At 53.2% G+C, this 57,671-nt stretch carries 41 protein-coding genes and 1 pseudogene (1 of these 42 running past the window's edge); 20 read left to right on the plus strand and 22 right to left on the minus strand.

What is annotated here, in order from left to right:
• Positions 1-180: 180 nt before the first annotated feature.
• A pseudogene (locus A3709_RS01485) lies at positions 181-813 on the minus strand (transposase); the annotation flags it as partial.
• A 110-nt stretch (positions 814-923) separates the two neighbouring features.
• Between A3709_RS01485 and A3709_RS01490 the strand changes: the two are divergent.
• The 3 genes from A3709_RS01490 (at position 924) to A3709_RS01500 (ending at position 4,115) form a co-directional block, all read left to right on the plus strand.
• Positions 924-2,942, plus strand: coding sequence for a S9 family peptidase (locus tag A3709_RS01490; RefSeq protein WP_066049027.1), 2,019 nt, complete (start codon positions 924-926; stop codon positions 2,940-2,942).
• A 215-nt stretch (positions 2,943-3,157) separates the two neighbouring features.
• Positions 3,158-3,694: a fasciclin domain-containing protein gene (locus A3709_RS01495; RefSeq protein WP_066049030.1), complete on the plus strand. Its 537-nt coding sequence runs from the start codon at positions 3,158-3,160 to the stop codon at positions 3,692-3,694.
• A 163-nt stretch (positions 3,695-3,857) separates the two neighbouring features.
• Entirely contained in the window at positions 3,858-4,115 is a 258-nt protein-coding gene (locus A3709_RS01500; protein ID WP_231871072.1) for a hypothetical protein, read from the plus strand.
• A 7-nt stretch (positions 4,116-4,122) separates the two neighbouring features.
• Here A3709_RS01500 and A3709_RS01505 read toward each other — a convergent pair whose 3' ends face one another.
• The 4 genes from A3709_RS01505 to A3709_RS01520 all read right to left on the minus strand — a co-directional run bounded on the left by A3709_RS01505 (position 4,123) and on the right by A3709_RS01520 (position 6,062).
• Complete coding sequence (locus A3709_RS01505) at positions 4,123-4,428, minus strand: hypothetical protein (RefSeq protein ID WP_066049033.1); 306 nt, start codon at positions 4,426-4,428, stop codon at positions 4,123-4,125.
• 8 nt (positions 4,429-4,436) lie between these two features.
• Complete coding sequence (locus A3709_RS01510) at positions 4,437-5,183, minus strand: SDR family NAD(P)-dependent oxidoreductase (RefSeq protein ID WP_066049035.1); 747 nt, start codon at positions 5,181-5,183, stop codon at positions 4,437-4,439.
• Between the two features lie 144 nt (positions 5,184-5,327).
• Positions 5,328-5,561, minus strand: coding sequence for a hypothetical protein (locus A3709_RS01515; RefSeq protein ID WP_066049037.1), 234 nt, complete (start codon positions 5,559-5,561; stop codon positions 5,328-5,330).
• Positions 5,562-5,597: 36 nt separating this feature from the next.
• Entirely contained in the window at positions 5,598-6,062 is a 465-nt protein-coding gene (locus tag A3709_RS01520) for a hypothetical protein (RefSeq protein ID WP_066049041.1), read from the minus strand.
• 79 nt (positions 6,063-6,141) lie between these two features.
• On the opposite strand from A3709_RS01520, the gene A3709_RS01525 reads away from it, so the two are divergent.
• Positions 6,142-13,590, plus strand: coding sequence for an ankyrin repeat domain-containing protein (locus A3709_RS01525; protein ID WP_197484028.1), 7,449 nt, complete (start codon positions 6,142-6,144; stop codon positions 13,588-13,590).
• A 178-nt stretch (positions 13,591-13,768) separates the two neighbouring features.
• Here A3709_RS01525 and A3709_RS22965 read toward each other — a convergent pair whose 3' ends face one another.
• Together A3709_RS22965 and A3709_RS01530 are read right to left on the minus strand one after the other, a co-directional pair.
• Positions 13,769-13,942, minus strand: coding sequence for a hypothetical protein (locus tag A3709_RS22965; protein ID WP_156507524.1), 174 nt, complete (start codon positions 13,940-13,942; stop codon positions 13,769-13,771).
• Positions 13,939-16,209 (minus strand): caspase family protein, encoded by a 2,271-nt coding sequence (locus tag A3709_RS01530; protein WP_066049047.1) that lies wholly within the window; start codon positions 16,207-16,209, stop codon positions 13,939-13,941. Before A3709_RS01530 ends, A3709_RS22965 begins: the two co-directional genes overlap by 4 nt.
• A gap of 97 nt (positions 16,210-16,306) precedes the next feature.
• Here A3709_RS01530 and A3709_RS01535 point away from each other — a divergent pair, with 97 nt between their 5' ends.
• The 3 genes from A3709_RS01535 to A3709_RS01545 are packed head-to-tail and all read left to right on the plus strand — an operon-like array spanning position 16,307 to position 20,321.
• Entirely contained in the window at positions 16,307-17,686 is a 1,380-nt protein-coding gene (locus tag A3709_RS01535) for a CHASE2 domain-containing protein (RefSeq protein ID WP_066049050.1), read from the plus strand.
• On the plus strand, positions 17,658-18,521 hold the full coding sequence (locus A3709_RS01540) for a hypothetical protein (RefSeq protein WP_156507525.1): 864 nt from the start codon (positions 17,658-17,660) through the stop codon (positions 18,519-18,521). The genes A3709_RS01535 and A3709_RS01540 overlap by 29 nt, the downstream gene beginning before the upstream one ends.
• An 18-nt stretch (positions 18,522-18,539) precedes the next feature.
• Entirely contained in the window at positions 18,540-20,321 is a 1,782-nt protein-coding gene (locus tag A3709_RS01545; protein WP_066049056.1) for an alpha/beta fold hydrolase, read from the plus strand.
• 34 nt (positions 20,322-20,355) lie between these two features.
• Here A3709_RS01545 and A3709_RS01550 read toward each other — a convergent pair whose 3' ends face one another.
• Together A3709_RS01550 and A3709_RS01555 are read right to left on the minus strand one after the other, a co-directional pair.
• Positions 20,356-21,393: a caspase family protein gene (locus A3709_RS01550; RefSeq protein WP_156507526.1), complete on the minus strand. Its 1,038-nt coding sequence runs from the start codon at positions 21,391-21,393 to the stop codon at positions 20,356-20,358.
• A gap of 419 nt (positions 21,394-21,812) precedes the next feature.
• On the minus strand, positions 21,813-22,397 hold the full coding sequence (locus tag A3709_RS01555; protein ID WP_066049064.1) for a TetR/AcrR family transcriptional regulator: 585 nt from the start codon (positions 22,395-22,397) through the stop codon (positions 21,813-21,815).
• Positions 22,398-22,476: 79 nt separating this feature from the next.
• Between A3709_RS01555 and A3709_RS01560 the strand changes: the two genes are divergently transcribed.
• The 5 genes from A3709_RS01560 to A3709_RS22970 all read left to right on the plus strand — a co-directional run bounded on the left by A3709_RS01560 (position 22,477) and on the right by A3709_RS22970 (position 26,821).
• Positions 22,477-23,106, plus strand: a complete 630-nt coding sequence (locus tag A3709_RS01560) for an NAD(P)-dependent oxidoreductase (RefSeq protein WP_066049067.1) — start codon at positions 22,477-22,479, stop codon at positions 23,104-23,106.
• A 29-nt stretch (positions 23,107-23,135) separates the two neighbouring features.
• Positions 23,136-23,267 carry a hypothetical protein gene (locus A3709_RS24770; RefSeq protein ID WP_255359708.1) on the plus strand — a complete coding sequence of 44 codons (132 nt, stop codon included), beginning with the start codon at positions 23,136-23,138 and terminating at the stop codon, positions 23,265-23,267.
• 135 nt (positions 23,268-23,402) lie between these two features.
• Positions 23,403-24,380, plus strand: coding sequence for a serine hydrolase (locus tag A3709_RS01565; RefSeq protein WP_082849812.1), 978 nt, complete (start codon positions 23,403-23,405; stop codon positions 24,378-24,380).
• Between the two features lie 412 nt (positions 24,381-24,792).
• Positions 24,793-25,170 carry a hypothetical protein gene (locus tag A3709_RS01570; protein ID WP_066049070.1) on the plus strand — a complete coding sequence of 126 codons (378 nt, stop codon included), beginning with the start codon at positions 24,793-24,795 and terminating at the stop codon, positions 25,168-25,170.
• A 517-nt stretch (positions 25,171-25,687) separates the two neighbouring features.
• Positions 25,688-26,821 (plus strand): hypothetical protein, encoded by a 1,134-nt coding sequence (locus tag A3709_RS22970; RefSeq protein WP_156507527.1) that lies wholly within the window; start codon positions 25,688-25,690, stop codon positions 26,819-26,821.
• A 502-nt stretch (positions 26,822-27,323) separates the two neighbouring features.
• Here A3709_RS22970 and A3709_RS01590 read toward each other — a convergent pair.
• The 9 genes from A3709_RS01590 to idi all read right to left on the minus strand — a co-directional run bounded on the left by A3709_RS01590 (position 27,324) and on the right by idi (position 38,510).
• On the minus strand, positions 27,324-29,408 hold the full coding sequence (locus tag A3709_RS01590) for an NAD(P)/FAD-dependent oxidoreductase (RefSeq protein WP_066049083.1): 2,085 nt from the start codon (positions 29,406-29,408) through the stop codon (positions 27,324-27,326).
• Between the two features lie 28 nt (positions 29,409-29,436).
• Positions 29,437-30,081, minus strand: coding sequence for a hypothetical protein (locus A3709_RS01595; RefSeq protein ID WP_156507528.1), 645 nt, complete (start codon positions 30,079-30,081; stop codon positions 29,437-29,439).
• A gap of 89 nt (positions 30,082-30,170) precedes the next feature.
• Positions 30,171-31,373 carry a YcaO-like family protein gene (locus A3709_RS01600; RefSeq protein WP_066049089.1) on the minus strand — a complete coding sequence of 401 codons (1,203 nt, stop codon included), beginning with the start codon at positions 31,371-31,373 and terminating at the stop codon, positions 30,171-30,173.
• Positions 31,370-32,734 carry a TfuA-like protein gene (locus tag A3709_RS01605; protein WP_066049092.1) on the minus strand — a complete coding sequence of 455 codons (1,365 nt, stop codon included), beginning with the start codon at positions 32,732-32,734 and terminating at the stop codon, positions 31,370-31,372. The genes A3709_RS01600 and A3709_RS01605 overlap by 4 nt, the downstream gene beginning before the upstream one ends.
• Before the next feature lie 21 nt (positions 32,735-32,755).
• Positions 32,756-33,913 carry an FAD-binding oxidoreductase gene (locus A3709_RS01610; protein ID WP_066049095.1) on the minus strand — a complete coding sequence of 386 codons (1,158 nt, stop codon included), beginning with the start codon at positions 33,911-33,913 and terminating at the stop codon, positions 32,756-32,758.
• A gap of 113 nt (positions 33,914-34,026) precedes the next feature.
• Positions 34,027-35,085 carry a HesA/MoeB/ThiF family protein gene (locus A3709_RS01615; RefSeq protein WP_066049098.1) on the minus strand — a complete coding sequence of 353 codons (1,059 nt, stop codon included), beginning with the start codon at positions 35,083-35,085 and terminating at the stop codon, positions 34,027-34,029.
• Between the two features lie 55 nt (positions 35,086-35,140).
• Positions 35,141-35,380 (minus strand): MoaD/ThiS family protein, encoded by a 240-nt coding sequence (locus A3709_RS01620; RefSeq protein ID WP_082849813.1) that lies wholly within the window; start codon positions 35,378-35,380, stop codon positions 35,141-35,143.
• 78 nt (positions 35,381-35,458) lie between these two features.
• Positions 35,459-37,768, minus strand: coding sequence for an arginase family protein (locus A3709_RS01625; RefSeq protein ID WP_066049102.1), 2,310 nt, complete (start codon positions 37,766-37,768; stop codon positions 35,459-35,461).
• A gap of 148 nt (positions 37,769-37,916) precedes the next feature.
• Positions 37,917-38,510: an isopentenyl-diphosphate Delta-isomerase gene (gene idi / locus A3709_RS01630; RefSeq protein ID WP_066049105.1), complete on the minus strand. Its 594-nt coding sequence runs from the start codon at positions 38,508-38,510 to the stop codon at positions 37,917-37,919.
• Between the two features lie 407 nt (positions 38,511-38,917).
• On the opposite strand from idi, the gene A3709_RS01635 reads away from it, so the two are divergent.
• The 6 genes from A3709_RS01635 (at position 38,918) to A3709_RS01660 (ending at position 49,248) form a co-directional block, all read left to right on the plus strand.
• Positions 38,918-40,537 (plus strand): TolC family protein, encoded by a 1,620-nt coding sequence (locus A3709_RS01635; protein ID WP_197484029.1) that lies wholly within the window; start codon positions 38,918-38,920, stop codon positions 40,535-40,537.
• Between the two features lie 167 nt (positions 40,538-40,704).
• The gene (locus tag A3709_RS01640) at positions 40,705-41,748 is read left to right on the plus strand and encodes an NHLP bacteriocin system secretion protein (RefSeq protein ID WP_197484030.1); all 1,044 of its coding nucleotides are present in this window, start codon (positions 40,705-40,707) and stop codon (positions 41,746-41,748) included.
• Positions 41,749-41,750: 2 nt separating this feature from the next.
• Positions 41,751-43,961: an NHLP family bacteriocin export ABC transporter peptidase/permease/ATPase subunit gene (locus A3709_RS01645; RefSeq protein WP_066049114.1), complete on the plus strand. Its 2,211-nt coding sequence runs from the start codon at positions 41,751-41,753 to the stop codon at positions 43,959-43,961.
• Complete coding sequence (locus tag A3709_RS01650; protein WP_066049117.1) at positions 43,958-46,846, plus strand: NHLP bacteriocin export ABC transporter permease/ATPase subunit; 2,889 nt, start codon at positions 43,958-43,960, stop codon at positions 46,844-46,846. The genes A3709_RS01645 and A3709_RS01650 overlap by 4 nt, the downstream gene beginning before the upstream one ends.
• Positions 46,847-46,860: 14 nt before the next feature.
• Positions 46,861-48,081 carry an ABC transporter substrate-binding protein gene (locus A3709_RS01655; protein WP_197484031.1) on the plus strand — a complete coding sequence of 407 codons (1,221 nt, stop codon included), beginning with the start codon at positions 46,861-46,863 and terminating at the stop codon, positions 48,079-48,081.
• 30 nt (positions 48,082-48,111) lie between these two features.
• Complete coding sequence (locus A3709_RS01660; protein WP_066049124.1) at positions 48,112-49,248, plus strand: hypothetical protein; 1,137 nt, start codon at positions 48,112-48,114, stop codon at positions 49,246-49,248.
• Positions 49,249-51,025: 1,777 nt separating this feature from the next.
• Here the strand turns inward: A3709_RS01660 and A3709_RS01665 are convergent.
• From A3709_RS01665 to A3709_RS01675, 3 genes are read right to left on the minus strand one after another with little or no spacing between them, the layout of a single operon-like run.
• On the minus strand, positions 51,026-52,354 hold the full coding sequence (locus A3709_RS01665) for a dicarboxylate/amino acid:cation symporter (RefSeq protein WP_197484032.1): 1,329 nt from the start codon (positions 52,352-52,354) through the stop codon (positions 51,026-51,028).
• Between the two features lie 16 nt (positions 52,355-52,370).
• Entirely contained in the window at positions 52,371-53,279 is a 909-nt protein-coding gene (locus A3709_RS01670; RefSeq protein WP_066049130.1) for an ABC transporter substrate-binding protein, read from the minus strand.
• 47 nt (positions 53,280-53,326) lie between these two features.
• Positions 53,327-54,727: a DcaP family trimeric outer membrane transporter gene (locus tag A3709_RS01675; protein ID WP_197484033.1), complete on the minus strand. Its 1,401-nt coding sequence runs from the start codon at positions 54,725-54,727 to the stop codon at positions 53,327-53,329.
• Positions 54,728-56,038: 1,311 nt separating this feature from the next.
• Here A3709_RS01675 and A3709_RS01685 point away from each other — a divergent pair.
• Together A3709_RS01685 and A3709_RS22975 are read left to right on the plus strand one after the other, a co-directional pair.
• Positions 56,039-56,569 (plus strand): serine hydrolase, encoded by a 531-nt coding sequence (locus A3709_RS01685; protein ID WP_156507529.1) that lies wholly within the window; start codon positions 56,039-56,041, stop codon positions 56,567-56,569.
• 92 nt (positions 56,570-56,661) lie between these two features.
• Positions 56,662-56,805 (plus strand): hypothetical protein, encoded by a 144-nt coding sequence (locus A3709_RS22975; protein ID WP_156507530.1) that lies wholly within the window; start codon positions 56,662-56,664, stop codon positions 56,803-56,805.
• A gap of 8 nt (positions 56,806-56,813) precedes the next feature.
• Here A3709_RS22975 and A3709_RS01690 read toward each other — a convergent pair whose 3' ends face one another.
• Positions 56,814-57,671, minus strand: the 3' portion of a protein-coding gene (locus A3709_RS01690; RefSeq protein WP_197484035.1) for an energy transducer TonB. It continues 237 nt past the right edge of the window; 858 of the gene's 1,095 nt are visible here — the last part of the coding sequence; its start codon lies beyond the right edge, outside the window; it ends in the stop codon at positions 56,814-56,816.

Here is a 57,671-nt window from a genome sequence, read left to right on the forward strand (position 1 = left end):
ACGGCCTAATGGGAGTAGATCTTCTCGCCTATTCTGTTGACTTAGCTGGATAAGTTCGCGAATTAACTGTTTATTGCCCTGAAAATATGTTCGCGGCTTTGAGCTTGCCATTCCTATCCGTTAATTCTTGAAGGAAGGCGCGCAACAGCCCATGCCGCGCGTTATTTGGTGGCTTCCTTGCTAAATGATTGCGGTTGAGCTGGAATCCTTACCAGCGAAAAGAGGCAATGCCTCAGGTGGTGCCCTGGGAGGAGGTGTGAGCAATGGGAGCGTTGGAATGTCCTGTTCCTTCTCTCGAAGGTGAGCCAGAATTCTATCGATAACGTCCTGGTCCTCTATGCAGGCGATCACTTTGAGGGATCCGCCGCAGCGACTGCAAACTTCAATATCGATATTGAATACCCGTTTGAGTCGCTGGACCCAGGTCATCGCAGCGTGATGCTCGACAGTTGAGCGTACTTCATCATTGGGTATGCGCTTCACATCTTTGCCACGTTTGGCCGGGGTGACCTCCCCACGCCACCGGTGGTTGGGGGCCAGCACGCCGTGATAGCGGGTAAGATTAACGCGGGGCTTAGGCGCCAGGGCAGCCAAACGTGCGATGAAATCCACCGGCTCGAATGCCACTTGCGTGGTGCCATCCCGGTAGGGCGTCTTCAGGGTGTAGACCACCTTGCCGGTGGAGCTGAGTGATAGACGCGGTGTGGCGACAGCAGGGCGGGAAATGTACCGACACAGCCGCTCATGCTTGTCCTTTTGATGTCCTTCACAGCTCACTCCGGCGTGTAGCGAGAATCCATTGGCCTTGGCCACCCGCTCCTCAGCGCAGCCTGACCATCTGATCACGGCAGGCCGCACCACTGGCGTGGCCTGTACTGAATGCGCTACAGTCGCCGCCTTCCAAGGCTATCTGAGGTTGCACTGTGCGCGCTCTTCTCTTCTCCACCGCCCTGCTGGCCACAGCAGGACTAAGCACCGTCACGACACACGCCGGCGACTGGCGCGAACCGCCCAGCGAGTTCATCGCCAGCGTAATGGCTGTCAAGAATGTTTCCGCACCCACCATTTCACCCGACGGAAAGAGCGCGGTTTACATCCTCGGCGAGACGGACGTCGAGGCTGATGATTACGGCACCAACATTTGGTGGGTAGACACTGTTACCGGCGAGCAGCGCCAACTGACTCATTCGTCGCTGTCGACTGAATCGCAACTCGCCTGGCATCCTACCGAGAATGCCATCACCTTCCTAACAGACCGCGAGGACGAGAACGAGGAGTACCAATTGTGGTTACTGCCGCTGGACGGCGGTGAGGCACGCCCTCTGGCGAGCATGGACGCCGGTATCAGTGACTATCACGTGTCACCGGATGGCACACACATAGCCGTTGTGGTGACCGACCCCGCCCCGCATGAAACCGACGATGAGGAGCCACCCATCGAGACACCGCCACCGGTGGTGATCGACCGGTTTGCCTTCAAGAACGACAGCGAGGGCTACCTCACCAGCACCCAGAGCATCCACCTGATTGACGCTGCCTCCGGAGAGAGTAGCGTACTCGCCACAGTAGGCTTTCAACCGGAAGCACCGGCATTCTCCCCCGATGGAACCACACTGGCCTATGTGGCTCGTGAAGGCGATGAACCCAGCCGACTGGAGAACTGGGACCTGTATCTCTACGACCTCGACTCCGACAAATCACGGAACCTTGCCGCCTCAGCGCTCGCCGACTGCGCCATTGGCGGCCATGATCGCCCGCTGTGGCGACCCGATGGCAAGGCCATTGCCTGCCTCACCGCTGATTACACAGTGGATAATCTTTATGCACAGCCCGAACTCAAGCTGTACGATCTGGCCAGCGGCGAGGCGCAAATACTCACCGAAGACCTGGACCTGAATATCGGAGACCTCAGCTGGCGAGATGACGGCAATGCTCTGCTGTTCACCGTTGAGGAAGATCGCAGCCAATGGCTGGCGCAAATGGATACCGCCAACGGGGATATCGAACGCCTGCTCACCGGCAAGCTCACCGTTTACGGCTATGGCAATGCAGGCGGCGCTACGGTTGCTCGACTGGGCTTCGGTGATCTGCCATTTGAGCTCTACAAGGTTGAGGGCGGTATTGCCACTGCGATTACTGATCACAACATCGAATTACTCGAAGCGCACCCCTGGCAGCCCTTCGAAGAGTTCAGCGCTACCTCGAGTGATGGCACAGACATCAGCGGGCTGCTGGTCAAACCCGGCAACTACCGCAAAGGTCGCAGGTACCCCGCCGTGCTGTACATCCACGGCGGCCCTACGTCGCAGTTCGGGCACGAACCGCGTAGCACAGCGCAGGTATTTGCCGATGCGGGTTATGTGGTGATTATGATGAATCCGCGCGGCAGCACCGGCCGCGGCATCGAGTTTTCAAAGGGCATCTTTGCCGCATGGGGTTCGGTAGATGTGCCAGACGTACTCGCCGGCGTGGACTGGGCGGTAGAGCAAGGTATCGCCGATAAAGATGAGCTGTTTGTTGCCGGATGGAGCTACGGTGGCATGCTGACCAACTACGTGGTTGCATCGGATAACCGTTTTAAGGCGGCGGTGTCCGGTGCGGCGATCAGCAATTTATGGGGTGGTTTCGGTACTGATCAATACATCCACTCTTACCTGTCTGAATTGGGCACCCCCTGGGAAAATCCAGAGAACTACAACCGTATCTCTTACCCATTCCTCAAGGCAGATCGGATTCAAACACCCACACTGTTCATGGTGGGCCAGGAGGATTACAACGTCCCTGCGCTGTCCAGCGAACAGATGTACCAGGCGCTGAAGGTACTGCGCGTGCCCACCGGGCTGGTGGTTTATCCGGGAGAATCCCACGGCATATCGACGCCCAGTTACCAGATCGATCGATTCCAACGCCACCTGGATTGGTTCGAACAACATCGGGACTGAACGGTAACGCCTGACAACAATCCTTGTGGCTGGCTCACTGACGCCAGCCGCACCCACCTGAGTGACCTCCCTCGCCTAGCACAGCGCGGCTAACTGTCCGCGTTATGTCACGGTGTGCTGCTTTTTTGACCAGAGCGAGATGCACAGGCCCGCGTATACCCCTATGACGACAAACGCCGTCTATTCCTACAGACAGAGAATTAAAGAGGATTCACATGAAAATTAAACACCTTGTGGCTGCAGTGGCAGTCTCTGCCGTTGCAACCACTACTGCTATTGCCGGTGGTCACGGCGATCACAGCGCTGACAAAAAAATGGACGCGGCTCACGCCATGGACAAAGGCACCATCGTTGACATCGCGGCCAGCAATAACGACTTCAGCACACTGGTAGCCGCTGTAACCGCTGCAGACCTGGCGGGCGTGCTTGGCGGCGAAGGCCCCTTCACCGTGTTTGCACCGACCAACGAAGCTTTTGCAGCGCTGCCCGAAGGCACTGTGGAATCACTGCTGCTGCCTGAGAACAAAGACAAGTTGGTCCAAGTACTGACGTATCACGTGGTATCAGGCGCGGTCTACGCCAAAGACGTGACACAGCTGTCTTCCGCTGACACCGTAGAAGGTGAGGCGGTGAAGATCTCAACCATGGGCGACAAAGTAATGGTTAACGACGCACAGGTCGTAGCCGTTGATATCGCCGCATCCAATGGCGTTATCCACGTCATCGATAAGGTCCTGCTGCCCGGCGCATAAGTTGAGCTCCGGGCTGGCGCGTTGCTGTGCTTCCTGCAGCCGCCAGCCCGTTTTTAATGGCACAGAGGCACAGGTCACGCGCGAAACACACTACACTGTGCTGATGGAGAGTAGCTACAGCCGCCGCCCAGTCACAGGACCCTGCCCCGCTTGCAAGCGGGATGTGGATCTCACCTTCCACCACTTGATTCCCCGCAAAGTGCACCGCCGAGCGAGGTTCAAAAAGAATTTTACGAGAGAAAGCCTCAATCAGGGCGTCTACCTGTGCCGCGCCTGGCACTCAGGCATTCACAAGCGGTATGACGAGATGACACTGGCCACTCACTACGCAAGCTGGGATGCCATTTCCAGCGACCCCGATCTACAGCGTCATTTTGCCTGGGTCGCCAAACAACGGCTCACCAAACAGGCCAGAGCCTAGTAAGGCGCTAAAAATCCGCGTCCTCATCGGGAAGGCGGGCGCAGTTGGATGGGGTTGCCTTCTTCTCGATGCCAAATAAACGCTGCCTCAATCGCTGCAGTAAAGAAGACTTTTGGGTTTGGACTGGTTGTCGGTGAGCGGGCGGCGCACCGTGTTCGGCATACCAATGCTCCCACTCCCACGGCGTCAAGGTCTTGGGTCCGCGCTCGCTAGTTGCCCTGTCCATCGCCTGTGCACGCAGCGAGTGATCTTGCTCCGGCTCAGCTTCACCGAGAATTTCACGAATTCGTCGTTGGTTACGTGTCTCACTCATCGTCAGCCCTACCAGGGAACCGTTTTCCCCGCCCAGTCGACATAGGATAGCTGACCATCGCAAGAAGCAGACTGCATTTGGGTCAGCAGGGATTGGGCAACAAACTGCGGCGTGAAGAGCTTGTCTTCCGGCACCCTCGCTTGAAACGGTTTCGACAGCCGGGTATCGGTAGTGCCTGGATGGAAGGCGATCAGTTTGACGCCCCTGGCGCGACGCGCAAACTCAACCGCGGCGGTTTTCAGCATCATGTTCAGGGCCGCTTTCGAAGCACGGTAGCTGTACCAGCCGCCGAGATGATTATCACCAATGCTACCCACGCGCGCACTGAGGCAGGCAACCACAGCTCGCTCACTGCGTCTCAGCAAAGGGGTTAGCGCGCTCAACCACAGCGCCGGCAACACCGTGTTCACAGTGAGCACCTGCTGCAGATGGTCACGATTGAGACGCTCTATCGCTTTCTCAGGCTGTAAGTCGTCATCGTGCAGCAGACCCAATGTGATCACAATATTTCCGGGAGAAAACTCCTGTGCTTTCAGCTCGGCGACCACTGCGGCGATACTTTCGTCGGAGTGATCACAATGCAGGTGGCACGGCACTTCATGGCGCTGCGCATCGGCGTCCTGACCGTCTCGGCTTACCGCAAAAACCCGGCGCACGGAGCTGTCGTCCAGTAAGGCCTGCACCACGGCTGCACCAATGCCGCCCCCCGCGCCAATAACAAGCGCATCGCGCCCTTCAGATGTTGGTTCGTTCATACTGAAATTACGCAGCGCGGGAATCGCCGGACTAGACCCCGGGGCGACGAAAGCACGACAGCACTCGCGATCTGTTTTGGTTTGCTATGGCCTGGCTTTGCGGATCACAGTGACTGCCGAGCCCACTGCGAGTCAGTGTGCTCGCTACTTGAATGGATTAAAGATCGGCAACTTATGCACCCCGTGGCATACCCAGTCCACCAGGGTGTCGCGGTTGCGGTATTGTTCTGGTAAATGGGGCCAGGCCTGGTCATCAAAGGCCAGAGCCAGGCGGCAGCAGCCGGGTGTGCGCTGTGCCAGTGTCAGATCGCCAAGCCGTACTGCGCCACTGCGTAGCGCGTCAAAGCAGGCTTGTTCGTCGCTGGTCGCAGTGATCATGTTGTTTTTAGATAGGCCCTGTAAACGGGGGAGTGCTCAATCATTGCCCGTGCTTTGCTCCGGTGCCTCGATATCGCCCTCGACGGCCCGATATCCCCAGTGGCACTTGCCATAAATGTTAGCGCTGGTGCCGCAGTGGTAGCGCTGATAATCCCAGATATCCTCCAGGCTGAGTATGCCCCGGTCGGCGGGTAGCTCGTTCAGGTAAAAGCCGAGCTGACGCTGCAGGGTCTTGCGCTGTTCTTCGTTGTCGCACAGTACTTCCACCGGGAACTTATGCTGGCCCGGGCGGCCCACGCGGGCAATGATGGGGTAGGTGGTGATTTCATCGTTGGCGATGCTGCCATAGCGGATCACCAGGTGTTCTTCATGTTCGCCTACCGGCTCCTGGCGCCAGTTGCTGATATCCGAGATGCTGCGGCGACCGCTGTTCCTGTTGCGGTCGAATCGCTTGCGTGGTTTTTGCCCACGCGAAAACAGCTTGGCGAGGGAGGATCGCAAATTTGTGTGGCCTGTGCGGTTTATCGAGCTTCATTTTGCACTATAGTTTAATAAAAGCTAGTTTTACATGGATGCACGCATGGTAGCCAGGCAATACAAGAGCACTTTCCTTCAGTCCTGGATGATCTGTCTGGCGCTGCTCAGCATAGGCCTGGCCGCTGCCAATGCTGGCGCTCAGACCCCGGGTGACGTCATGCTGGACTACGATACCTCGGCCTTGCGCCAGGCGGTGGAGCAGGGTGATCTGGCCAGGGTCAAAGAGTTTGTCGAAGCCGGTGCCACCGGCGATACAATGGACTTTTTCAACCCCTATGAACCCGGTGCAGTGGCTATCGCGATAGAGCGGGGCCACCGCGACATCGCGGTATTCCTGATCGAAGAACAATTCCAGGAAGGGCACGCGGGCTCGGCGCTGCAGGCGGCGGTGGCGGCCCAGGATGTCGAGTTGCTGCGCCTCGCGTTAGAGCGCTACGACTACGGCGACAACGGTGCGGGTCCAGTCGGCGGTCGGGCGGCCTTCAACAGCGCCCTGGCTTCGCCTGACCAGGCGCGGGAGCTGTCTTCGCCCTTTTTCGATGCTGGCTGGCGCTTGTCGTACGACACACCAGCGGGTAGTGAGCTGTTCAAGGTCGAGTATGCAGCCGGTAATCGCGACTTTGCCGGGCGCCTGTGTGAGGCGGGTTTTGAGGATGGCGCCGAGATGGTGCCGGCGGAGTTGGCGGCGGGGCGTTACGCGGCCGCTATTTTTCTACTGCAGCATTGTGTACAGGAGTATCAGCTGGATAGCCTGGTATCCCGGACCTACACCGACATGCTGAGTGCGCGTAATTACCAGGGCATGGCGGCGTTCTATGCAAGCGGCCTGGTCGGCGTGGACGACGAGGTTTCCTATATGGGGCCAGCTATCCAGACGGCTATCACCGATGGCGATGAGGCACTGCTGGCCTTTCTGATTGAGCAGGGAGCTGATCTCAAGCAGCGCAACGACTACGGACAATTGCTGCTTGCCCTGGCTGTTGAAAAGCAGCACACCGCGTTGGCGATGGCGTTGCTATCGGCGGGGGCTCCCTATAAAGGCGGCCCGGATAATCCCTGGGCCGCGCCGGTTGAACAGGCCTTACAGGTTCGTGATGCAACGGTATATCAGGCCCTGGTAGAGCTGGGGGAAACGGCGGAGGAGCCGGCAGAGCAGATGTGCGCACAGCTGGAGGGCGCGGCCGACCTGCGCGACCTGAACTTCTGCCAGGCGCTGGGTTATGTGGGGCAGATCGAGGGCCGGCTGAGCGGCGCGCTGGTTGTGGCTGCGGGTCGTAATAACCTTACCCTGTTGCGGCAGTTGCTGGGGGAGGGTGTAAGCCCCGATGCCGTTGACGAGGATGGCGCCAGCGCCTTGATGCGGGCGGCGCGAGAAGGGGCGTTTGAAGCCTTCGAGATTCTATTGGCCGCGGGGGCGGACCCGCAACTGGGTCGCAACGCGGATGATCTGCTGGGGCAGGCGGCGATCGGGGCCGACCTGCCGCTGTATCAGCGGGCTGAATCACTGGCGTCCACTGATGAGGCCCGGCTCGAGGCGGTGGACAACGCTGTGCGCTACGAACGCGCGGAGATCCTTGATTATCAATTGCAGGCTGGATACCCACTGCCCCCTGACATCCTGCAACAAGCCATGGAAAGCGCCCCGCGGGACATCTTCGAGCAGTTGCTTGCCGCGGGGGCCGACCCGCGTGGCGCTGGCCTTTGGAACCGGACCCTGTGGACCCAGCTAGGCAACCTGCACTACCGCATGGAGGATGAAGAATACGGTTTCTATCGTGCGAAGCTTAAGGAGCTGGGGCTTGATCCTGCGGAGCTGGATGGCCAGGGCCGCAATGCCCTGTCTGCCCACCTGAACAGGATTGAGCCGGCACAGTTCAGCCGACTTCAGCCGCTGCTTGATCAGGGGCTGCGTGTGCCGGAGAAATCCGTCGATGAATTCACAGAGCTTCAAGTAGAGCTGCTGACTGCGGGCCGTGGGCGACTTTTTCTTACCCTGCTGGAAGCGGGACTTTCGGCTGATGGCGCAGATGATCAGGGCAGGAGTTTACTGAATATTGCCCTGCGCGGGGGCAAGCAGCGGATGGTTTTTGCCCTGCTGGAGGCAGGGGCCGATGCCCAGGCAGTGGAGCCTGGCACTGGGGTAAGCATGTTGCAGGTGGCAGTAGAGGAGGAGCTTGGCGCGGCAATTCCTGCGCTCATCGCCGCGGGTGCGGATGTTGACCAGCGCCAGCGAGGTAGCCAGGGGACGACGCCTTTGATGGTTGCTGCGGCTCTGGGGTACGAAGACATGGTCGCCCAGCTGCTCGAAGCAGGGGCAGATGCGGGGCGCTTCGATAACCAGGGCGATACCACCATGGACTACCTGGCGGCCGATGCGTCAGACAGTTTGCGGGATCTACTACAGCGAGCCGCGGCGGGCGGCGTAGAAGAAACCCGTATCGCGCTATATGTGAGCGCCATAGGCCAAAGCACCGTCGCGCCGCTGGACGTCTCTTCCGACGGTAAGCTGGCCATACGCCGCGCGGGGTCAGTGGTGGAGCTGTGGGATGAAGTGAATGGCAGAGCCATTCGTGCCCTGGCTGCCGACCTGCCGGTGGAATCCTTCCTGGCGCACGAAAATCCGCTGCTAATGGCGCAGTTTTACACAGACGATCAGTTGCTGCTGCTGCGCGACTTCGCTTCGGCCGCCTATCTCGTGGATGCATATTCCGGAGAGATGCTCAGGTCGTTCGAAATACCCTACACGGATAACCTGCGAGGAGGTCTGTTAGTGGCGGGCCATGGCCAATTGCTGCTGTCTTCAAACAATCAAACGGCTCTGCTGGATATCGCCACCGGTGAACAGCTGCGCAGCTGGTCGGTTGGGCTGGAGGATCTCAACTGGCAGGAACCTGAGAAGATATTCACGGGTATGCGCAACGACGACCTGTACACGGTGGATCTGCAGGACGAGCAGGTGGCTGCGTTTAATGTTTTTACCAGGGAGGCTTTCCTCGATCCGGAGAAAGCCGTGGTTAACGATGCGGGCCTGGTGCTGCTTGCCCAGAATAAACAGGCTGGGGTAAATCCCGGACTACTGCTCAAGGTAGACGCGGCCAACGGTGCTGTCCTCGGTAGCCTGGATACCGGGCCGGGTGAACTGGTGTCACTGGAATTTCTCCCCCAAGGGCGGCGAGTCTTCACTGTGCATGAAAGAGAAGGCGCGCAATATGTCGCCCTGTGGGATGTTGCTTCTGGTCAGCGCTTGCTGAGTGAGAAGGTGGCGGACTCCTACCTGGACCCGGCAACAGCAGTAGACGCAGCAGGTCATCTGCTGTGGATAGATGAACATAAAAACCTGCAAAGGCGCAGTGCAGAAGACGGCAGCCTGCTAGCCCAGGTACAAATACCCTGGGCGGACATGGAGGTTAGTTTGCAGCCGCTTGCCGATGGCCTGGTGGCGGTGATCGGTAGCGGGCAGATTGATGTCTGGAACATCGAAGAGGCCCGGCGCCTGGCCAGCCGTGAGCTGGGCTATGGCGTGCGCCTCAGTGCTGTTGTGGGGGGCAAGGAACTCCTGCTGGTGAGCCTGGACTCCGATTTTCACTACCTGGCGCTGCCAGGGCTGGAAAGCCTCGAGCACCACAGGCCCTTTGCTCCGGATACGGCACCCCCTCGGCGTGGTGAAGACAGCTGCCTCAGTGGTTTCAACAGAGGCAGCCTGCGGGTGCTGGACGATGGTGAATTACTGTACGGCTGTTATAACGAGGGCATCTATCGCTGGCGTAGGGGCGAGGCCCAGGCCGAGCGCCTGGACAGTCAGGATGCGGGTTTTCTTGGCCATGCCCTGCAAGCATTCGCACTCAGCCCGTCCGGCCAGTACATGGTCAGCCTCCATTCCGGCGATAGTTCCCTGCGCCTGTGGGACACAAGTCGTTGGCAGGTTGTTCAGGAGCCGATACTAATTGGTGACAGCCGCCCGTTTGCGGCCGGCCTCGCCGTGCAGGGTCGCCATGCCCTGCTCGCCTCAGAGGATCAGAGGCGCCTGCAGCTCTGGGATGTCGAAGCCGGGCGCGCAGTGGCCGAGTATGTCGCGGGTGAGGAGTTTCAATATTCAGGTGCCAGCATTGCCGCAGGTGGTGAATTGGCGGTGACGTGGTCTGTTAGCAGCGTGCACTTATGGCGTTTCCCCGAGGGAGAGTTACTGGATATTTTCTCCGTGGGCTTGGGGCCTGACGTTTTTTACGCTGCCATCAGCCCCGATGGTAATACTTTGGCAGTGGCCAGTGGCAGAGAGGTATTTACCGTGCAGTTGTGGGACCTGCGCAGCGGCGAGAAAGGCGCTCTTATCGACGGCGCCCGGGGTATGTTGCGTCATGTGGATTTCTCGCCGGACAGCCGGCAACTGCTGGTCAGTGGTGATGACGTCACGCGCTGGGATGTGGCCAGCGGCGAGCAACTATTCCGTTACCCCATGAAAACCGGTTGGGCCGAGCGGGCCTTCTTTGTCGATGGGGGTGCCGCCGTGGTCACTTCGGCCCGGGTGCCGCGCAACTATTACTACCGGGCGGAGTTTTACAGCCAGCGATGGCCGTTGGCGGGTGATCAGCCCCTTGAGGAATGGTCTGGCTACCAGTTGTTGGATCACGATGCATCGGGAGCCCTGCTGTTCCTCAATGCCAGTGGTGAGGTGGTCAGGCGAAGTGCCGCGGGTGAGCAGACGACCTGGCCTGGGCTGGTGCTGGATGTGACGACTCGTGATGACCCACTGCTGCGTTTGTCCGGGGACAACCTGCTACAGGCGAATCGAGAGATATTCGTGGAGCACCGTGCGGAAGAGGCCAGCCGCTATTTCGACATTACCTCCCGTGGCTCATCCTACGATGAAAGTCCACTGCGCCTGATCCGCTACAGCGACGGGCGTGACCGGGCGTTGTACCAGAACGGCGAGTACCTCCGCGTCTACGATACCGTTAGTGAAAAGCCCCTGGGCTGTATCGAAGGCCGGCTTGGTGAGTATCAGCGTGTGGCACTGAGCGCCAACGGCAAGAGGGCCTTCTTACAACAGGGCGGTGGGGCCTGGTTAAGCGCCGAGCTCGATGGGGCTGCCTGTCAGCTACCTGCTGCGGCGCGAGCGCCCGGTGGCAGTGCCAGTACGATCTACACAGCCGCGCCGACGGAATCTCAAGATGCTTTCGCAGGCGGGCTCGCGTCGCTGGCGGTGATCAGCGAGGACGGCCGTTACCTGGCCATGGCCGAGGACGAGATGCTGCGGGTCATCAGCCTGGAAACCGGCCAGCTACTGGAGCCATTGGATACCGGAGTATTTATACAGGGGCTGGCCATCAGCCCCGATGGCAGGGATGTGATGATCTTCCACGGGGATGGCTACCTGGCCCTGCGCAACACCGAGAGTGGTGAGGAGTACTTTCGCGAGCGCATGGCCGGTGACGAACCACTGTCGATTCAGTGGGATCGCACTGCGAGCCAGATCGAAGTGGTCACCCAGCGGGTGACGCGCCTGACCATGCAATGCGATCAGATATGCGAGGAAATCATCGAGGAGATGGAGCGCACGGTAGAGCGCTGGGATTACCAGCTGGGTAAGCGCCTGTCCCTGGCGAGCGAGCGCCAGGCACCCGTGCCAGACAATCAACAGGAGGAGCTGGCACTGGCCAGCGGCGACAGTCTGCCCATCAGCTATCGTGCAGGTTCCGCCAATCTGGAGCACTTCGGCCAGGACGACATCAACGCGATGCGTTCACCGGGCGGGGCCTACTGGGCCACCGGCCTGGACGAAGACGGCATCACTATCTATAACCACCGCGGCGAGCCGGTCTATGAACAGTTACAGCCAGACGCACCCTATGAACAACTGCTGCGCCGGGTGTTTTTCCTGCCGGGAGAGCGCCATGCCCTGGTGGTGGGGCGCGATGCTCAGCTGACCCTGGTGGATCTCGAAGCTGGGGAGGCGGTGGCCTGGGTACGGCTGTTTGCCGACCAGCGCTGGGTGGTGTTCGACCCGCAGGGGCGCTACGACAGCAACTCGCCGGGTGATCTGCCCCTGGTAGCCTGGGTGGCGGAAGACGCGCCGCTCACCGCCCTGCCGGTAGAGGTGTTTATGCGCGAGTATTTCGAGCCCCGGTTGTTGGCGCGTATTGTGGCCGGGGAGGCCCTGGCCGAGGTGACATCGATCGCCGATCTGAATCGGGTACAGGTTGGCGTGGAGATCACCCGGGTTGAGCCGGTGCGGGGCGAAGTGGATCGGGTGGATGTCGAGTTGAACGTAACGCATACGCGGCAGCAGGGCGAGGCCGGCGAGGTTGATTCTGGCCTGGGTGAATTACGCCTGTTCCGCGAGGGTCAGCTGGTGGCTTGGTTGCCAGCCGAGGACCTGGCTGCCATCAAGCCGGGCAAGACTAAGGCCCAGCGCATTGCCCGGGTACGACTCCCTGCGGGGGACGCGGGCAGTGCGCTCAACCTCAGCGCCTATGCCTTTAACAGCGATGGCGTGAAAAGCGCAACGGCCTCGCAGGTTTACCGCTATCCCGAGTCGGTCGCGAGCGATACCCGGCGCGCCTATGTCATCGTGGTGGGTATGAACAGCTACGAAAACAGCAGCTGGAACCTGCGCTATGCGGCGGCGGACGCGCGAGCCGTGCTCGAGGGTATGGGTACCAGCCTTGGCTCGGGGGCTACGTATCAGGAGGTAGTGGGGATTCCCCTGCTCAGTGTGCCGGGTGCCGAGGCCTATCCCACCAAGGCGCGCATCCTCGCGGTGCTGGACAAACTGGCCGGGCGCAAGGTGGACGAGGCTGTCCTGGCGGGCATCCCCGATGCGGATCAACTGCAGCCCGCGGGCCCCGACGACCTGGTGGTGTTTGCCTTCGCCGGCCACGGCCTGGCGGGGGAGGGGGGTGAATTCTACCTGTTCCCCTGGGATCTGGGGCCCGGCCAGAGCCGGGTGATAGACGATCCCTTCTTCGAACGCCTGCTCAGCAGCAGCGAGCTGGATCTGGCCATGCGTGACATAGACGCCGGCGAGTTCCTGATGATTATCGACGCCTGTAACTCCGCCGCCAGTATAGAGGGTGAGGGTTTCAAGCCCGGGCCTATGGGTAGCCGTGGCCTGGGCCAGTTGGCCTACAGCAAGGGCATGCGCGTGCTCACTGCCAGTGAGGCCGAGGCGGTGGCCCTGGAAAGCGATGCTCTTGAACACGGCCTGCTCACCTATGCACTGATCGAAGAGGGTCTGCTGCAGGGGCTGGCAGATACCACGCCGGTTAATCGTAGAATCACTTCTCGCGAGTTACTGCAGTTCGGTGCCAACCGGGTGCCGGAGTTGCACAAGCTGGTCACCGAAGGGGAAAGCAAACTACCGGGCGAACGGGGTGCGTCCATTATTCTCGATCCGCAGATTACCCAGCCCAAGGTCTATGTGCAGCGCCCGGCGCTGTTTGATTTTTCCCCTCGCAGCCGCAATGCGGTGATCCGGGAGCAGGCCAGCCCGTAGTGCGCTGTTTGGTGAAGTTGTTACTATGGCTGGACAAGATCAGGGAGTAAGGATGCTGCCCACCCACAAATTGTTGCAACTGCTGGCCTTGCCGTTGAACCCGTGGCGTGCCCTGCTGTGATTTATCGCGCTGAGCGCGGTGCTGGCGGGCCTGGGCCTGGCCTGGGCCTGGTGGGCGTTACCCACGCCACCGCTGGGTGATGCCGGGATTCGCAGCGCTGAGAATACTGTTCTCTATATAGCGGTTGGCCTCGACCTCGGAGGTGCCCGAGTACAGCTCGGCTCTGGCTAAGGGCGTGGTGAGCTGCGTGGCCAGAAGCAGGGCGGCTGCGCTCAGGGTTTTGTAATTCACTTGGCGATCTCCCAGTGGTAAATCTGCATACCGCCGGGTTCCGGCCGGATGGCCAGGCTGGCGCCGCGGGTGAGTACTTTGGCCTCCTCAGCGCTGGCTTCGTTCTGGTTCACGCTGGCATCGAACAGCAACTGCATCAACGAGGGGCCTCCCTCCACTCGAGTTTGTGGTGCTGCAGTTTGCGGTGCTGCGCCCCAGGTCCCTTTGCCCCGGCTCTCCTTATTGAGGGAGGCGAGCTGCCGGCTGATGGCCTCCTGGGGTCCCTGGCCGCGCAGTTTCAAGCTACTCTGTGTCGCTGCGCCCCGGGTCACGCTGCCCAGGCTCTCCTGATTGAGGAAGGCGAAATCCCGGCTGATGGGGCCCTTGCCGGGCTGCGACAGGATGATCAGGTCCTCTGCGCCGGCGGTCTTGGCGTCCAGGGTAATGGGCAGCGAGTACAGACGCTCGCCGGCGCCTACGCGGTTGGGAATATCGCCCACCGGCCAGAGTTGGGTCAGGCCAAAATGGGCGTCGCGGTAGAGCACGCTGATGTCCTGTGCCATGGGCGACACATTGCGTATATCCACGATCACCTGGTCGCCGGCTGCAAAACTGGGCACCTCACTCAGGGGGTAGTCGCTCAGCTCGCCCTGCTTGCGGATGGTGAGTTTGACATCCAGTGAGGAGCGGCCCGTGCTGCCGGCGGCGATGTGGGGCTGCATGCGTATCACGCTCTCGGCACGGGCAATGCGCCCGAGGCCACTGGCCACGATTTGCAGGTCTTCCACATCCTTCAGCGGAAATTTCTCTGCGGCCAGTTCCTGTTTGGGGCCGCGCTCCGTATTACAGGGTTCGATCTCGTCCACCGGCAGCCCCCGGTCTTTGCAGGGCAGGCTCTGGTCCTGGGTTAAAAACAGCAGTTGTTCGCCGGAGATTGCCACGCGGATAGCGGCGGGCTCACCCTCCGCGGCCACGGCCAGCAGAGGGTTCTTGTCCGCTGCGGCGGCCACCAGGGGCGCCAGTTTTGCGGCTGCCGGGCCGATGGCGGCCACGCTCAGGGTGAAGTCAGCCACCGGCTGCTTCATCACGGCGTAGAGCGGGTCCTGCTCGTCGCGGCCCTTGAAATCCAGGGGCTTGGCCTTGCTGGTCATGGCCGTGGCCTCTTTGATGCTGGCCTGGCCGACAAAGTCTTCCTCCCTGGCCAGCGGGCTACGATACAGGTTGATGACGGATTCCTGGGTGTAGTGCTGTAGCCTGCCCGCCTCGATCTTGATGTCGCCGCGGCTGTTGGCCCGGGCGGGCCACACCTGGTAGCCGCGCTCCTCTTCGCCAAAGATAGTCTCGTCCAGGGCGTCGCCACTCACCAGCGGCTGAGTGCGGCGCCAGGGCAGTTGCCGGTACTGCAGCATTACCTGTTCCGCCAGCTGTGCGTAGCTGATGCCGCGATTGTTGGCCAGCACCTGCATCAGGTTGTAGGTAAACACGCCATAGGTTTTGCCATCATCACCCTTGGGCGGCAGGGTCATCTCCGGTGTCGTCTGGGTAGGTTGGGCGGCGGAGAAGGCTACCAGGTAGCCGCGTTGGGTGTCGGCATCGGCTGCGGCACCCAGATTCGAGGTGAAGGTATCGTCGCCTGCGGCCGGGCCGCCGCGGGTGGTGATGCCGGCGTTGGCGGGTATGCCCAGCGCCCCCGGGGCAAGCTGCCGGAAACTCATATTGTTGAAACTGGCGCCCCGGGTCATGGTGCCCGAGTGGCAGCTGTCGAATACCAGCCAGATATTGGCGCCCCTGGCCCGGATAGCATCCAGTTTAGTGTCCATCTCGTTGTCAGTGATGGCGTTGGGCACAGTGCTCTTGTCGGCGTCGCCCTTCCACTTCTCGACATCCGCCGGCAGGAACAGTTCGTCCAGGCCGTCGGTTTCATCATCGCCGGTGGCGGGCGCCTGGGAACCGTGACCGCTGAAGTGCAGGTAGACAAAGTCGCCGGCCTGGGCTTTTGCCGCCAGCGCATCCAGTTCGTTCATGATGTTGGCCCGTATCGGGCGCCTGCCTTCCCCGGCAGATTCACTGAGGGTGGTGATGTCGGTGGCCTCAAAGCCCCTTGCCATAAGTACTTCGGCGGCGAGTGCCACGTCGTTGTCGGAGCCGGTCAGGTTCTGGCCTTCGAGGTTGGGGTAGTCGGTCACGCCAACCAGCAGGGCGTGCCTGGCGGCCAGTGACAGCGGGCTGAACAGTACTGCGCAGAGCAGAACGAGCCCGGGCAGCAGGTGCAGGCGTGAGGGAGGCATGGGGTTCCTTCCTTGATAAGTGATCGCTAGCTTTATAAATATAGGGAAATACCGTTAACATGCAAGGTATATCAATAAGTGCAAGGATCGACCATTCGTGTTTAGCCAATTGAAAGCACGCTGGGAACAGCTTGGCCATCATAGCCGCCATGTGCTGATCAACTGTTGCCTGGGCATCGGTGTTTTGACGCTGGTCCACGTGGCCCAGGGCTGGGGCCTGTTTGCCGGCCAGGTTGATAGGGGCTTCGATACCATGCTGCGTCTGCAGGCCGGGCAGGACCGCGAGACGGTTCCCCCCTTTGTGTTTATCGACATCGACGGCGATACGCACCTGGCCTGGGGTGAACCGGTGGTAACTCCCCGGGAAAAACTGGCAACCCTGCTGGAGTATGTGCTGGGCAGTGATGCCCGGGCGGTGCTGCTCGATATCGATCTCAGCCTGCCGGTGGATAACAGTGCTGTACAGGAGGTGCTTGCAGCCGTGGCTGCCAGCGAAGAGGCCAGCCCGCCCCTGGTATTGATGAAAACCTCTCGGGAGCCGGCGGCTACCGACCCGGGCCATTATCTGGAGCTCAAGCCCTCCACGCTGGATGAGTTGGTGGCAGGCACGCCTGATTTTCACTGGGCCACCCCGCTGTTCGACACCGATCGCGATTTTGTGCTGCGGCGCTGGAAGCAATGGGTGCCGGCCTGCCGCGAGGGCAAGCCGGTATTACTGCCTTCGGCCCAGTTGTTGATGATCAGCCTGGATTCCGACCCGACGGCTGAGGACCTGTACGGCGATGCCGGGTCGATCACTCCGCACAGCTGTGAGGGCTGGGCGGATCTTTCCGGCCAGACCCTTTCGGGCACCGTTAAGGCGGGCCCCCATGACATTTACTGGAGCAGCGACGACCTGCGGCGCCTGGTGTTGTTCAACCTGCCCTGGGTGCCTACCTCGGAAATGCCCGATACCCGGGTTGAGAGGGATGGGAAACCGGTTACAGTGAAAGCGGTGACGACGATCCCCGCGCGCCTGATTACCGAGGCCGACAGCCTGCCGGAAAACAGCTTGCTGGCTGATCATTTTGTGATCATTGGCTCGAGTAGTTATTACTCCGGCGATCTGCACCCCACGCCGCTGGGCCTGATGCCGGGCTCGCTGGTGGTGATCAATGCCATCGAATCCCTGTACGCCTTTGGCGAGGTAAAGGCGCCGTCGCTGTGGATTATTATCCTGGTAGAGCTGGGTATGTTGGCGGCGACCAGCTTGCTGTTTACCCACTATACGCCGGGCGTGGCGGCGTTTTTAAGCACCGTATTTGTGTTCGGCGTGATATTCCCGCTCTCCAGCCTGCTATTTAATAACGGCGTCTGGTTGAACTTTACCCTGCCGGTTGTTGCCGTACAGTTGCATGAATTGATTGCCATCGCTGAAACCAAGTTTAAATCCAGACAGGAGATGCTGCGTGCACAGCATGCTGAAGAGAACGTCTAGAGCCGTGTATTCCCGCAGCCTGCTGCTGGCTTTGTTGTTGAGCGTGTGGAGTGGCTGGGCCCTTGCAGATTCGGTGCAGGTGGGTTGGGTGGAGGACGCTAGCGGTGAGGCCATGATTCTGCGGGAGGGGGAAACCCTGAACGCCGGGGTATTGGCCGTGCTGTATGCGGGTGATGTGCTGCGCCTTGCCGGTGAAGACGGCGGTTTGCAGGTGATGGTCAATGGTGAGTCACGGGCCCTGGCGGCCGCCGATGGTGACTTCCAGGTGCCGGCGCCGGAACAGGAAGGGCTTCTGGCACAACTGGCGGGCAAGGTTGCCGCTGTGTTGGGGGGCGAGGCCGACCAGAGTAAAACCGTTGCGGCGGTGGCCCGGGGCGAGGAGGGCAGTCTGGGTATTCCCCTGCTGGACCTGGCCGGGGCACAGCTGGCGCAGCGCGACAGCCTGTACCTGCCCTGGTACGGGGGCGAGCCACCCTACCAGGTAGTGGTGCTCGATGCTTTTGAGGAAGTGATGCTTGCCGACAGCGGCCAGTTGGATGCACCGCTGGCGAGCTTCAGTGGCCTGGAGGCGGGGCACAGGAAATGGGTGTTGCTGCTGGCAGACAGCAAGCAACAACTGCGCTACGAGGCGCCACTGGTTGCGGCCCGCGAAGTGCCGCAGCCACCGGCGGAGTTGGGCATCGACGCACTCACCGAATCCGGGCCAGCGATGTCGGCACTATGGCTCTATACTTACCAGGACGGACGCTGGGCCCTGGAGGCCCTGCAGCAGTTATGGCAGTTGTCTGAAGGCGGCGATGAACTGGCCGCCGGCCTGTTGGCCCAGCTGCACTGATTGATAAGGAGAAACATCATGTCCCCTATGCGCAAGTCCCTGGCCCTGCTGGCGCTTTGCCTGCCGGGCACTGCCTTCGCGGATCTGTGGTTACTCGACACCAATTACTTTCTGGCCTGTGACACCGAGCGCAGTTTTTTTGATCATACGCTGGATATCGTCCTGGATGCCGAGGACAGCGGCGGGCGCTTCTACATTGTGCAGGGTGATAGCGCCCTGGATGCGGGAGCGGAATTTGCGGTACTCGATGACCTCATGTGGCAGGAGCCCGCCAACAAATTGAGCCTGGCCGGACAGATTGCCTGGCTGCAGGCCAACGCGGTATCGGGTGAGACCGTGCACTGGTTTTCTGCCGCCGAGGGGGACGAGCGCGGCGAACAGTTACTGGGGGGCCTGGCGGCCCTGGCCTCCGCCGGCGTCAATCTGCATACCTACTTACCCGGCCCTGCCGGCGGTGGTTTGAATGACTATGGCGGCCGCCTGCAGTTCCACAGCCTGGATTGCGGTGTGGGTGGCGATATGGTGGACCAGATTCGCGAAATTGCCGCGAAGCGCCTGCGCATTCCCGCTGCCCTGTTGCACACCGGTACCTCCTTTCATCGTTACGGAGCAGACTCTGCGGCGGTGTACGAGATAAACGCGGCCGCGATAGATGCCTTTGGTGTGGCACCTGGAAATATGGAAGCCATGGACGCCGATAATGTGGCGCTGTTGTCTGCGCGGCTGGAGGAAGCCAGCGCGCTGCCAGACGACGTTACCTTGAAGAGTGTGGGTGCCGAGGATGCCAAGCCGGTAAAACAACGTGTCTATTGGGCCACCAACCGCGAGCGCAACCCCAATGCCCAGGAAAGCGACTTCAGTGATCTCTACCTGGGGGAACGAGCAAGCGATCAACAGCTGGACTATGGCATAGCGGTGGTGAGCTTTCCGCCGGGGCACAAGGCCGGGGAGGTGAAGCAACCCCTGTTCGGCTTCGACTTCCTGAAGGACGATAAGAGCCACGTGTTGCTGCGTGAACTCGACGTATTGGACGCGCAGGCCTTTTTCAAGCAGATAAACGGCACACTGGAGAACCCCGAGGCCAGTGATGACCGCATGGCCGGGCAGGCGGTGGTGTTCGTGCACGGCTTCAATGTGCCCTTTAAGGAGGCGGTGATGCGCACCGCCCAGATCGCCTTCGATATTGATTTCGATGGCGCGCCCATCCTGTTTTCCTGGCCCTCGGCGGGCAGCCTGTTTGGCTACACCTTCGACCGCGAAGCCGCCACCTGGAGCGTGGATTACCTGCGCAGTTTTCTCGATCGCATTCTCGGTGAACTCGAGGGGCGCAAGGTACACCTGATAGCCCACTCCATGGGTAACCAGGTGCTGATCGGCGCCCTGCAGCAAATGAAAATTGCCGACCCCGAGCGCGCCAAAATGTTCGCCTCGGTCACCCTGGCCGCCCCGGATTTCGATGCCGAGTTGTTCGCTCAGCAGATCTCACCGCTGGTGGCAGACGTTACCAACAACTGGACGATCTATACCTCCGACAACGACGCCGCCCTGGATATTTCGGTGCAGGTGAATTCCAACAAGCGCCTGGGGCAGCCGGTAACCCCCATCGTGGACTACGACGTGATCGATGCCACCGGTATCGAGGTGTCGCCCTGGAGCGTGGCGCAGTTTCACTCCTACTACGCCACCAAGAATAAGGTGATCAACGACATCAAGCAGGCGATTTTGGGTAATCGGGCGAGCAAGCGCAAGGCGCTGTCTGCTGAGCAGCTGCAGGGGGTGACCTACTACTCGCTGAAGTAATCAGCGAGCGGTTAAGTTTTTTGGCCCTGCCATTTTAGAGCGACTGGAATATCAGTGCGCCGCCCTCGTGCCCGGAATTGCGCAGGGGTGAGTACATGGGTATTTGCTCCGAGCGGCCTGAGGTCAATTCCCGCACGGAGGGGAAGAGCTCGTGTACCGTGAACCCCTGAGTCTGGTCGGCTGCCTCTTCCAGTGCCCGTAGCAGCGCATTGGCAAACACCGAGTGGCCACCGCCGCCATCTGCAACCGGCTCCTCGCCACCGCTGGCCAGTATCATACGTGATGGCCGCTGGGCGTACTTTTCCAGGGCGTTATTACGCATATCCAGTTTTTCCATGGTGGTAGCCCCGCTGCGATTGAGCGCGCCGGCGTAACAACTGTCAGAAATCAGCAGGATATGCCGTGAAGCGGTGCGCTTGAGTTGCTGGGTGATATCAAAAGCGGAAATCCAGGTGTAGTCCTCGTCGGTGCCCTCCACTGGTATCCAGTAAGCCAGGTCCTGGATGAGCTGCCCGTGGCCGGCGTAGTACACCACTAATGAATCCTCCGGCTGCAGGGTTTTGCGCAATAGGCTGAGGGTGGACAGAATCTCGTTTTTGCTCGCGTCCAGCAACAGCAGGTTTTGTTCCCCGTCGGCTGTGCTCAGTTTGGTGCTGAAGCCGAACCGGTTGCGCAGCAGTTCGTCCAGAGCCTGTATATCTGCTTCCGGAGTGACCAGGTCGCTCCAGAAGGGGGATTCATAATTCTTGTTGCCGATGATCAGGGCGTATTTTTCACCCTGAGTGCCCTTGGGCTGGGCGCTGCCTTCTATAGCATAGGTGATTTTCTGTACACCGATGTCGCTGTAAATGGCGATCACCTCCACCGCCAGTTGCCCCGGCTTCAGTTCAACCTGGGTTACGATCATGCCGTCTTCGCCCACCTCGGTTTCTACGCCGTTAACCAGGGCGGTGATGAGGTTGTCGCGTTTGTGAAGTTTGGTACGAACCAGTTGGCCGGTGAAGTATAGGAAAAATAAACGGCCTAATGGGAGTAGATCTTCTTGCCTGCCCGGTCGTACCGGACAGTCCAAGTCTTCGCGTTCTTGGATATCCTGGTGTAGAGACCCGGCACAGAGCCGGTGCCAGTGTCTGCGTACTTGCGGGGAGTACCCTCCCACTTCATTCCTTCAATAGCCTTCACTGTAAGATTCATGTTGCCGTAGTCTCCTGTGTAGTCTTTCGGGGATGATGACTTCGGGTGTAGTGGTGTCATCGCACAGGATTAATTGAACTATGGCGGATATCCTCGGCACAAAATAAAGGCTGACAGATCAGGGTCTTACGTAGCTCTAGAGGGGCTATGCGTGATGGCGCGTGATTCGCTGCTGTACGTCAGGCGCGCCATCTACCGAAAAGGCCACCCATTGGGTGGCCTTTTTTTGTGCTTGGCCGGCGTGTTAGTTCCAGCTGAGTGTGTCCTTTCGAGAGGCCATCTTCGACCTTTGCTCTCTCAATCGACCAATGCCTTGCGCACGGTCTGTTGCATCACTTTGATATAACGCGTCTGTGACCAGCCACAGCCGTACCGCAAGTGTTCCCAGTTTTCTACCGACAGTTGGCACCAGAGCAGATCTGTCGCTTCGGATGTGGAAAGTGATTGGGTCAGTGTGCCGTCGCGCTTCAGCGCGGCCACCGCAGCCTCACAGCCATGGCGCACGGCTCCCATTCGGTCCGCCCAGGCAGCCCCGGCTTCATCGTCCTTGGCTTGCATTGCGATCAGGGCGCTGGCCACGCCGTAGATCTCGGGGATGTAGTTGCCCCACGCCTCAACATATGCATTGAGCCGCTCAAGACCCGATGCAGCGCTGCGACTCTTCGCTAGTCGCTTATCGATGTCCTTAACTTGATCGATGTAACGTGTAGTCGCAATCAACAATTCCGCCCGGGTTGGAAAGTGCAGGTAGACAGCCTGTCGACTGATGCCTGTGCGCTTCGCGATATCGCTCATGCGCACAGCGCTTGCGTGGCTCTCGGCCAGCAGCGTCCAGGCGCTCTCAAGAATGCGTTCGCGGGTTTCGAGGTTTTCACTTGACATGGTGTCAATTTACCACTAATTTGCACGGCGTCAACTTGACAAAATGTCAAGTCATTGTCAGTTTGTTGAGGAGAGCACCATGAAAGTGATTGTTTTTGGCGCAACAGGTAGTGTGGGCCGTCTGGCGGTAGAGAGCTTGCTGGCGGATGGGCATGAAGTGACGGCCTTTGCGCGTCGTCCCAATGCGTTAGAAGTTGCGCATCCGCAGTTGTACCGGCTGGCAGGTGATGCACTCGACTTTGAGGATGTCTGTAGTGCTGTCGAAGGCCACGATGCTGTGGTCATCACCCTGGGGGGCGGAGCATCTCGCAAAAGCGTTGTGCGCTCCAAGGGGACCGAACTTATTATGAGGGCGATGCAACATCACGGCGTCGAGCGCTTGATTTGTCAGTCGACTCTGGGCGCGGGTGAGAGCTGGAACAACCTGAACTTCTTCTGGAAGAGGGTGATGTTCGGCGTGTTGCTCCGCAGCGTGTTCTTGGATCACGAACGACAGGAGCAACTGGTCCGCGTAAGCGGACTGGACTGGACCATCGTGCGCCCCGGTGCATTTACGGATGCCCCGGCCGACGGCAATTTCAGGGTGGATATTTCATCGGAAGAGCGCGGTTTAAGGCTCAAAATTTCCCGCGCCGACATCGCCGGTTTCCTCGCTGCTTGTGTGCGCGATAATACCTTCGTGCACCGGGCAGTCGGCATCAGCCATTAATCGCGTCAGTATTTTCGGAGCAGACAACAATGTTGAAAGTCATAGCTACCATGGCACTCGCGGTCATCGCCTGGCTGGCCTTTGTCGCTTACTCAGCCTTTAGTGGATTGTGGATGAATCGTGTCGTGGCGGAAGACGATACCCGGGCGTTCTTCGATTAAGCCGTAGAGACAATTGGGGACACCAACCGCGGTGCGACGTCGCTGGTGATGATTGAGCGCGGTGCCATCGTGCACGAATTTCACGCTGGGCCAGAGGGCGATGTCGATCGCGACACAGTCTTTGCTGCAGCCTAAATGAGTAAATGGCTCGCCGCTTACGCCATGATGGCCCTCGTGGCCGATGGCCGCGCAGATATCGACGCTCCGGTCGGGAAGTACCTGACTCGCTGGCAGTTGCCTTCCAGTGAATTCGCGAACGAAGCTGTCACTATTCGCCGCTTGCTCAGTCACACTGCCGGGTTTACCGACGGTCTCGGGTTCGGCGACTATACCGCCGACGAGACCCTGCCAGAACTCGAGGATGAACTGAGCAACCCGCGCGCGTCCACTGGCGAGCCGGTGCAAATCCGGGTCAACATTGAGCCTGGCACTGAGTGCAATTACTCCGGCGGGAGTTATCTATTGCTCGAGTTATTGGTGGAAGAGGTCTCCGGTCAGTCATTTGAAGACTTTGTGCAGGCAACCGTGCTGGATCCGCTTGAAATGACCCGCTCGGGCTACCGAGCCATTGATACCTGCACCAATAGTGCCGGATCCCTGGATACGGATGGCGCCAGACAAGTGGGTTTCCAGTATGCATCGAGCGCCGCAACCGCAATGGTGACGTCCAGTGCAGACATGGCGAAATTCGTCCTGGCGCAAATTGGTTCCACGGCGGCGAGCGCGCCACTCAGTCCTGAATTCGCAAAATCGATGCGCGCTCCCCTTGGTCGCAGCTTGGGGTTTGATATCTGGGGGCTGGGAACCATCCTGTATGCACCTACGGGTAATGGTGATTTCATTTTCGGCCACGATGGCGCGAACGATCCGGCGATCAATACGGCGGCGAGGTTGAATCCTGAGAGCGGCGACGCATTGGTTATCCTGGTGTCCGGGCAGTCCTCTCTGGCCACAACTCTGGGTTCGGACTGGGTGTTCTGGCAGTCCGGCTATCCTGACCTTTTTGCGACGGACGCTGTATTCGGGAGTATGATGGTGCCCGCGCTTTCAGGTGCTGCCGTGATTCTCGCAGTAGCAGTGGTGCTCGGTCTGCGGACCAGGCGCAAGGGGTGAACTGTATCCAAAGTGTCGCCGTGTGGTGCAGAAAAAGTTTTAGCAAACGCGCCGATGCTGACAAACGCCGATAGGCGGGGTGCTCCCCCTGCATGATGTCGAGCAAGTTAACCATTAGGCCGCGGCTCTGCAACTCTTCGAGGCCGTCGGCAAATTTCGCGCGACCAGACAGCGACACATTTGCGCTTGATGCGGCTCCTGCGCGGCCCGGTTCCAGCCTGGCGCTACGTGTCTGTTAACAAAAGCACTATGAATCAAAGTTATGCGTTGACCATGGAGAGTTCACGTGCTATATATTTTATGGTTATAACAAAATATAAAAGCCGTGACGCAACCGCGAGATCAAAAACGAAAAGAGCCCCTGGGCGTCGTCGCCACATGGAATCTGTAAAATTTTATACAGGACAATACAATGAATAATCCAGCTGAATTTGAAAAACGGTTTCTAGAAGTGAAGGAGGAAGTATCTGTAAAATGTGGGGTAGACGTTGAATTCAGAGAGGCATTTCTGAAAGATCCACGGGGTACACTCGAAGCGGAATATGGTTTGGAACCCGGAGCTCTTGGGGACACAGTATTCAAGCCCATCGTTGAGGAGCGTGGAGAGATCACCATTGTACTGCCACCCGACACATCGGAGATGGAATTATCTGACGAAGAATTAGACCAGGTCGCTGGCGGGTTCGCATTCTCAGCTGCAGTGACTGCTGCAGTGATAACCGCATCAGCGACCGTCGCTACGACGACGGTCACGACTGTGCAGCGTACGCGCGCAGGGCGCAGCTGGTAACTCACTGCTAAGCGTTAATAAGCGTGTGTCTATCCTTTGGAGTAAAATACTGAATGAAAGACGCAGCCGCTATTGAATAACGATTTTTAGAAGTGACACAGGAAGTATCTGTAAAGTGTGGCGTAGACGGTGAATTCAGAGAGGCATTTCTGAAAGATCCAAGGGGTACCACTCGAAGCGGAATATGGTTTGGAACCTGGGGCTTTTGGAGACACAGAGTTCAGGCCTATCGTTGAGAAGCGCGGTGAGATGACGATTGTATTGGCACCCGATACTTCGGAGATGGAATTATCTGACGAAGAATTAGATCAGGGCGCTGGTGGATTCGCATTCACCACTGCGCTTCCTGCTGCTGTTATTGGCGATGCCGTATACGTCGCTGGGACGACAGTGGGTAATATGCAGCGAACTAGGGCAGGAGGAAGATGGTAGATATCTTCTCGTTCTCTATACTTTGCATCGCCATGGTGCATACGGGGATAATGTTTATGAGTAGGGCTCAGCTCGAAAAAGCACGTTGAACTCAAACAGTATATTTTCGCTGGGAGAGTTTTTCCCTCCTCTCAAGCCCGTTATACCAGATATTCTTGTACCCCCATCGTCGCTTGCAAAAATCGAGAAACTCGCTCTTGGATTACCAGGACAGATCAGTGCGTTTTTTGGCTTTGAGTGCCCTCTTTCTGAGGCATCCCACTCGGCAGACTTCCTTTTCTGCAGCACGCAGTTAGAAGGGCATTCTAGGATAATAGCAGGCCGGCACAGCGGGATTGCGTTAAGTCCCTCACTTTTTTCATACCCAGCATGGTGCCATGTTCGCGATTTTTGCCTTCTTTGGGAAAACGAAAACTCCGCACTTTACCAGCGGTTGCAAAATATCTGGTTGGAATTTGATACTTCAACTTCAGGACCAGATTACCTACCGAGCCTTTTTTTTGGATTACCTAAAGTATGCGACCAGGCACAGGCAAGAAGGCATGAAGCACTCATAAAAGTCTGCCTAGAAAGGTTGTGCCCCGAAGCCCTCGTGGCAGCTAGAGGCAGGGCGCTTGAGAAGTTATTTCGTGCGCTGCCGCCGGGTTCTTATATTTTTCAGCTTGGGGTCATGTTCGCGCGGAATATGCCCGCAATTCGAGTTTGCATCCGAGATATTAAAGTGGAGGAGGTAGTTCCGATGCTACTTGAGGTGGGCTGGCAAGGAGAGCAATACATGCTTGCGTCCACCCTCACTGCGCTAGCCCAGCGCTGTGAGCGCATTGACCTTGACATAGATGTAGGAGAATCGGTTTTGGGGAAAGTCGGGCTTGAATGTTATTTCGGAAGAGATCTCAAGACGCTTGAACGCATTGCGCATTTGGGAAGCTGGCTTGTTGATAACGGCTGTGCCACCTCCGCCAAGGTAGATGCGATGATTCAGTTTCACGGCCTGGTTCATCAAGATCGTTCTTCGGATTTATGGCCAGACTATTTGCTCAAAATGGCGATACTAGCAGGGCACGGCGTAGCCAATCAGATGAACTATTGGCTTCACCATATAAAGGTGGTTTTTCAACCAAAACTCCCCCTCTCCGCCAAGGCTTATCTTGGTGTATCCCATGATCGCATGTCTCGGGAGAATTTAAGGGAGCAGATGAATATGGTGCGATACAAGTAAGATTTATCGCGCGCTTCTAAGCATCTGGGGTGCGTGAGATATACTAGCGGCTACTGGTTGTCTGCTACTTAGAAACATTGATACTTTTGATTCTTCTGCTCAAAAGTCACGTGTTCGTGTTCCCTCTCATATTCCACATAGGTAAGACCTGCCTGTTTGTACCAATCACATTCCTCGTATTCGCAACAATGCTATCGTGAGAAAAATCTAGTCGGCCACGTTTTTGAGATAATAAGTTGATTGCTCACCTAGGCGAAAGTCGCTGACATAGACGAAGAGTGACGTCGAGTTCAATGTGCAAGAAATCGGTGGCGCTCCCTTCTCGATAAGTCTGGGGGTTGCTATTCGTGAAGCTCGGGAGTGCATGCGCCGTTACAGTGGATGTTGCTAGACGCATCTATTTTCGAAGAGCTCATAGCCATTAGTCATTTTAGAGTTGACGGGCGGCCGTTACTTGCCAACCTCGGTGAAATGGCGGTTTTTTCTAGCCTCTGCACTCCGCTTAAGCTGCAGGCTCGAAGTTCTCCGAATCGAGGACGTTGTAGGCAAAGACTTGAGAGATGCTCAATCCAATCTTTATATTGCCTTCGGGGGAGCTGCACAAGATGCGAAGGTGTACGTGACCTCCTCGATCTTTCTTGTGAAACACTGAGAGCTTTCTCCCAGCGATCGTTCGACGTAGAAGGCACGAACCCCCGTCCCACTTTTCTAATTGCTCATGCGATTGTGGATTTATTGAACTAAACTCAAGTGCAGAGATGAAAGAGGCGTCCTTAGTTACCAGTGCAGCTTGCGAGGGTGACAAATTTAAGGATTGAGATATCACTGCTAAGTCGTTTTTCAGCCTGTCTTGAGTCCAGTGCAGTTCGACATCGTCAGTGTGTTGCAATGACCTATTCTTACGACGAGCAGAGACCGTTGCGCTGGTGAGTAATCGAACAAGACACTTAGTCGTTGGACTTGTGCGGAGCCTAGCCTGAAAAAGCTCTGTGGAATCTAGATCCCGTGCCAGTTGAGCCAATGTCATCTCGGTATCTAGAAAAATTCTGGAAATCGGATTGAACCCCAGCACTTTAAGAGGTCTGATATAGGTGTTGTATTCGAAGCCAAGCTGCTTCAGGGGCTTTGACGCCTCCAGTAGTTTCTCGTGTGTAGCCTCAGTATTGATTTGGCCTGATTTGAATTGCTCACCTATATCGACTGCCTCTCGCAAAAACGCAAGCAACAGGTCTTGATGGGCAATGGCGGTGCCTGAGTGATACGCTCGATCGACAATGGGTGCCCAGTGGTCGAGATCGTCGGCGGTAGATGCGGCTGTGGCGAGTGTGAACGCCTCTTGTACATGGGCAATGCTCTGCTTTTCTACAAGGGTCCAGATGGAGAGCCACCACTCAGTGAGCGCTGGGTTTCCAAATCCGCTATAGCTGCCGCACGTAAGTAGATCATTGATCTCAAGCAGGCTATCCTGCAGATTTTGTAGTGGAGTTAGAGTATTTTTGAAATTATCTTCTTGGAAGGCCTTGCCAAGACTTGTGGCTAGTAAATATATACATTGCATCGTGTTTAGTAGTCCGCGGGAGTATAAGGCGTCAATACCACCATAAGATTGGCCCAGAAGACAAAAGCGCTCTCCAAGTGCACTAGAAGACGAATACTGCAACCTATCTGTAGATATCCAGGGCCGTGCGGTCTCTGCGTTACCAAATTGCGAGCGCAATATCGGATACATCCGAAGCAGGTTTTCCCACTCCTCCTCCGGAGATTGGTCATTCCTGGGCCAACGATCGCGATCGAAAGTGACGCCTACACTTACCATCGCGTTAGTTGATTCTTGCTGATTGTCAAACGGGATTACCCATATCCAGGCGTCATCAAGGAGATGGTGCAGCGTGCCCTCATGCCAATTTATGCCTGGCGCTGGAGTCACTTCCAAGTCATCGAAGGGTTGGACATTTGACATGTGGGTGAAGATGGATCGAGTGTTGCTCTTAAACCTCGGTGGATCTTCTCTGAGGGCGAACTTGTCAGCCATCAAGGACTTTCCGCCGCCGCAATCGACCATGTACTTGGCTTCAATTCTGATTTTTTCTAGGCTCAGAGTGACAATGTCGGGGGATACTTGTATGTGCTCAATTTCGGCCGCGGGAAAAACATGGCTGCAGCGTTCATTGGCAGCTGCAAAAAGGTAAGAATCGATATCCTGTCTATATAGATGTGCTTCAGCAACGTCATCTTCGAAACTCAGTGGAATATTGCTCCACCACTTATCGGATATTTGAGTGGAATATGGTTGGTGCTGTACGAAGCCAAAACAGCGTTTGATACCACAGTTGGTTGAGATGCTGCTATTGATTTTGTCTAGATTAGCAACGATGTCTAATTCGGGTATCCCGAAGCGGGCAGCCAAAAGACGCATCCAGTATACGGTTGGTTTTAGTAATGACTCGCCTAGTGCAAATCTTGGATGCTTGCCCTTGTCAACTAGGGCAACAGTCAAGTTTTGTGCTTGTAGTGCTAGCGCAGTGACACTGGCAGAAATACTGCCGCCAAGAACGATAACATCGGCATAAATTTGTTCCTTTTCCATAATTACTCCAATGTGCCCCGGGTAGTATTTACCAATACAGCTGCCAGTGACCGTCGATGTGAATAGCGTGACCCTGCAGTGTAATTCGATACTCGCCAACTTTGTATTCCCAGGGGGCTATGCGATGAAGAGTGTGGCCGGGATGACAGAAAAGTTCTCCGACGTGGTAGGCCTCTTTCCGGCACTCGGCTTTGCGTATATAACTCACTGCTTCGGCTTTCCCCATCTTGAGGATATCCTCGAGCTCGACGTCCCAGACGTGTAGTCCCGCGCCACTAGATGGCTGTTGGAGCGTGAGCGTGAACGATAACGTGGTTTCCGAGCCAACTTGAACATTCTTGCCCCAGTCAATTGTCTCGTATTGGCGATCATAATGAGGAACGTGAGAGGCTGCTTGGCTGTACTCCGGTCTGCTAGAGTAAATGTGGAAACCAGGAAGAGCTTTGCCGTCGGCGTATCTGACGGTATCGCCAAGCTTCTCATCAAATGCTGCTTGCAATTTTGCATAAAGGGAAGAAAACTCATAGCGTAAGGTAATGTTCTTGCGGCAGGCTAGTTCGGTGTACTGTCCCGGCCGTGGAGCATCTAATTTAAAATGGTCGATAGTTTCTATCGATGGTGCATCTAGATAAGCGGCAGCTCCCAGAGTATGCAGTCCATTCAAATCTCGCAACTGCCACTCCGCTTGTAACCTGTGGATGGAAGCGACAATCTCAACGCACTCCTGTTCACTGAGTATTTGTGAGCGAAAGAACATGACGACTAAAACATCTTTTGATTGAAGGAGAGTTGCGGTGAGATTATTTTCACGACCGGTATTTCGATGCGATCAAGTGTCAGATCAAACTGATAGAGATCTTTAACGCCAGACTCTTTCATTTCGTTTACTAGGAAATTCCATTCATCGATGAGGTTACCAGTGTTCAGTCGCGAATAATTTGGGATATCTGACCATGTCGCGTCGGCCTGCAGTCTTTTAAAGAAGGTATAGGCAGAGCTTTTGCGTACATTTTTATTGTGATAACCGGCTTGGGCGATGATGTCCTCACGCGCCCCATGAATAGCGGTCAGCCTAGACTGTGCAGCTTCCGTGATAGCTCTGCTCGCAGCGATTTGAGGATCCCTATGCGTACCCCAACCTATATTGAGCGACGTTAAGGAACTCATTGCAACAGGGTTGAGCAGTACTGCCCAGAAAGTGTGGACATTTATAGCACTTTTTACCCATATCAGGCGAAGATCGCCTCCGTGCACCATCCTATCGGTGAAGTCGGTAAGAACAGGGTCCTTTATGGTAGATATGTCGATAACCTTAGCACGCCTCTTGAGGTCGATTTTTCCATTGACGCTCAATCTTGAGCCAGCATCCCTCTCGAGCAACTCGTAGACCGCATGGATAGATGCCTCAATGATATGATTGCCACTCGCCAACCCGTTTGTGGTTGGGATATGGAATGCTGGCTGTTGGTTGAAGAAGATTGCACTTGCCGGTGCGTAGACCTCTGTAGCTTGGTTGATATCGGTGCCTTTTATCCAGTCGAGCTTTACGTTCTCGTTGTAATAAATGTCATGCCTGAATGAGGGTAGGTGGGTGTGACTTATTATGCTCTTGCCGTCTTTCTGAAGGTCCTTTTGTGAGCAATGTCGAAATGAGTACATTGAGCTGTTCTCAGTGTGAAAAAGCTCCACAGATTCCATGACCGCTGAAACCTGTGCCGCGCTTTTGCTAGATCCCTTGCCGTTTGATACCTGAAGCACTGAAGCTGTTGGGCGTACTGCGCAACAGGTTGGGATTCCGATGCGGTCCAGTCTAGTGATATCGGGGACGCGTGTAATACCCATGCGAGGCAGCATTGATTTGATAGATGATAACGTCTCTTGGGGCGTCCTAATGCGCTGAGTGCCTCGACTATAGCCGATCTCAAGCCTTTCACTAGCAATTTTTGCATGAGTAGGTGTTTTCATATTAGCTCGGATAGACGATCTTCTAGTTGTAATTTTCGAAACACCGCTATGAGGGGATTCCAGTAGTAGCCGAAATGCCCGGGTCCGTGTGTTATCAACCAGTGGTAATATTCCAGACTACTTTCCTCGTTTACTCGTGGGTTCGCGGAGCCATATTCAAAGGGGCCGAAGCCTCTGTAGCGTGCCCAGTCGGTTACCAGACTTACCTGTGAGGCCTCTAGGGAGTGCGCTTTCCCCAGTCTGGAAAAATCAAGAAACAGCATCTTGTACTTCGACGAGTCCGCCTCGATGAGTGTTTGAAGCTTATCTGACTCTTCGGCGTTTTCTTTTGCGCCCTGCTCAAGTGCATTATAAAGTTGGAATAAAAAGCGGTGTTCGTTGATCCACTCCTCTTCTAAGAGCCCATTATTGGTTAAAAGCTTATTGAGTACTTCCGGATTTCTTTGAGTGTGATGATCCTTATAATTCTCAGCTTCACTGTAGCTGGATGTATCCGACTTACTGGAATTGTCCAGAGCGAGTCGGAGAAACTGCCAAGCGCTCGCTTGTGTCTCCATGCCTGAATATTTCGACCATTGATGCCTCAGTGAGGCGAGTATCTCGAGATTAGGGACCACAGCATAGTTCTCGTTGACTGTCCCGCGGTAGCCCAACTCGATATCTGCGATTGCGTTATGCTTATTCGTTGCTTGAAACCAGCCCTTGCTTTCCTCGCGATCGGGCAGATTACCCCTCTGTAGCTCCTCTAGGAGGTTCTCAGCGTCAATTGCCTTTATATCCTCGAAATCGTTCTTTATCAACGCCGTCAGTTCAGTGGATTGCCAACCATGTTCGTCGATATTTTCTAGTAGTCCATTAACAGATCTATCACCGAAGTAGAGCTCGCCCAGCTGATTTATGAGCACACTCTGCTGATACTCAGAAAGAAGGCCCTGGTCCACCGCCCTTGAGATATTGTGCCGAAGGTTGACCATAGGCTCTGATATTTTTAAGTAGCCTAGTTCTTCTGTTCCGTGAAGCAAAGAGACTTCATCGTCTCCATCAATTACACCGTCTCGATACCACTGAAAGATCTTCCCATACCCGCGCATCCCATAGGGCGCCATCTCTGCCGCACGTAGCGCCCCCATGCTGGAACATCCGATGACTTTCTTATTGGAATTGATAAAGGCAAGAATTTCTCGATGCCAGACTGGGGTGGTTGCGTCGAAGAGACCGTCAACAATCACCACTGTTTGTATATGGCTAGCAGTTAGTTTATAAAGATCGCCAAGTTTGATTGGCGGGAAGTAGTTGGCAGGGAAAATTGATTTAGCAATTTTCCTAGGCAGGGACGGGCCAAGAAAAACCGCAGTATTCATAGAGGGGTCGATCCTCACCGCTCAGGCATCCTCTGCCGAAAAGAAAGTGCCACTATTAATGATCATGCCTGGGTCGAAGGCTTTTTTTAGTTCACAGAACTTCGCATACACATCAGCTGAGTAATAGTTGCGATATTTTACATTCCGGCCAATATTTTCAGCCTGTAGATATAACTCGAAATCGTTACGCTCCGCGAGCGCAATAAAGTCTTGTTCGATGGTCAACACGTGATCGTTGTCGCTAACAGCATCTATGCTCAATATGCACATAACACCGACGACGAGAAACGCCTCATTTCTTGAATACAGTAGAGGAGGCATAAAGTTGAGAAATTTAATATTGTAGTGATAACCGATGGGTGTCCCATTTAGGGTTGGGCCTGCCCAGCCACCATCTGGTGTCAACGCGTCGGTATGACGCAGACAAAATGCCCTTAGTTCGTTCCACGCGACTTTTTCTGCCTCAGGCCGAACAAGTAAACTAAACCAAAACAGAATTTCCTCACTTTCTCCCTGCTTATGGTCGTTTTCTCTTGGATCTTCAGTCTGCCGTTTGGGTACTATGCCATCGTAATCGAGAGGATACAGTAGGTTTGCAAGTCCATTCCTTGGTGCCAGTCTTAACTTTGCTTCAACGAAAATGCCAAGCTGGCCATAGCTCGCGAACAGCCATTTAAATCGCTCATCCCGCCTATCTATGCAATGCAGCTGCCCTGTGCCGTCGACGAACGTAATGCTCAGTATGTTTTCCCAAAGTCCTCCATGTTCATCCGAGAGCGAACCTTTACCGAAACCGCCTGCATTTATGTAGCCGCCAAGTGTCGGACCAGCCCAGCCGCCGTTATAAACCGGCATAGTAAATCCTTGCTCGGCAACCAGATCTCGAATATCCCAAACCAGTGCGCCGCAGCCGACTGTGACGGTACCGCGTTCTTCATATCGAAACCAGTTAAGTTTCTCCGTTCTGATAAGAATTTCGTTGCCACGGGGTAGAGTGCAACCATTGAATGTGTGCCCGCTCCCCCTCACTCTAAGTTTGTGTTCACATCTAATTGCTTCGAGTACTAGATTTTGGACTTCGGAGATTGTGGATGGGTAGCAAACATTGTAAGGATACTCGCTCCCATAAAGCTTGCCATAGTCGTAGAGCGGAGAAGTTTGTTGTTCAATTTTGAGCATATTAGCGCTGGTTATTCGATTTATTGTAAAACGAGAGAAGACGAAGGCGCCGCGGGTTACACTACAAATCGACGTCAATGATACTAGGTGGCCTCAGGGAATGAAAAGCCCTCTTAGTCTTCCGATAGATTTTCGAGGCCGCCTGCGAGTGAGAAACATTCTTGGTAGCCTGCTTCTCTCAAGATCTTAACACCATTCAGGCTCGTGATACCTCGCCTGCACACGACGAGAATCTTGCTGTCTTTCCCGAACTGACTGGCGAGTTCATTGATATTATCTAGCGAACACATGTGTGCTGTGGGTAAGCGCGCGTCTGGTCCAACCAGGCTGATAATGGACCAATTGCTTTGGTTTACTTCCGAATATCGCACTTCTGCACTGGTATCGCCATAAGCTGATGAATCAAAGCTGACGTTATCGTAGTTACATAGAGCGCAGTCAGCTGACTTGTTCCAGGCAATTTTCTCAGTTGTAAAATTTTTAAGCAGGATCATAAGCGTTTCACCTGTATCGAGGGTTGGCAACCCGAGCAACAATTTAATTGCTTCCGAGGCCTGAATCGAGCCTACCACACCGGGGACGAACCCTAGGACGCCAGCTTCGTTGCAGTTTTGCACAGAACTTGGATCAGGCATGTCGGGCCAAAGACATCTGAGGCACGGTGCTTCCTCTCTCTTTCGATCGAAACGATAGACTTGAACTTGTCCCTCGAACTTATGAATGCTGGCTTGGATGAGAGGTTTGCTGTGTATAAAACAGAGGTCGTGCGCTATGAATTTAGTTCGGAAATTATCCGAACAGTCGATAACCAGATCGTAGCATGTAATATCACTGTCTAGGTCGAACTTGAGTGTTGAAGATGTGATCTTAGTATGCGGGTTTTGAGCGCGAAGCCTTGAAGCTGCGATCTTGGCCTTATGTTGACCGACATCATCAGGCGAGTAAATAACTTGCCTGTGAAGGTTAGTGTATTCGACACGGTCATGGTCGCAGATAGTGATCTGGCCGACACCCGCAGCAGTTATATAGTGAAGGACAGGGCAGCCCAAACCGCCCGCGCCAATCACCAGCACCTTTGCATTCCTTAGGTAGCTTTGACCAGATCTACCTACCTCTTCGAGAATCGTCTGGCGCTGAAAGAAAAGATCGTATGCTTCCTTATTCTGTTTCATAGTTTGCGTTAGCCAAGCGATAAGTAAATCTTGAATACAATTATTGATTGCTGGCCTATCCTCCCGATATGGGGGGTATAAACGTTATGCTATCAGTTTCATTTAGAGGCGTATCTAGTTCAATGTACGCTCCATCTCGAGAAGCGCGCAAATATTTCTTGTCTATGGTGAAGGTATGTCTGGCATTTAGTTCATCGAACAGCTCCGAGACGGTTTTCGCTGAGGTTTTTATCTGCTCCATCTCCATCATGCTGGCATCTCGTAGAGAAGCAAAATATCGCACTTCGATTTGCATATGGATTCCCTCCTTCACGCTAACGTTCGTCTATGGGGGTGAAATGAGACACTTCTTGGAATCGAATCATGGATCTGCTCATGGCCTCTCTATAACCCTCAGTGTATTTTCTAGGTTCTGCTGAAACCGTTGAGACTCTTCAGAGAACTGTCTGATTGTTGAACGTAGCTGGGGCATTACTTTCGCTATCGCGCCGCCAAACCCATGTGTATCGGCTCTTTTGATGGCTGAACTCACTTTCTGTGACAGCCACTCTTTATCTTTAAAATTGCCCTGTCTGTTACCAAGAGCGACAATACAGTTAGAGAGATTTGTTAGGTCGATGTAGTTTTGTGTTAGGGCTATAGAGTCTTCAAGATTTCTCACTGCGTGCAAGCATCCCGGAGGCGTCCAGATAATTTCTCCGGCCGACTGCACATAGTCATACCCAGAGAGTGTTCCAGTGCCCGGGAAAAGAGCTGTATCAGGAGAAAACAGATCCATCCACCCGCTACCATCATCGCATTTTGAAACGTCGTCACCAACGACAAAACGCCAGTGTTTTCTACCGCTGGCAAGCATCAGCCATGCTGATGAATGGGCTACATCCAGATGTGTCGGTGAGCCGGTCCCTGCTTCTCCCATATACACCCATTTCAGACTATTTGCAGGAAAGCCTAGGTCGTGGCTCATATCCATATCAAACCAAGCAGGAACATTATAGTCGTCAGCTAGTTTGGGTAAGGCTTCCAGGAAGTTCCAGTCGGTTAGACTGTACCTTTCATCCAGGCCGGACAAGGATAGGGATCGGCGTGAACGCAGCTTCGCCAAGATATCCCACAATGTCATTTTTACAGAACGAGTTCGATTATGTTCAAAAGGCCGAGAGAATATAGTGACATCAGCAATCCCACTGCGAGGAACTCGTTCCAGGAAATAATCTAGCGACCACCGACTAAGCTTCTCGAATCCTCCGCAACCCGTTAGGATCACAGGTAGGCCAGGGAGAACGAATTCATCGACGAAGGTATCGTAGCTCAATGACGAGATGTCTCTCTTTTCTGGTTTTTGAGAAAATAAAGGATGCTCTTCGGCAGCAAAATTTCGGATGGTCTTGATGCGAGCCTGCTCTGTGCGGCCTGTTTGGGTGGATGAGTTATCGTCCGAAAAAACGTTAGTTGCCCGGCGCAGGGTTGCTTTATCTTGGTACCGCTGAGCATTCTTGGCTAAGCCATGAATCATTTGTATTAGTAAGACGGTTGTGTCTCTAAGAGGTTCGTTCTCGCCATTGCGCGTATCGACGTTGAGTTCGACTACGTCACCGCCGATAACGTTGAGACTGTCCATTGCCGCATTGACAAAGTTGTAGAGCTCATAGAACTCTAAACCGTGACCGGCCGGGGTTGATAGCTGGCCACTGATACTGCCATCTGATAGGACATCCAAGTCGATGGTTAAATATACTGGAGTATCCTCACCGATCCGTTCCTTCAGATAGCTTTTGAGACTTTCTATGTCCCGCAATCTCGCCCGTAACGCACCCAGCGAGAACATACTTAGGCGGTCAAAGATCTCTTCCGACTGATCAAGCTGTCTGAACGAGTCAACCCGCATATCGCAGTTCGTTCTTAAACCGAATGAGAACACCTTTTTCAACCCCGAGTGCATCAAGAGGCCGAGGATGGGGTTTGCGTGTGAAAAAGAAACCTGATCAGCGTAAAAAAGGTCATTATGTGCATCTAAGTGCAGCAAAACCAAGTCCGGATAGTGTTTCAATAGGCTATCGACAATCGGAAAGGTAACAGCGTGATCGCCGCCGATAAAGAGAGGGCGAATGCGATTGCTACAAATTTCAGAAGCTATAAAGTTATCGATGGTCCTGAATAAGTCTCCCACTGTGCGCGAATCGCCGCCCAGATCGCCAAAATCTTTGATCACTACATCTTTGCACATGAGGCTGGGTTTCGAGTCGTCACAGCCGATTTCTGAGTACGCACCATTCTTAGCGACATCGAACCAGAATCCGAATTTCTGAGAATATTGGCGCAGTCCAAGCGTTGAATGAGTAGTTCCGGTCGATACTGGAAGTGTCGATATGGGGACGCCAACGAGACCGACATCGACTTGAAGGCTTTCCACCTGATTTGGAAGGTTGAAGAAAATTGGTTTCCGCAGGTAGTGGTTGACGACGCGATCTCGGAAAAAAGATACATAGTCCGATTTCACCGAGGGCTGTATGGAGTTCGATTGGTCTCCTTGGATATGAGCCATCGCCTCCGCATAAGGCTCAAGATAACCCGCCGCCACTAACTTCCCGACTCTAGCCTTGTCACTGTCATCATTAAACAAGTCCTGAAGCTCAGCAAGAGAAAGGCCCTTATGAGCAGGCACAGACTCCTTGATTCTCATAATTACTCTATACAAACCTGCGGACACCCTCTGCGTCGGCACGTATACGATACTGGATGATTCTGCTGAGCGATCGAAAATGTAATGCGAGTCTGCATAGGCGGAGACCGCTATGGTTGATAACAGTCTAAACTTTTGATCCATTGTGTTAACTCTCGTGTCGTTTCTGCCAGCGGGGCGGACACAGGGTGGCAAATTCGTTTTTCAACCGTAGCCATTCCAATTTCATCCACGGGGTGAAGGTGTCTGGCGACGTTTTAAGGTCTTTTTCCAGCTTATCCATCGAAACAAACTTCCAGTCGGAAATCTCGTTTTCATTGACTCGCACATCGGCTGCCTCGGCCATGCCTATCCAGACTGAGCACATTTCATGTTCTACACCGATGTTTTCGTATTCTGCCCGGTAAACGAACTTGTATATGAAATCCAGCTCCGCACGGATACCGAGTTCTTCTCGCAATCGCCTGTGGGCAGCTGATGTATCCGATTCACCATAGCGCGGATGACTGCAACAGGCGTTTGACCAATACAGTGGCCACAGCATTTTACTGGCGCTGCGTCGTTGCAGAAGTACTTCGCCCGCTGCGTTGAATACGAATACCGAAAACCCTCTGTGAAGGTGTCCGCTCCCCAAGTGGCATTCAATCTTTGCCATCTTGCCAACTGACACATCTTCGTTATTCACGAGAATGAGCTGGTCATTCTCAAACGAGACGATCTCGTGTTTGTCCAGGATTTTCAAAAAGTTAGATCACCTTTAGCGTACACAGGAGGTTGTCGTTGCATTTGAATAATAGACGGCGCACTACATATGATTTATTAATAATAGAAGTCTGAGAGAAGTCACAGCAAGAGTGTTGCTGGATTAGAGTGTCGCGGGATGGGCAGAGAGCGATGTCACTGGAAAATTGCATGGCACCCATGTGATAGAGTTTGTTAAGTACGGTTCTGCAGTTTGCCGGACTGGTGATGATGAGTCCAGATCTCCAAGTCAGACATGTTGCGTAGTAGTTGACTTGGTCAGTTTGCGTTATTTATAAGTTCGCATATACTTCTAACAAAAAATAAGGACGAGAGAAAGGGATGCGTTTCGTTTCAGGGGGGGGGCGAACCAATAGGTGGCTGGTCTGGCCGCTAGTGTCCTGCGCGATGCTCAGTTACGGGCAAAACTCACTCGATATTGATTTAGATCTCGATCGCAGCTTATACCGGGATAGCGAAGCCATAATGGGTGAGGGTGGCATTGAATCCAACTCCAGGAATGTTTTCGAAAAGCTTTCTGTTATAGGAGCTATTGAGACGGCAGTCGCGAATAATTCTCAGCTGAGGTTGGCGCGTCTAGCTACCGCGGGCTCAAGAGAGAACATTAGTGTAGAAGAAGGCCAGTTTGATTCGCTTCTGAGTGCGTCTGCATCCTACAAATCATCAGAAGACCCCAGCCCCATTCAAGATGCTAACGGTGGACTTGTCGATGTCATCGGCGTAGATGGTGAGAGCTATCTTTTTGACTCGACAGTTCAAAAGCGACTGAAATCTAGCCCGATTGTTAGTTTTGGTGTGACTAGCGATGGGGCAGCCAGAGACTTTGAGGGCCGGCGCATTGATGAAGTTGGGCGAAGTGCCTTGGGTCTCAGTATCACCTTTCCATTGTGGCAGGGTCGCGGACGCTATCTCACCACGCTGCCTATAGAACTCGCCAAGCTAGATTATGAGGCGAGTCAGCGAGACCTTTATTACCAAGTAGATTTGTTAGCCCTGCAAACTGTTACAGATTATTGGAGGTACCGCGGCGCTGTTGATTCTCTTGGTATTCTTAGAGAAACGAGAGAGCAGAGTGAAAAAACTGTCGAGAACGTTCAGAAGCTGATTGATCTTCACGAGTTGCCACGATCAGAACTTGGCCTCGTCGAGGCTCAGCTTGCGCAGCGCCGAAGCTCGCTACTGAGTGGAGAGCAGAGTGTCATTGATGCGAAAAATGCGCTGGCTACTAGCATGGGGGTGATATTGCCTCCTACCACTCCGGAACAGGATAACCCAGTAGACGAGCTGGCTACACCGTCTGATGCTGTCAAAAAACTTGGAGGCATCAATGAATTGGAGCTTCTCGATAGCATAAAAGAGTTCAGAGATGATTTTCTCGCTGTGACGAAGCGTCTGGATCTTGCCGAAAAACAAGTTGAACTTGCCAAAGATGCCACGCGCCCTGACCTCGACTTAGTCTTCGCTGGCAATGTGAAAACTTATGATGATGAACAGGCTCTCTTTCGGAGTGCCACCGGCCCGACCTTCGGTCCGGACTGGGAGGTGCGGCTGGATTTCCTGTGGGCCCCTGGTCAAACGAGCAATAAGGCCAGGCAGAGGATAACGGAACTTAGTCGACAGCAGCGACGCTATGAGCTTATGGAGTTGGAGCGGTCCACTCGAGCGAACCTAAAAGCAACAATATTTGCGCTGCAGCAATCACAACTTCGCTACAGAGAAGCCCAAGAAAGAGTATCGCTGAACCAGAAGAACCTTCAAAACGAGAGAAGAAAAGTAAGACTCAATGCGGGCACTGTATTGGATGTGTTGAATGTTCAAGACCGCTTACTTGTCTCTGAGTTAGACCTCATCCAAGAGCAGGTTAATTACAGTATCGTATTAGCACAGTTGAGGTTTCTTTCCGGAAGGATGACTTCAGGAGAGGGAAACTCAATTAAGCTGGCTGATCTGCAAAGAGGTGAGGACCTGTTCAATGACGTGCTAAGTGTGGGGGGGCAACGCCCCTAAAATTCTTTGCGGTCTAGATGTTTAAAGTGTCCTGCCCGCTTAACTGAGACGTAACCATGTCAATCTTTCGGAAAGAAGCGCTAGATAGGCTTTCATCACCAGACCAACTAGACCAGCTTGTGCAAGTGACATCTCCCACTGGATGGCTTGCTCTCGGAGGATGTGGCGTGATCCTTGTTGCCGCACTCGTGTGGGGTGTGCGAGGCGAGTTGCCTACCAATGTCCTTGGTAGTTGTATCTTAATGCGGAGTGGCGGCATTCAGGAGATTACCTTTAACAATCAGGGTCGGGTTTCAGATCTCGCGGTGAGGGAGGGAGACGACATTGAGCAAGGACAGCTGATTGCGCGGTTACAACAGCGAGACTTGAGGACTCGATATCGAAATATGCTGGAAGACCGTGTTGATTTGGATGAGAAAATTGCATCTCAGGAGTTGGTTGTTGATCAACGTACCGCTGCGATAAAAATGCAGATCAATGACTTAGAAAACAGAATCATAAGCAGGGAAAAGCTGTTCGCCGAAGGTTTGGTTACAAGGCAGTTAGTCCAAGAAGATAAGAGCCGATTGGCAAACCTGAGAACGGAACTAGAGCAGCTTCCCTTGCAAATAGAGGAGTTACAGAACCAGTTGGATCAAGCGAATAGGACCTTGGAGGCGGAGCGTAGAAGACTCGAAGAAGCTTCCCGGGTTTATAGTGATCATTCTGGCCGGGTGATTGAGGTCATGGCTGCTGACGGGCAGCTGGTGGGTGTAGGTACGCCGCTTCTGAATCTGGAGCCCAGTGGCCTAAGTGTGAAAAATGTTGAGACCGTTTGCTATGTCCCTGCAGGGCCTGCTAAAAACATCAAGTTAGGCGCCGAGGTGAGAATATCACCGGCAACAGTCAAGCGCGAGGAGTATGGAACTTTGATTGGCAGAGTTACATATGTCGCACCGTATCCCGCGACATACAACGGTATGATGGCGGTACTTCACAATGACCAGTTAGTAAGACAATTATCTTCTGTCGGCTCACCCATCCAGATCAAGGCAGATCTCATTCCAGACACTAACGAAGAAAACGAGAGTGGGTATCGATGGACGTCGCCTAAAGGCCCGGATACCACGATCGAACCAGGCACGTTGGCTAGCGCTCAGGTGACCACTCGGAAGCAAGCCCCAATAACGTTGGTAGTGCCTGCGATTCGCAAGTTCCTGGGGGTCTATTGATAATGCCTGAGGATAAAAGCGGGGCAAAGAAGACGCAGAAACGCTATGTAAAGCGAGTCAAAACACCAACATTATTGCAGATGGAGGCGGTAGAGTGTGGTGCTGCAGCACTTGGCATTATCCTTCGTTACCACAAGAAGTTTATTCCTCTGGAAGAGCTTAGGGTTGCTTGCGGAGTTTCTCGCGACGGAAGTAAAGCGTCTAATATAATGGCAGCGGCGAGGTCATTTGGTCTGAAAGCCAAGGGCTTTACGCTGTCGCCAAAAAAACTGCTGCAGAAACCATTTCCGGTTGTAGTTTTCTGGAATTTCAACCACTTTTTGGTGGTGGAGGGCGTCAATGGCGATAGAGTTTACCTAAACGACCCAGCGACCGGACCGCGAACTGTGACCTGGGACGAATTTGACGGTTCTTTTTCCGGAATCACCCTGATTTTTGAGCCTACGGAGGAATTTGTTGCCGATGGCAAGAAACCATCGATGCTGGGTGCCCTCAAAAAGCGCGTTGAAACTTCATGGGTTGATGTCCAGTTTCTTTTCCTTGTTGGCCTAGCATTGGTACTTCCAGGCTTAGTGACGCCAATATTCACTAAGGTATTTGTGGACAATATCATGATTGGCCAGTTAGAGGATTGGTTTAGGCCGTTGCTCATGGTCATGTTTATAACGGCGGTGCTGACCGGTATCCTCACGTGGNTGAAGGAATACTACCTCATTCGATTGGAGACTAAGCTCGCGCTCAGGGAGTCAGCGAGCTTTTTTTGGCATGTCTTACACTTGCCAGTGCTTTTCTACACACAGCGTTCATCTGGAGATATTTCTTCGCGCGTCGCGATCAATGACCAGATAGCCAGGTTGATCTCCAGAGATCTACTATCTACAGCTCTGGACCTTGTTTCTGTTATCTTTTTTGGTGCGCTTCTTCTGTTTTATGACGTGCGTTTAGCACTCATTGGAATGAGTGTGGTGTCAATAAATATCATTTACCTCTCATGGGTTGCCAGAAAGCGCCGTGATCTGAGTTTGAGGTCACAGCAGGATTCTGGGCGCTTTATGGGTGCTTCAATGAACGGTCTCATGGCCATCGAGTCCCTAAAAGCCAGTGGCAGAGAAAACGACTTTTTTTCGCAATGGAGTGGTTATCACGCCAAGGTGTTCAACGCCAATATGGAGCTAGACGCTACATCTAATACGTTATCAGCCGTCCCTGTATTGCTAACAGCTTTGAATGCAGCGGCAATTGTCACATTCGGGGGGCAGTTGGTAATGCAGGGCGAACTCACTATGGGAGAACTCGCTGCATTTCAGGCATTGATGGGGGCGTTTGTGGCACCTGTGACTAACCTGGTCAACATGGCCGGCAAATTGCAGGAGCTGGAGGGCAGCATGACGCGTATCGATGATGTGATGAAGTATGAGACTGATACCGTACTAGAGGTCGACAAAAGCGAATATGATTTTGAGCACGAGCCTGAGGATGCAGATCTCCGGCTGTCTGGAAAACTTGAACTAAAAAACATCTCTTTCGGCTATAGTCCGATCGAGCCTCCGTTGATTGAGAATCTTAATCTCACTATTGAGCCCGGTCGTCGAGTGGCTTTGGTAGGTCCTTCCGGTTCCGGAAAATCGACTGTGTCAAAGCTGGTCATGGGTTTGTATCAGGCATGGGAGGGCGAGATTCTTTTTGACGGTAAAAATCGTCGTGAAATCCCTAGACTATGCATGAACAACTCGCTGGCAATGGTGGATCAAAGTATAAGCGTAATTGAGGGCTCCGTCCGAGACAACCTCACTCTGTGGGATAGAACGGTACCCGAGTCCGTGATCATAAGAGCTGCCAAGGATGCTGAAGTTCATAAAGTGATTTCCTCCCGTCGTGGAGCCTACGACAGCGAACTGGAAGAGGGTGGATCAAACTTCAGTGGTGGGCAGTTACAGCGCCTTGAAATTGCACGGGCTTTGGTTACCCAACCTCGAATTCTGGTTCTAGATGAAGCGACCAGTGCTTTGGATCCAACTTCAGAGCGCTTAATAGACAAAAATTTGAGAAGTCGCGGATGCACTTGTTTGATCGTCGCTCATCGCCTATCGACGATCCGAGATTGCGACGAGATTATCGTCATGGATCAAGGAAAAATCGCCCAGCGCGGGACTCATGATGAATTGCTCGAGGAATCTGAAGGGTTGTATGCAGCATTGGTAGGTGCCGGATGAGTTCTAGTGAATTAGTTCGAGAGGCTGCCATCAGGTTAGGTGGCGTTGTGCTGGATGCATCTGAAAAGATCGTTTTATTGGATGATCCCGGAACGTGCTATTTGGTTGTGGCTGGCGGCGCTGACCTTTTCCTCACTAGTGTACAACAGGGAGCTGCGGTTGGGGCTAAGTCACATGTTGGCTATTTTGGCTGCGGACAAATGATGATGGGTTTGCCGGCAGAAAGTAGCGATGACAAGATGTTTTGCTTCGTGCCGGGTCCTGACTCTGAGGTTTACTGCCTCGCAAGGTCAGCTATGTTGTCATCTTGCGATGGCGAGACGATTAGTCCTGAAGTTCTCCTGAAAAACTGGTTCACAACACTCGTTGCTGAGTATAAGGTGACTGTACCCGCTCTGACCGAAGTCACGATGGGTGAAATCGAGGAATACGAAACCTCTGACGAAAGAGTCTATGTCAATCGCAGTCAAGACCTGTATTTTGTTGAGATTCTCAACGGTGCGGTACAACACGTATATGATTTAACACTCGAATCCGGCGATTTGATGGTCTTTGCTTCTGATGGCTGGTTCTTTGGCAGTGAGGGAGCGAGGGTCAAAATCCTCGGCGAGAAACATTTAGAACGACTGCTCCAAGATCGTGACATATTAGATGCGCTGAACGGTAAATTACTTCATGCTTTTGTCCAGCGCAAGAAACGACAACTCAAGTCAGAAAACGAGCGACTTAAGCAGCAACAGACTAATCAAAGCTTACAGCTTGGAAATGGTCTGAGAGTTCTAACACGCATATTTAGTAGAAGTGGTTCGGGAAACTACAGTACAGACGAGGCTCCACTGATCCTTGCTTGCCGCATCGTTGCGGACAAAGAAGGCATTCAGTTTAGGGAGCCTGTCGGTAATGATAATGGCACACCTCTCACTTTACGTGATATCGAATTTCAGAATGTCTTTCGCAGTCGTGAAGTTTTTCTTCGTGGGGAGTGGTGGAAAAACGATCACGGAACTCTATTAGCTTTCCACGCTGAGGACGATAGGCCTGTGGCTCTTGTCCAAGACGGTCCCAATAAATATCTTGCATTTGACTCCTTGGTGGGGGACTTTGTGCATGTAGGGGAGGAATATGCTGCTGAGCTAAAAACTGTAGCGCATTTTTTCTATCGCCCGATGGAAGATAAAGCACTTTCTATTCGCGAACTACTCAAGTTCGGTATGCGTAATAGTAAGAGAGATATGTGGATGACTCTGTTCATCAGTCTTCTAGGTGCGCTCCTCGGAATGCTAACGCCCGTTGCGATGTCACTACTGATCGATGACATTATTCCTGAAGCTAATCTAAATCAGTTGTACTTTATTGGCGCCGGACTGGTCGCAATCGCGTTCGCGGACGCAATGTTTGAAATAACTCGTGGGATCGCCATGCAACGATTCCAGGGTAAAAACGGTATGGCCATTCAAACCGCTGTATGGGATAGGCTGCTCGCCCTACCTGTGCCTTTTTTCCAGCAGTATTCGGCAGGTGAGCTTTCTACTCGTGCTAATGGTGTTTCCTCCATCATGAACATCTTGTCGGGTACAACATCGACTGCCCTGATTAGTGGTGTTTTTTCTATCTTCTACTTCATTCTACTCTTTTACTATGACAGCAAGTTGGCTTGGATAGCAGCAGGTCTCGCGTTACTCACGATAGTAGCCACTTTGATTGTCAACTATATCAAGCTGGGTTACATGAGGAAGGAAACCAAACTGAGTAACGAACTGGCTGGTCTAGTCCTTCAGCTGCTCGAGAGCGTCTCGAAGTTGAGAAATACTGGAGCAGAGGCCAGAGCATTTTTTCAATGGAGCGCTGTTTTTGCAGAACAGCGCCCGCAAGTCTACAAAGCCGAGAATGTGAGCAACTATCTGGAAACTTACAATTCTGTATTACCCGTTCTCAGCAGTATTCTTATATTTTGGGCAGTGATTCACTACGGTGCCACTGATGACAAGCAAATCTCGATCGGCCAGTTTGTTGCCTTTAACGTAGCTTACGGCTCTTTTCTAAGTGGTATGCTCGGCTTAACCGAGGCAGCTATGAGTCTCATGGCCGTAATCCCTATTTACGAAAACTCGAAGCCCGTTCTCCAAGCGATACCTGAACGTTCAATTGACCGTCAGCAAGCCCCGACGCTTAGTGGAAAAATAGAGGTCAGTAACCTTAGTTTCCGTTATGAGGAAGATGGTCCAGATATCCTTAAAAGTATCGATCTGGAGGTATCGCCTGGCGAATATGTCGCTTTGGTCGGCAGTTCTGGCTCCGGAAAATCGACACTGCTGCGTTTATTGCTTGGTTTTGAAACTCCAAGCAGTGGTAACGTTTTCTATGATGATATAGATATTGATCGATTGGAAATAGCCTCTTTACGCCGACAGTTGGGTGTAGTCCTGCAAAATGGTAGTTTGCTGATGGGTGATATTTTCAAGAATATTGTCGGCTCGTCACCACTTACCGAGGACGATGCATGGGAGGCGGCCAGGCTTTGTGGCCTTAAGGACGATATTGAGGCAATGCCAATGGGCTTGCATACCAACGTCAGTTCAGGGGTCTTGTCCGGTGGCCAGATCCAGAGGTTGATGATCGCTAGGGCAATTGTTCATAAGCCGAATATTCTCTATTTTGATGAGGCGACTAGTGCGCTGGATAATCGCACGCAGGCTATCGTTACAGAGAGTCTTGAACAGTTACGTGTTACACGCATTGTAATCGCACACAGGTTGAGCACCATTGTTAAGGCTAACCGGATTCTGTACTTGCATGAAGGAAAAATTGTGGAGGACGGGACCTACGACGAGCTAATGAAGTTGGATGGATTCTTTGCAGAATTAGCAAGGCGGCAGAAACTATGAAAGAGAGTGGGTACATGACGAAATTTAAGCGGTTGTCGCTTCGAATACTTGCTGTACTGGTACTGGGCGGCGCATTGTACGCCTGTTCCGAGAATAGTGGTTATGATGCCCGTCTGAAAACAATTGAGAGCAACAAGGATGAACTCGTTATCGCGTTAGCTTGGCCCCTCGAGCGGGAGGGGCGAGGGACTAAAATGACTATTTTAGATGGCGCTTCGTTGGCAATGAATGAGATCAATGCCGCAGGAGGTCTTAAGGACGGTCGCAAAATAGTGCTTAAGCCATTTGATGACGAAAGAAAGATTGATAAAGGTTTAATCGAAGCTGAGCGTATTGCCGAAGATAAGTCGATTTTTGCGGTAATAGGGCATTTGGATTCTTATATTTCACTCGATACGTCGACGACGTACGAAGTGTCTGGGCTGCTCGTTCTAAATCCAGGCTCTACGGACGCGCGTTTGACTAAAAAAGGCCATAAACACTTGTTCAGACTTGTCCCAAAGAACGACGAGCAGGGTGAAGCTCTGGCCAATTATTTCAAGGATAACGGCATCTCTAAAGTTCTACTCTATTCGATTAACAATGCATACGGACACGCCCTGGCAAAGTCATTCAGCGCAAGAGCTAGGGCTTCGGGTGTTGATATAATCACCAGCGAAAAATACTATCGAAATAGTGCCGAGCATCGAGAAAATTTCGAATATTGGGAGCAGTTTTTCGATTTTGACGCAATATTTTTGGCTGGGTCCATGCCTGAGGGCGCTGACATCATCCGGATAATTCGAGAAACTGGAATCGATGAGCCGATTTTTGCCGGCGCAGGCCTCGACAGTACGAGTTTAATAGACCTTGGCGGCCAAAGTGTCGAGGACGTTAACGTCATTTCTTTTTTCCCGCTTGGCTTTTCTCAAGAATCGTCGAATTTAGATCCCGGCAACCTCGACAGTCAGAAGATCACGGCTTTTTCAAATGCCTACGAAGCTGCCTACGAAGAGCCTCCTGTGGAGTCAGCCGCAGCTTTGGGGTACGACGCGGTTAAATTGATAGCGCACGCCGTGAATACCGCTGGTACGTTGGAGCGTGGAGCGGTCGCAAAAGTCATTCGAGATCAGCAAGGCTGGCTCGGTGTTGCTGGACAATATAAATTTGATGATGGCGGTGACCCTCTAGGTAAGCTGATGGTCATCAACAAGGTTAAGGATGGTGAATTCCGATTTTCGGAAAGAATTCAATAAGGTGCAGAGCAATACGCGGGCTTTCGCTAAGTGAGTGCGGAGATCATTCTTAGACAGTTTGGTGCAAAAGGTCCGTTTTTGCAGGAGCTTGTCGCCTATATGGAGCGTCGAATTTCTCGGGGTGACCTGACTGACTTGACATCGCTTAGTCTGGCAGATGAGGGTTTCGTGAATGCTTGGGAGCACTATGTTGAACGCACCAATAACAGTCTGGCGATTCAGGTACTGTCTCGAGTTTTTCCTCAACTGTCTTTTCCGATTGAAGCTGGTATCAGCAAAACTGCCGCTTACAGGGATGCGACTCTGAAAGGGGCGCAAGTTTCGTCAGTCGACCTGCAGAGATCTTTGGTTTTTGAGGCACCGTGTGACATAGAACTGCGGTTGCATCAGACAGCGGCGGGATCTATACCGGTGATCATTGCCGAAAATCGCAACGACTTTGAGTTTTTGGTGCGAGCAATGTCCAGTAGAAATGAGCCTGTTTCGGTGCCGCAGTCGATGGGCGCTTGTCTGATTTCCGGGTTAAACAATTGGGATCGTGTTGGTCGTTTTCGAGAACAGTGGGAGTTGAAAAATCCCGCGTGCAGCTGGCGTGAGTATTTCCCAGAGTTCGTCAAGAATAAAACACTCTACCAGGATCGTGTCATCGTGCTCAGTGATGGCTCTTATAGCAATATTGAGTCGTCGCAGCTTGGTTTGTCAGAGGATTGTTGGCGTCTTATGTCACGGCGTATACGCCTTGAGCACGAATGCGCGCATTATCTTACACTAAGATTTTTTGGAACGATGCAGAATCATCTTCTAGATGAGACTTTCGCCGATTACGCAGGGATATGTGCAGTTAGGAAAGGGGTATTTCGGGCAGATTGGTATCTCACATTTCTAGGGCTTGATGAGAACGGTGACTATCGGAAAGGTGGGCGTATGGAGAACTATTTTCAAGAAAAGCCTTTGGCGCCTGAATCATTTAAAGTAATGCTTAGGTTGATGGTTGCTATAGCAAATAATCTTGAAACTTTTTCTAGAACATGCGACTCGAGTAGTTTGGGTATCCTTTGCCAACTATTTGCAATTACCGGATTTAGGCTAGATGAACTGGCTGACAAGAGTGCACCAAAGTATCTGAGTGATGCTTACAACAACATTCTGAGCATAGTCGATCACTAACCAGACACAGATTACTGGGGACCATGATCGTCGAATACGACTGTAGGTTTAAGGAAATGCGATCATTCATAGCTCGTGCGTGCGCCAGCTTAGGCCAGAAGCATAAAGCAGCTCAGGCAATCGGGGCATGTCTTTCATGTCGCGATAGAGCAAATCCTAGTGATTTTTGTTACAGCCTTCTTTGTACTATCGGACCAACGGGGACACGTATCCTGCGCGGTTGATACTTTTTTTGGTTACGGTTTCAAGCGTCAATTTTTTTAGGTGCGATTTGGTTCCTAAAACGCAAGCAGCCCATTGTAAAATTGGGTGCTTGAGTGGAATTCTCACCTACTGATCACTCATGGCAACCTCTTTGTCTAGGCCTCCAGCGAAAATGGAGCAATGTGACTGCGAAGCGATAGCAGTACGTAGATGGCTATCTATGCGTCCGCGGAGTGTAACTTTGAGAAAACAGTCCGAATCACCCAGGCAGAAATGCGCCAAGCTGCCAGAGGCGCGGCCAGCAGTAAAAGTAGTCGCTGCAAACCTAGGTTCTAGTCTAACGTGACACCTTTCTCCGTGAGGTGTTTAATCAGAGATGTCGTGCCAGTGGATTGCCAGCGAATTTGCTGTTGAGAATATTGGCGCTTTTAATCCTCCTGGATATTCTGCTATCCATTAGTAACTACTGGTTGTTTTCGCATCCTACGAGAGGTAGCAGTTATAACCCGAGCTATCGCATTGAGGTCCTACAAGCGGGTCACTGGGTCTTGGGGACGCAACCATTTGTATAGTAGCTCGATAAGCTACTTTGCTGAAAGAAGAAGACAGTCCCCCCATATTGACTTCACAAGTCTTTATTCTTGGTTAGAGGTGTCTGCTGCGAAGCAAATAGAAATTCCCTTAGTTAAACATCCTTGCATTCGATGAAGATTCCGTCCGCGCGGCTATGTTAGATAGTCACCTAGCTGACTCTACAGGCCTGATCGACAGTGACGCCACGAGCTCGGCCGTACATAAATAGGATGGCGTCAAATTCTTCGGGACTTACGTTGTATTGGGCTAGCATTTCGGGAGACAGGATAAGGGCATTGGATCTGCCCCTGCAGGAATTTAGAATATAGAGGCAATACTTATCTGCGCCCCGGCAAGGGTAGAATTGTTTTTCTCACAGGAACCACCAAGTCAGCACCTATAGATTTGACTAAGTAGGCTAGTCACAGGTGGGAACGATGCGTCAATCTACAACCTAGGAAGAGCATGTTCTTCAACTGCCAAAGAACACTATCGGGGCTGCCTAACTAGAATGCCGCATACTGACCCCTCGAAAGCTGCGCACACCTCAGATAGATCGTAATTATGTATGCACATTAAGTATTTTCCGTGGCGATCTGGTGGATTGTGTCTCTGGCTTTTCAAAAGGCACATCTTAAAACTGGATCGTATTTTTAAAAGCCAATTGCTGATGCAAATATTGTGCTTGCGCAGGTGGGCAGAGTGTTTAGCTAGACATAATTATTCTTATGGGTGAATTGTGTACACATTGTGTGGTGAGCAGGCCCTAGGAGGCTTATATGAAGAGCAAAGTTATTCAAATGTTTGGAAAAGTAATCATGGTCAAAGTTAATTGCATGAATCCACCGGTTTGAGGGCTTCTTCCCGTGTTGTGCATTGTTGGCGCTGGCAAAAATGAGACGTAATCGAACCGACTGCAATTAGTTAATAGCTTTTAGTTCGCGCCTACTTTTTAAGGAATTGTCAGGCGTGTTTAGACTCTTTTTGAGAGAGCTTCTCGTCAGGTAGACGGCACTATTGACGTGGCGCTCTCTGTGTTTTTCTCTTCGCCCTTTTCAGCCAAAGGCTTTGGCAGTATCACGGCAGTGATAGCGCAGGCAACATATATTATTGACAGCACTCTGAATGGAGCAATTATTGGATCGATAACGATGAACAGCACGATCACAGCATCAAAGGGAAGTTGTAGTGGTGTAAGCACCAGTGCGAGCATCGAAAGTAGAACGATGCCTGAAGATCCCGCCGTTGCCATTCCGGCAAGTATGGAAGCAAAAACAACAATGGCCAGCCTTTCTATATTCATCTCTACGTTATAAAGTTGTGCGATGAACATTGCGGCGGTAGCGAAGTAGACCGTTGGCCCAATTCGGCAGAGTGTGAAGGACAAAGGTATCAGCAAATCGACAGTCTTCGGATCGTAGCCCAACTTCTTCATCGAAGTCATCGCTGAAGGGATAGCAGCTAAGCCGTTCGCAGTACCTAGCGCAATAATGATTGGTTCTTTCAACGCTACGACGGACTTTACTAAGGAGCCAGTGCGCAGCCACAGCATAATACTGCCAATTGCCAACAGCACAAGGAACCCACCAAGTGCCCAGGGTACGAAGTTCATCATGGCAACTAAAACGTTCATTCCCACATGAGACAGGCTCTCAGCGATAAGCCCACACAGGCCAAACGGGAGTAGATACATCAACCACTGTACAAGCTTAGAGAAAGCGGCGCACGTAGCGTCTAGAGTATCTAAGATAGTCTGAGATGCATTCTTATTCAGCGATCCAATGGCGAGCCCAAAGAGAATGGAAAAAAACAGCACTTTCAAGTTAGCGCCCGTGCTGAGTGCTTCGAAAATGTTCGATGGAACGAGGGTAAAGAAAAACGCTTTGAGAAGTGATTCGTTTTCCTGCGGGTTATATGGTTGGAATAACTGAAGTTCCAGATCCAGGGCACCTTGTTGTCGTAGAATGGCCCCCAGAGAAGACAGGCTTTCATCGTCCAGCCCGGCCCCTGGCTGGCCAACTATGCCAATAAGTAGCCCGAGAGTGCTTGCGAAAATCAGAGATATCCCTATGACGAACAGTAATCTCTGCAGATGGTTCGATTGGGTTGGCGTATTCATCAGGCGACCAATCGCTACCGAGATAGCGGAAACTAGTATAGGCAGAATGCACATCTTCAGTACGGCCAGATAAATCGTACCGATTGGCTCTACATAAGGAACAAGGTCGTGTCGATTCAGACCTATGTAAATACCAACGGCGGCACCAAGCATCATCGACCAAATGCTTTTCAAGAAATCGAGGCTGTTATGGTTGTGAGCTAGTGGCATGCTTGTAACCCCCATACTATTGCGTTCTCCGTCTAATTGTCTCTAGCACTTCTTGGTAGTTGTCCAGAACTCTATCGGCGTCTAATTGGAGATCCAAGGAGTCGAAGTAAAAGTCGAGGAGTGATTTCAGACTGTGGCTGTCCCAGGGAACAGCTACTCCCTTTGGATCACTAGTGTCATCAAAAGATACCGACAGCAAGTTCTTAGCCTCCTTCGGCATGTCGCGTATTATCTTCTTTATCTCCGCCTCGTCCCTGTAAGCAGCGATAATGTCCTGGTTTAGAACGGCCTCAACAACGGCGTCCCAGTTTGCATATTCAACAACCTCCGCGTTTGGAAAGTGCTTAGTAGCGTAATCAACATAGGATGATTTCTTAATAACCCCAATGCGACCCTCCAAGTTTTGAATGGTCGGTATTGGATCCCTGCCGCGTTGAATTTTGAGTAGTTCGAGTTGATTAACAAGTAGACTTTGACGCAACTTAATGTAAGGTTTAGTGAACTGGACTTTGGCCATGCGGGAAAACGTCATGCTGAGTTTGCAAATTGCCAGATCAGCTTCACGATTGGCGACCTTTGAAACGACTTCATCAAATGACTTTCCTGTTCGGTCGAACGTTACTCCCACGCCCAACCGCTTGGCAAATCCCTTGGCAAGCTCAACATCGACACCAACCAATTCTTTTGTCTTCTTGTCCAAATAGTAGAACGGTGGAGTATCCCTGTGATACATAGCAACAATCAATTCGCCTCTTTCTTTGATACGCGCTATATCCGGGGGTAAGTCGCTTTTCTGTGTGACTGCACTACTGGAACTGTCTGCTTGGTTGATACTGGTCGCAACGTCCTGGCCGAACGCGCTAGCATTCCAAGCCAAGAATACAATGACAAAAAATAGGCGAGTGCTCATAAGTGGGTTACGCATTGCGGGCAATTCCAGACATTTTACGAATAGTTTTTTGCACTATGAGATTAGTAGCGATACACGCCGCTGAATTGTAGCCGCTCCATGTTTCCCTCCTGACCGTCGATTTGGCGGCGCTCTGCGCGGCTGTACTCTAAGCCAATGTCGACATCGGGAACGGGCCGCCATATCGTATTAATGTGCATAGATTTGAATCGTTCATTGATTGACAGTGCGCTTGGGGCGAAAAGGTCATTATCCCAGTCAATATTCAGGTACCCCATGTTGAAATTGGAGCGAAAGCGGTCGCTCCACCAATGTTGATACCCTATGTAGCCGCCCCAGGCTGTTTGTGTTTCCATACTCACTGATGAGGTGCCAGCACCAGTAACGATGGCCGCCGAGTTTGCACCTTCCTGAATGTACCGTCCAACCCCATCGCCGGCGCTGACATGGAATCGGAGTAGATCTTTGCCGATCGTATTGATACGGCCAGAAACACCGAACGCGTATCCCAGCGCAGAATCGCTGTAATTTCCATCATCTACGCCCAGTTTCCTGAGTGCGGCTTGGGTGGATATATGGCCCCAGTCGCCGATATACTTCAAACGAACGGTGAGGTCGGGTAACGAGTCTTTATTGTTCTCTCGCTTTTTGCCATACTCATCGACATAATCACTCTCCGGATTCTCTGCCGATAGAGACAGAAGGTATCTTGCAAAGTCATGTGTATAGCGAATTTGGCCCTGCCGAAGGAATGCCTGCCCAGTGTCATTTGAGAAGTCAAGATTCTCTGGAAACGATTGGACATCGACGTAGTTCGACCATGCCTGGCCCATTAGCCAACCCCCAAGTGTGCCATAGGCTTGCCGGATTCGAAATTTACTAGAGTTGGAGATAACCTCGGATCCAGCGCCGGCTTCCGTGCCATCGAAGAAATCGCCTTCTATATGGGTCAGCAGTTTTCCGTAAACGGAAGGTGTTTGTGTCTTTAATATAACTCGCGACTGTTTCGCATGTAACCGTGTATGGCCAGTTGAGCTGTCGGCACCCGATACATCCAAATCGAGGTTAGGATAGTTTGTTCTGTCGCCAGACTTCGGTCCTAAATCATGTATCAGGTCGGCTTTGACGAAGCCATCGATAGTCAGCAGGCTATCGGTGCCGGGAATATTAAACCAGCCAGAAGGTGTCTCCTTCTTGAGGACTGGAGCCGCCGTATTTTTTGCAACTATGGTCTCTTCTACGAGTGGGCCATCTTGGCTTTTTACCAGATCTTCCAGCTGATTTATTCGCACTGTCATAGCCTGATTCTGTTCGACTAGTCGCTGCAATTCCTGCCGTATTGCTGCTATCTCGTCTGAAGAAGCATGGCTATTGCTATTCAAGCATGCAGCGAGCGACGCTGCGGCGAGTATTCTGAGACCAAGGTTAATAGACGAGTTGGTATTAGAAAGGTGCTTGGACATTATCATTTCGACTCATCGTAGTTTGCAGTTGTTAGGTTCTTAGATGTTTCAGCCAAATTTACCGTCTTTGTAAAGGGTGCTGCCGTGCTTTGAATCTCGAGATTGCGATGAAAGATTGGCATGGTGGGTGTGATGCTATCTAAAGGCCGCTGGCTATTTCGAAAAATAGATCCTTCTTCTCGCTGATTCTTTAGTGCTACTTTTTCTTACTATCATTCTTCTTCGCGAGCCACTGTTTTACTTATACATCCACTCAATCCGATACTCTTAAATACAGTAGTCTACCCAATTGCCGAATGAGGGGGCGCGCGAGACGCATATTCTAGGAGCGCGTCGGGGCTGACACATGGATTAAGTATAGGGTATATTTCTTCGAAAAACATTGTGTTTTCATAAGTGTAGCTTCGTGATTAGTCGCTTATAATTAGCCGAGGATCATTGGACGACTGTGCACCAATCGGCGGTTGCTCCCGATAAAAAGTCCTGCAGGGTAGGCTCTCTCGAGAGCTGTTTTCGCTGAGGTTTTCCTCGGAAAAGTCGAAGCATTAGATCCTAGCGGTCAGGCTGTCTCAAATCATATACTTATTAGGTAACCTAACTATGCTGGTTATTCAACTGCGGACCCTGGTTCGTCGATTTGTCTCTCATCAAAGCGACCTTTAAGTGCTGCAGTTTATGGCGTTAACACGGCAGGATTTATGCTTTGTTGGAAGTTAATGCGCTTTCATCGGCTCACTCATTGTTGTAGATGTACTTGCCCGGTTCTGATGTACCTGTGAGGCGACTCTTCCATTCTGTATTATCAGTCAAGCACTCTCGCTCTTTTGTAGGCGGGACCAGCGGAAGTGGCTTCAAGCTTGTCGTTGTAGACCACCATGGCCCTATAGGCGCGCACATATCTCAAGCTGCTCGTCAGAGGCAAAACGGTACTACTTTTCGGATCACGTATTGATATCTCGGTACAGGCTGAGGGCTATTCAATGCTCTTGGTCAGATCCTTGAGGGAATCGGCAGGCCAGGGTCAGTAAAGGCGAGGTTTCTGTTTGCCTGTAAAGGATTTCGATCGCTGTACCAAAGACTTCTCTTGTATGTCGGCGTAGTTGTGGGCAACCATCGATTCCCCGGGCCTAAATTTTCTAACAGAGCAAGCATCGTGCCCGCCTCGACGCACTTCTGCGATAGGGCCATAAGCATGGTCGGAACAGCAAGAATGAATGAAGTTTTGCGAGCAATTACCTCGGTAACTACGGCTAGCTCGAACATCGGTGCAAGCAATATCCTGCTCATGTTCTCAACCCGCCTAGCAAAAGAATCGCGCAGCCTGCCAGCTCAAAGAGTGGCATATGCAGAACGAAGGTGTCGCTATGCTGCAGTCCAAAGCGCGACATGGTGACGTCCAGTGCAGACATGGCGAAATTCGTCCTGGCGCACATTGGTTCCACGGCGGCGAGCGCGCCACTCAGTCCTGAATTCGCAAAATCGATGCGCGCTCCCCTTGGTCGCAGCTTGGGGTTTGATATCTGGGGGCTGGGAACCAGCCTGTATGCACCTACGGGTAATGGTGATTTCATTTTCGGCCACGATGGCGCGAACGACCCGGCGATCAACACAGCGGCGAGGTTGAATCCTGAGAGCGGCGACGCATTGGTTATCCTGGTGTCCGGGCAGTCCTCTCTGGCCACAACTCTGGGTTCGGACTGGGTGTTCTGGCAGTCCGGCTACCCTGACCTTTTTGCGACGGACACTGTATTCGGGAGTATGATGGTGCCCGCGTTGTCAGGTACTGCTGTGATTCTCGAAGTAGCAGTGGTGCTCGGTCTGCGGACCAGGCGCAAGGCTTGAACTGTATCCAAAGTGTCGCCGTGTGGTGCAGAAAAAGTTTTAGCAAACGCGCCGATGCTGACAAACGCCGATAGGCAGGGTGATCTCCCAGCATGACGTTGAACACGTTCACCATAAAGCCGCTGCTCTGTAATTCTTCGAGGCCGTTGTTGAATTCGTGCGACACCTTGCTGGGTATGACCGTGTTTGGTGGCACCATCATGGCAGCCACCGTCGGCATCAAGATCCATTTCTAGGTTTGCACCTACCGGTTGTCCCGAATCGCGAAGTTGATAGGGATTGGCAACTCGTAGCTGCCGCCCACAGCGGTAGCGAATTCTTCCAGCGCCACTCTGGAAAGCTGGGGAAAGGGGGCGGCTTTCTCAACGGCTCTAACGGCCGCCCGGTCGAGCATGGGATAGCCTGATGAGTTTTCTATAAAGGTGTCGAAGAGTGTGCCATCGGCACTGACTGAAGCCACGATGGACACCTCGCCCTGCAGCTGTCGTTTGAGTGCGCGCCGGGGGTATTCGACATTAGTGAATACTTTCTGCACGGTGAGTGCCATGTAGTCGCTGAGCTCCAGCTGATATTCGCGGTCGTCCGACACTCTTTCGGCGCTGTCAGCGGAGGTACTCGGTTCCAGCTCTGTCGTAATTGTTTGGTTGGCTGATGTTGCCCGTGTGACTTCGACAGTTGGCTTGGCCAGGGAAGTGTCGAATTGCGCGGACGTGACTATCACAGGCTCAATTGGCGTGCCGACCGGCGATAGCGCTGGCGCAGGCATCGACTCAGGGACTGCGCGCTCTGGTTCCGGCTCAGGTATAGAGGCCGCGGGAGGCTCTATGATTAGATCGAACTTTACTCCCGATGTTGTGTCGGTTTGAACGATGGCCTCTGCTAAGTTGAGTTTCGATTCGTCTGTGTCCTTGCGACTGCTCGACTCAGTTTTCCCCCAGGCGGCAACCGTCTCTACTCTCTCCGCAGTGGGGAATAGAGCATCGAAGCGCTCTGCGAGCGCGGCATCCATCTCGTTAGCCAACAGCCGATCACGCAACAGGCTGGAAGCGTTGCTTCCCAGCCAACCCTGGACAAAGAAATCGAAGGTCTCGGTCCCCGTCGC

The sequence above is a fragment of the Halioglobus sp. HI00S01 genome, from assembly GCF_001635445.1.
GTDB lineage: Bacteria > Pseudomonadota > Gammaproteobacteria > Pseudomonadales > Halieaceae > Halioglobus > Halioglobus japonicus.

Coding starts and splice junctions, on each gene's coding strand:
- A3709_RS01505 (WP_066049033.1), bottom strand. CDS start 4,428: ATGAGTGAGACACGTAACCAACGACGAATTCGTGAAATTCTCGGTGAA.
- A3709_RS01495 (WP_066049030.1), top strand. CDS start 3,158: ATGAAAATTAAACACCTTGTGGCTGCAGTGGCAGTCTCTGCCGTTGCA.
- A3709_RS01515 (WP_066049037.1), bottom strand. CDS start 5,561: ATGATCACTGCGACCAGCGACGAACAAGCCTGCTTTGACGCGCTACGC.
- A3709_RS01635 (WP_197484029.1), top strand. CDS start 38,918: ATGCTCAGTTACGGGCAAAACTCACTCGATATTGATTTAGATCTCGAT.
- A3709_RS01555 (WP_066049064.1), bottom strand. CDS start 22,397: ATGTCAAGTGAAAACCTCGAAACCCGCGAACGCATTCTTGAGAGCGCC.
- A3709_RS01545 (WP_066049056.1), top strand. CDS start 18,540: ATGTCCCCTATGCGCAAGTCCCTGGCCCTGCTGGCGCTTTGCCTGCCG.
- A3709_RS01665 (WP_197484032.1), bottom strand. CDS start 52,354: ATGCCACTAGCTCACAACCATAACAGCCTCGATTTCTTGAAAAGCATT.
- A3709_RS01625 (WP_066049102.1), bottom strand. CDS start 37,768: ATGAGAATCAAGGAGTCTGTGCCTGCTCATAAGGGCCTTTCTCTTGCT.
- A3709_RS01530 (WP_066049047.1), bottom strand. CDS start 16,209: ATGCCTCCCTCACGCCTGCACCTGCTGCCCGGGCTCGTTCTGCTCTGC.
- A3709_RS01510 (WP_066049035.1), bottom strand. CDS start 5,183: ATGAACGAACCAACATCTGAAGGGCGCGATGCGCTTGTTATTGGCGCG.
- A3709_RS22975 (WP_156507530.1), top strand. CDS start 56,662: ATGACGTTGAACACGTTCACCATAAAGCCGCTGCTCTGTAATTCTTCG.
- A3709_RS01675 (WP_197484033.1), bottom strand. CDS start 54,727: ATGTCCAAGCACCTTTCTAATACCAACTCGTCTATTAACCTTGGTCTC.
- A3709_RS01525 (WP_197484028.1), top strand. CDS start 6,142: ATGGTAGCCAGGCAATACAAGAGCACTTTCCTTCAGTCCTGGATGATC.
- A3709_RS01605 (WP_066049092.1), bottom strand. CDS start 32,734: ATGAATACTGCGGTTTTTCTTGGCCCGTCCCTGCCTAGGAAAATTGCT.
- A3709_RS01590 (WP_066049083.1), bottom strand. CDS start 29,408: ATGGAAAAGGAACAAATTTATGCCGATGTTATCGTTCTTGGCGGCAGT.
- A3709_RS01565 (WP_082849812.1), top strand. CDS start 23,403: ATGAGTAAATGGCTCGCCGCTTACGCCATGATGGCCCTCGTGGCCGAT.
- A3709_RS24770 (WP_255359708.1), top strand. CDS start 23,136: ATGTTGAAAGTCATAGCTACCATGGCACTCGCGGTCATCGCCTGGCTG.
- A3709_RS01610 (WP_066049095.1), bottom strand. CDS start 33,913: ATGCTCAAAATTGAACAACAAACTTCTCCGCTCTACGACTATGGCAAG.
- A3709_RS01650 (WP_066049117.1), top strand. CDS start 43,958: ATGAGTTCTAGTGAATTAGTTCGAGAGGCTGCCATCAGGTTAGGTGGC.
- A3709_RS01600 (WP_066049089.1), bottom strand. CDS start 31,373: ATGAAAACACCTACTCATGCAAAAATTGCTAGTGAAAGGCTTGAGATC.
- A3709_RS01655 (WP_197484031.1), top strand. CDS start 46,861: ATGACGAAATTTAAGCGGTTGTCGCTTCGAATACTTGCTGTACTGGTA.
- A3709_RS01560 (WP_066049067.1), top strand. CDS start 22,477: ATGAAAGTGATTGTTTTTGGCGCAACAGGTAGTGTGGGCCGTCTGGCG.
- A3709_RS01570 (WP_066049070.1), top strand. CDS start 24,793: ATGAATAATCCAGCTGAATTTGAAAAACGGTTTCTAGAAGTGAAGGAG.
- A3709_RS01670 (WP_066049130.1), bottom strand. CDS start 53,279: ATGCGTAACCCACTTATGAGCACTCGCCTATTTTTTGTCATTGTATTC.
- A3709_RS01620 (WP_082849813.1), bottom strand. CDS start 35,380: ATGCAAATCGAAGTGCGATATTTTGCTTCTCTACGAGATGCCAGCATG.
- A3709_RS01615 (WP_066049098.1), bottom strand. CDS start 35,085: ATGAAACAGAATAAGGAAGCATACGATCTTTTCTTTCAGCGCCAGACG.